53 protein-coding genes and 1 pseudogene (2 of these 54 running past the window's edge) are annotated in these 57,671 nt (G+C 45.8%); 29 read left to right on the plus strand and 25 right to left on the minus strand.

The annotated features are described in order from the left end of the window. From OCV50_RS15115 to OCV50_RS15135, 5 genes are all read left to right on the plus strand, one after another. Positions 1 to 1,239 carry the 3' portion of a nucleoside permease gene (locus OCV50_RS15115; protein WP_261904751.1) on the plus strand. The gene continues 60 nt to the left of window position 1, outside the view, so 1,239 of the gene's 1,299 nt are visible here — the last part of the coding sequence; its start codon lies beyond the left edge, outside the window; it ends in the stop codon at positions 1,237 to 1,239. Between the two features lie 75 nt (positions 1,240 to 1,314). Next, positions 1,315 to 2,337, plus strand: a complete 1,023-nt coding sequence (locus OCV50_RS15120; RefSeq protein ID WP_261904752.1) for an ADP-ribosylglycohydrolase family protein — start codon at positions 1,315 to 1,317, stop codon at positions 2,335 to 2,337. Then, entirely contained in the window at positions 2,327 to 3,280 is a 954-nt protein-coding gene (locus tag OCV50_RS15125) for a PfkB family carbohydrate kinase (protein ID WP_261904753.1), read from the plus strand. Before OCV50_RS15120 ends, OCV50_RS15125 begins: the two co-directional genes overlap by 11 nt. A 63-nt stretch (positions 3,281 to 3,343) precedes the next feature. Then, the gene (locus OCV50_RS15130; protein ID WP_261904754.1) at positions 3,344 to 4,576 is read left to right on the plus strand and encodes an L-lactate MFS transporter; all 1,233 of its coding nucleotides are present in this window, start codon (positions 3,344 to 3,346) and stop codon (positions 4,574 to 4,576) included. 127 nt (positions 4,577 to 4,703) lie between these two features. Further along, positions 4,704 to 5,447 carry a GntR family transcriptional regulator gene (locus OCV50_RS15135; RefSeq protein WP_261904755.1) on the plus strand — a complete coding sequence of 248 codons (744 nt, stop codon included), beginning with the start codon at positions 4,704 to 4,706 and terminating at the stop codon, positions 5,445 to 5,447. Positions 5,448 to 5,533: 86 nt separating this feature from the next. On the opposite strand, the gene OCV50_RS15140 is transcribed toward OCV50_RS15135, so the two are convergent. Next, a complete protein-coding gene (locus OCV50_RS15140; RefSeq protein ID WP_261904756.1) occupies positions 5,534 to 7,513 on the minus strand; it encodes a methyl-accepting chemotaxis protein in 1,980 nt (659 codons plus the stop codon). 343 nt (positions 7,514 to 7,856) lie between these two features. Here OCV50_RS15140 and OCV50_RS15145 point away from each other — a divergent pair, with 343 nt between their 5' ends. Together OCV50_RS15145 and OCV50_RS15150 are read left to right on the plus strand one after the other, a co-directional pair. After that, positions 7,857 to 8,030: a hypothetical protein gene (locus tag OCV50_RS15145; protein WP_261904757.1), complete on the plus strand. Its 174-nt coding sequence runs from the start codon at positions 7,857 to 7,859 to the stop codon at positions 8,028 to 8,030. 91 nt (positions 8,031 to 8,121) lie between these two features. Then, positions 8,122 to 8,709, plus strand: coding sequence for a TetR/AcrR family transcriptional regulator (locus tag OCV50_RS15150; protein ID WP_261904758.1), 588 nt, complete (start codon positions 8,122 to 8,124; stop codon positions 8,707 to 8,709). Between the two features lie 142 nt (positions 8,710 to 8,851). On the opposite strand, the gene OCV50_RS15155 is transcribed toward OCV50_RS15150, so the two are convergent. Genes OCV50_RS15155 through OCV50_RS15170 form a run of 4 tightly spaced genes read right to left on the minus strand, consistent with a single transcriptional unit; the run spans position 8,852 to position 13,320 of the window. Next, positions 8,852 to 9,826: an aldo/keto reductase gene (locus OCV50_RS15155; protein ID WP_261904759.1), complete on the minus strand. Its 975-nt coding sequence runs from the start codon at positions 9,824 to 9,826 to the stop codon at positions 8,852 to 8,854. An 18-nt stretch (positions 9,827 to 9,844) separates the two neighbouring features. Further along, positions 9,845 to 11,023 (minus strand): maltose/maltodextrin ABC transporter substrate-binding protein MalE, encoded by a 1,179-nt coding sequence (gene malE / locus OCV50_RS15160; RefSeq protein ID WP_261904760.1) that lies wholly within the window; start codon positions 11,021 to 11,023, stop codon positions 9,845 to 9,847. A gap of 29 nt (positions 11,024 to 11,052) precedes the next feature. Beyond that, positions 11,053 to 12,285, minus strand: coding sequence for an alpha-amylase family glycosyl hydrolase (locus OCV50_RS15165; RefSeq protein WP_261904761.1), 1,233 nt, complete (start codon positions 12,283 to 12,285; stop codon positions 11,053 to 11,055). Positions 12,286 to 12,297: 12 nt separating this feature from the next. Then, the gene (locus OCV50_RS15170) at positions 12,298 to 13,320 is read right to left on the minus strand and encodes a LacI family DNA-binding transcriptional regulator (protein ID WP_261904762.1); all 1,023 of its coding nucleotides are present in this window, start codon (positions 13,318 to 13,320) and stop codon (positions 12,298 to 12,300) included. 166 nt (positions 13,321 to 13,486) lie between these two features. Between OCV50_RS15170 and OCV50_RS15175 the strand changes: the two are divergent. Further along, a pseudogene (locus OCV50_RS15175) lies at positions 13,487 to 13,612 on the plus strand (TetR/AcrR family transcriptional regulator); the annotation flags it as partial. A 74-nt stretch (positions 13,613 to 13,686) separates the two neighbouring features. Here the strand turns inward: OCV50_RS15175 and OCV50_RS15180 are convergent. Next, the gene (locus OCV50_RS15180; protein ID WP_261904763.1) at positions 13,687 to 15,558 is read right to left on the minus strand and encodes a fructose-specific PTS transporter subunit EIIC; all 1,872 of its coding nucleotides are present in this window, start codon (positions 15,556 to 15,558) and stop codon (positions 13,687 to 13,689) included. Between the two features lie 185 nt (positions 15,559 to 15,743). Between OCV50_RS15180 and OCV50_RS15185 the strand changes: the two genes are divergently transcribed. Both OCV50_RS15185 and OCV50_RS15190 read left to right on the plus strand, forming a co-directional pair. After that, on the plus strand, positions 15,744 to 16,052 hold the full coding sequence (locus OCV50_RS15185) for a PTS fructose transporter subunit IIB (protein WP_261904764.1): 309 nt from the start codon (positions 15,744 to 15,746) through the stop codon (positions 16,050 to 16,052). Beyond that, the gene (locus OCV50_RS15190) at positions 16,052 to 16,825 is read left to right on the plus strand and encodes a PTS sugar transporter subunit IIA (RefSeq protein ID WP_261905212.1); all 774 of its coding nucleotides are present in this window, start codon (positions 16,052 to 16,054) and stop codon (positions 16,823 to 16,825) included. Before OCV50_RS15185 ends, OCV50_RS15190 begins: the two co-directional genes overlap by 1 nt. Before the next feature lie 16 nt (positions 16,826 to 16,841). On the opposite strand, the gene OCV50_RS15195 is transcribed toward OCV50_RS15190, so the two are convergent. Continuing rightward, complete coding sequence (locus tag OCV50_RS15195) at positions 16,842 to 17,681, minus strand: helix-turn-helix transcriptional regulator (protein WP_261904765.1); 840 nt, start codon at positions 17,679 to 17,681, stop codon at positions 16,842 to 16,844. A 378-nt stretch (positions 17,682 to 18,059) separates the two neighbouring features. Here OCV50_RS15195 and OCV50_RS15200 point away from each other — a divergent pair, with 378 nt between their 5' ends. The 4 genes from OCV50_RS15200 (at position 18,060) to OCV50_RS15215 (ending at position 23,446) form a co-directional block, all read left to right on the plus strand. Next, positions 18,060 to 19,964: a PTS fructose transporter subunit IIABC gene (locus tag OCV50_RS15200; RefSeq protein WP_261904766.1), complete on the plus strand. Its 1,905-nt coding sequence runs from the start codon at positions 18,060 to 18,062 to the stop codon at positions 19,962 to 19,964. A gap of 94 nt (positions 19,965 to 20,058) precedes the next feature. Further along, positions 20,059 to 21,276: a mannose-6-phosphate isomerase, class I gene (gene manA, locus OCV50_RS15205; RefSeq protein ID WP_261904767.1), complete on the plus strand. Its 1,218-nt coding sequence runs from the start codon at positions 20,059 to 20,061 to the stop codon at positions 21,274 to 21,276. 300 nt (positions 21,277 to 21,576) lie between these two features. After that, positions 21,577 to 22,017 (plus strand): PTS sugar transporter subunit IIA, encoded by a 441-nt coding sequence (locus OCV50_RS15210; RefSeq protein ID WP_261904768.1) that lies wholly within the window; start codon positions 21,577 to 21,579, stop codon positions 22,015 to 22,017. Between the two features lie 13 nt (positions 22,018 to 22,030). Further along, complete coding sequence (locus OCV50_RS15215; protein WP_261904769.1) at positions 22,031 to 23,446, plus strand: fructose-specific PTS transporter subunit EIIC; 1,416 nt, start codon at positions 22,031 to 22,033, stop codon at positions 23,444 to 23,446. A 73-nt stretch (positions 23,447 to 23,519) separates the two neighbouring features. On the opposite strand, the gene OCV50_RS15220 is transcribed toward OCV50_RS15215, so the two are convergent. Next, positions 23,520 to 24,296: a transporter substrate-binding domain-containing protein gene (locus OCV50_RS15220; RefSeq protein WP_123305867.1), complete on the minus strand. Its 777-nt coding sequence runs from the start codon at positions 24,294 to 24,296 to the stop codon at positions 23,520 to 23,522. 119 nt (positions 24,297 to 24,415) lie between these two features. On the opposite strand from OCV50_RS15220, the gene OCV50_RS15225 reads away from it, so the two are divergent. Then, positions 24,416 to 25,156 (plus strand): amino acid ABC transporter permease, encoded by a 741-nt coding sequence (locus OCV50_RS15225; protein WP_152470178.1) that lies wholly within the window; start codon positions 24,416 to 24,418, stop codon positions 25,154 to 25,156. Between the two features lie 144 nt (positions 25,157 to 25,300). Here OCV50_RS15225 and OCV50_RS15230 read toward each other — a convergent pair whose 3' ends face one another. From OCV50_RS15230 to OCV50_RS15265, 8 genes are all read right to left on the minus strand, one after another. Beyond that, positions 25,301 to 26,431, minus strand: a complete 1,131-nt coding sequence (locus OCV50_RS15230; RefSeq protein WP_261904770.1) for an ABC transporter ATP-binding protein — start codon at positions 26,429 to 26,431, stop codon at positions 25,301 to 25,303. Positions 26,432 to 26,440: 9 nt separating this feature from the next. Then, a complete protein-coding gene (locus OCV50_RS15235; protein ID WP_261905213.1) occupies positions 26,441 to 27,175 on the minus strand; it encodes an HAD family hydrolase in 735 nt (244 codons plus the stop codon). Beyond that, entirely contained in the window at positions 27,165 to 28,640 is a 1,476-nt protein-coding gene (locus tag OCV50_RS15240) for a CehA/McbA family metallohydrolase (protein WP_261904771.1), read from the minus strand. Before OCV50_RS15240 ends, OCV50_RS15235 begins: the two co-directional genes overlap by 11 nt. A gap of 103 nt (positions 28,641 to 28,743) precedes the next feature. After that, positions 28,744 to 30,024: an extracellular solute-binding protein gene (locus OCV50_RS15245; protein ID WP_032553472.1), complete on the minus strand. Its 1,281-nt coding sequence runs from the start codon at positions 30,022 to 30,024 to the stop codon at positions 28,744 to 28,746. Between the two features lie 6 nt (positions 30,025 to 30,030). Next, the gene (locus OCV50_RS15250; protein ID WP_261904772.1) at positions 30,031 to 31,002 is read right to left on the minus strand and encodes a carbohydrate ABC transporter permease; all 972 of its coding nucleotides are present in this window, start codon (positions 31,000 to 31,002) and stop codon (positions 30,031 to 30,033) included. A 24-nt stretch (positions 31,003 to 31,026) separates the two neighbouring features. Beyond that, a complete protein-coding gene (locus tag OCV50_RS15255) occupies positions 31,027 to 31,911 on the minus strand; it encodes a carbohydrate ABC transporter permease (protein WP_261904773.1) in 885 nt (294 codons plus the stop codon). Positions 31,912 to 32,014: 103 nt separating this feature from the next. Further along, positions 32,015 to 32,899: a LysR substrate-binding domain-containing protein gene (locus OCV50_RS15260; protein ID WP_239839217.1), complete on the minus strand. Its 885-nt coding sequence runs from the start codon at positions 32,897 to 32,899 to the stop codon at positions 32,015 to 32,017. Between the two features lie 164 nt (positions 32,900 to 33,063). After that, positions 33,064 to 34,689 (minus strand): ABC transporter substrate-binding protein, encoded by a 1,626-nt coding sequence (locus tag OCV50_RS15265; RefSeq protein WP_261904774.1) that lies wholly within the window; start codon positions 34,687 to 34,689, stop codon positions 33,064 to 33,066. A 131-nt stretch (positions 34,690 to 34,820) separates the two neighbouring features. Here OCV50_RS15265 and mpaA point away from each other — a divergent pair, with 131 nt between their 5' ends. Continuing rightward, positions 34,821 to 35,528: a murein tripeptide amidase MpaA gene (gene mpaA, locus OCV50_RS15270; RefSeq protein WP_261904775.1), complete on the plus strand. Its 708-nt coding sequence runs from the start codon at positions 34,821 to 34,823 to the stop codon at positions 35,526 to 35,528. A 103-nt stretch (positions 35,529 to 35,631) separates the two neighbouring features. Here mpaA and OCV50_RS15275 read toward each other — a convergent pair whose 3' ends face one another. The 4 genes from OCV50_RS15275 to OCV50_RS15290 all read right to left on the minus strand — a co-directional run bounded on the left by OCV50_RS15275 (position 35,632) and on the right by OCV50_RS15290 (position 38,451). Continuing rightward, positions 35,632 to 36,222 (minus strand): hypothetical protein, encoded by a 591-nt coding sequence (locus tag OCV50_RS15275; protein WP_261904776.1) that lies wholly within the window; start codon positions 36,220 to 36,222, stop codon positions 35,632 to 35,634. Positions 36,223 to 36,339: 117 nt separating this feature from the next. Continuing rightward, on the minus strand, positions 36,340 to 36,798 hold the full coding sequence (locus OCV50_RS15280) for a hypothetical protein (protein ID WP_261904777.1): 459 nt from the start codon (positions 36,796 to 36,798) through the stop codon (positions 36,340 to 36,342). A gap of 136 nt (positions 36,799 to 36,934) precedes the next feature. After that, positions 36,935 to 37,636 (minus strand): hypothetical protein, encoded by a 702-nt coding sequence (locus OCV50_RS15285; protein ID WP_261904778.1) that lies wholly within the window; start codon positions 37,634 to 37,636, stop codon positions 36,935 to 36,937. 470 nt (positions 37,637 to 38,106) lie between these two features. Continuing rightward, positions 38,107 to 38,451 (minus strand): DMT family transporter, encoded by a 345-nt coding sequence (locus OCV50_RS15290; RefSeq protein WP_261904779.1) that lies wholly within the window; start codon positions 38,449 to 38,451, stop codon positions 38,107 to 38,109. Between the two features lie 324 nt (positions 38,452 to 38,775). Here OCV50_RS15290 and OCV50_RS15295 point away from each other — a divergent pair, with 324 nt between their 5' ends. The 3 genes from OCV50_RS15295 to OCV50_RS15305 all read left to right on the plus strand — a co-directional run bounded on the left by OCV50_RS15295 (position 38,776) and on the right by OCV50_RS15305 (position 41,887). After that, on the plus strand, positions 38,776 to 39,924 hold the full coding sequence (locus OCV50_RS15295; RefSeq protein WP_239839232.1) for an S-(hydroxymethyl)glutathione dehydrogenase/class III alcohol dehydrogenase: 1,149 nt from the start codon (positions 38,776 to 38,778) through the stop codon (positions 39,922 to 39,924). Positions 39,925 to 40,116: 192 nt separating this feature from the next. Beyond that, positions 40,117 to 40,956, plus strand: a complete 840-nt coding sequence (gene fghA, locus OCV50_RS15300; RefSeq protein WP_261904780.1) for an S-formylglutathione hydrolase — start codon at positions 40,117 to 40,119, stop codon at positions 40,954 to 40,956. A 334-nt stretch (positions 40,957 to 41,290) separates the two neighbouring features. Then, positions 41,291 to 41,887: a porin family protein gene (locus tag OCV50_RS15305; RefSeq protein WP_261904781.1), complete on the plus strand. Its 597-nt coding sequence runs from the start codon at positions 41,291 to 41,293 to the stop codon at positions 41,885 to 41,887. A gap of 238 nt (positions 41,888 to 42,125) precedes the next feature. On the opposite strand, the gene OCV50_RS15310 is transcribed toward OCV50_RS15305, so the two are convergent. Next, positions 42,126 to 42,512 (minus strand): nuclear transport factor 2 family protein, encoded by a 387-nt coding sequence (locus tag OCV50_RS15310; RefSeq protein ID WP_261904782.1) that lies wholly within the window; start codon positions 42,510 to 42,512, stop codon positions 42,126 to 42,128. 142 nt (positions 42,513 to 42,654) lie between these two features. Here OCV50_RS15310 and OCV50_RS15315 point away from each other — a divergent pair, with 142 nt between their 5' ends. From OCV50_RS15315 to OCV50_RS15325, 3 genes are all read left to right on the plus strand, one after another. Beyond that, the gene (locus tag OCV50_RS15315; protein ID WP_239839236.1) at positions 42,655 to 42,978 is read left to right on the plus strand and encodes a DUF4144 domain-containing protein; all 324 of its coding nucleotides are present in this window, start codon (positions 42,655 to 42,657) and stop codon (positions 42,976 to 42,978) included. A gap of 93 nt (positions 42,979 to 43,071) precedes the next feature. Then, on the plus strand, positions 43,072 to 43,473 hold the full coding sequence (locus tag OCV50_RS15320) for a hypothetical protein (protein ID WP_261904783.1): 402 nt from the start codon (positions 43,072 to 43,074) through the stop codon (positions 43,471 to 43,473). A gap of 187 nt (positions 43,474 to 43,660) precedes the next feature. After that, positions 43,661 to 44,398 carry an NUDIX hydrolase gene (locus OCV50_RS15325; RefSeq protein ID WP_261904784.1) on the plus strand — a complete coding sequence of 246 codons (738 nt, stop codon included), beginning with the start codon at positions 43,661 to 43,663 and terminating at the stop codon, positions 44,396 to 44,398. 128 nt (positions 44,399 to 44,526) lie between these two features. Here OCV50_RS15325 and exaC read toward each other — a convergent pair whose 3' ends face one another. Beyond that, positions 44,527 to 46,047: an acetaldehyde dehydrogenase ExaC gene (gene exaC / locus OCV50_RS15330; protein WP_239839239.1), complete on the minus strand. Its 1,521-nt coding sequence runs from the start codon at positions 46,045 to 46,047 to the stop codon at positions 44,527 to 44,529. A 277-nt stretch (positions 46,048 to 46,324) separates the two neighbouring features. Between exaC and OCV50_RS15335 the strand changes: the two genes are divergently transcribed. Further along, positions 46,325 to 48,082 carry a sigma-54-dependent Fis family transcriptional regulator gene (locus OCV50_RS15335; RefSeq protein ID WP_261904785.1) on the plus strand — a complete coding sequence of 586 codons (1,758 nt, stop codon included), beginning with the start codon at positions 46,325 to 46,327 and terminating at the stop codon, positions 48,080 to 48,082. A 15-nt stretch (positions 48,083 to 48,097) separates the two neighbouring features. On the opposite strand, the gene OCV50_RS15340 is transcribed toward OCV50_RS15335, so the two are convergent. Next, positions 48,098 to 48,934 carry a LysR family transcriptional regulator gene (locus tag OCV50_RS15340; protein WP_261904786.1) on the minus strand — a complete coding sequence of 279 codons (837 nt, stop codon included), beginning with the start codon at positions 48,932 to 48,934 and terminating at the stop codon, positions 48,098 to 48,100. A 116-nt stretch (positions 48,935 to 49,050) separates the two neighbouring features. Between OCV50_RS15340 and OCV50_RS15345 the strand changes: the two genes are divergently transcribed. Next, entirely contained in the window at positions 49,051 to 49,698 is a 648-nt protein-coding gene (locus OCV50_RS15345; protein WP_261904787.1) for a glutathione S-transferase family protein, read from the plus strand. 110 nt (positions 49,699 to 49,808) lie between these two features. Here OCV50_RS15345 and trpS read toward each other — a convergent pair whose 3' ends face one another. Both trpS and OCV50_RS15355 read right to left on the minus strand, forming a co-directional pair. After that, the gene (gene trpS / locus OCV50_RS15350) at positions 49,809 to 50,831 is read right to left on the minus strand and encodes a tryptophan--tRNA ligase (RefSeq protein WP_261904788.1); all 1,023 of its coding nucleotides are present in this window, start codon (positions 50,829 to 50,831) and stop codon (positions 49,809 to 49,811) included. 261 nt (positions 50,832 to 51,092) lie between these two features. Continuing rightward, a complete protein-coding gene (locus tag OCV50_RS15355) occupies positions 51,093 to 52,421 on the minus strand; it encodes an anaerobic C4-dicarboxylate transporter (protein ID WP_261904789.1) in 1,329 nt (442 codons plus the stop codon). A gap of 421 nt (positions 52,422 to 52,842) precedes the next feature. Here OCV50_RS15355 and OCV50_RS15360 point away from each other — a divergent pair, with 421 nt between their 5' ends. The 5 genes from OCV50_RS15360 to xdhA all read left to right on the plus strand — a co-directional run. Next, positions 52,843 to 53,502, plus strand: a complete 660-nt coding sequence (locus OCV50_RS15360) for an HAD family hydrolase (RefSeq protein WP_261904790.1) — start codon at positions 52,843 to 52,845, stop codon at positions 53,500 to 53,502. Positions 53,503 to 53,704: 202 nt separating this feature from the next. Then, positions 53,705 to 54,331, plus strand: a complete 627-nt coding sequence (locus OCV50_RS15365) for an HD domain-containing protein (RefSeq protein WP_261904791.1) — start codon at positions 53,705 to 53,707, stop codon at positions 54,329 to 54,331. Between the two features lie 62 nt (positions 54,332 to 54,393). Then, a complete protein-coding gene (locus OCV50_RS15370; RefSeq protein WP_261904792.1) occupies positions 54,394 to 55,080 on the plus strand; it encodes a DNA-3-methyladenine glycosylase I in 687 nt (228 codons plus the stop codon). Between the two features lie 232 nt (positions 55,081 to 55,312). Then, positions 55,313 to 56,047, plus strand: a complete 735-nt coding sequence (locus tag OCV50_RS15375; RefSeq protein WP_261904793.1) for a GntR family transcriptional regulator — start codon at positions 55,313 to 55,315, stop codon at positions 56,045 to 56,047. A gap of 422 nt (positions 56,048 to 56,469) precedes the next feature. After that, positions 56,470 to 57,671 carry the 5' portion of a xanthine dehydrogenase small subunit gene (gene xdhA / locus OCV50_RS15380; protein ID WP_261904794.1) on the plus strand. 244 nt of this gene lie beyond the right edge of the window, so 1,202 of the gene's 1,446 nt are visible here — the first part of the coding sequence; the start codon lies at positions 56,470 to 56,472; its stop codon lies beyond the right edge, outside the window.

A 57,671-nucleotide genomic window follows, 5' to 3' on the forward strand; every position in this document is an offset into this window, starting at 1 on the left:
GCTTGGTTTGTTCCCTTGTGGCAAATACTCAATACCAATGGATTTACCCCAACTGAGATCGCTTGGTCATACGCTTGTACCGCTATCGCCGCGATCCTGTCACCGATCCTAGTAGGATCAATCACTGACCGCTTTTTTGCGGCTCAAAAAGTACTTTCTGTCATGCTAATTGCTGGTGCTGCGCTCATGTACTTGGCGGCACAACAAACTGAGTTCGCAACCTTCTTCCCACTTCTATTGCTTTACTCATTGACCTATATGCCGACGATTGCACTGACCAACAGTATCGCTTTCTCGAACGTAGAAGATGTTGAGCGTGACTTCCCGCGCATACGTGTTATGGGCACCATTGGTTGGATTGCCTCTGGTATTGCGATCGGCTTCTTACCAGGTTGGTTGGGTTACGGCGATATCTCATCAAGCAATATCCCACTGATTCTGACAGCTCTTGCTTCTGCTGCACTGGGTATCTTTGCTCTGACTCTGCCAGACACACCGCCAAAAAGTACCGGCAAACTGAGCCTTAAAGTGATGCTTGGCCTAGACGCTATCGTGCTTTTGAAAGACAAAAACTTCTTAGCATTCTTCGTTTGTTCTTTCATGTTCAGCATGCCACTGGCGTTCTACTACATCTTTGCAAATGGCTACCTCACCGAAGTAGGTATGAGCAATGCAACGGGCTGGATGACACTGGGTCAGTTCTCTGAAATCTTCTTTATGTTAGCACTGCCGTTCTTTACCAAACGATTTGGTATTAAAAAGGTATTACTACTTGGTCTCTTTACTGCAGCAGTTCGCTACGGATTCTTCGTCTACGGTAGCGCAGAAACTTGGTACCTGTACTCACTATTGTTCGCGGGCATCTTATTACACGGTGTGAGCTACGACTTCTATTTCGTAACGGCATACATCTACGTGGACAAGAAAGCACCGGCGCACATGCGTACCGCAGCGCAAGGCCTTATCACTTTGGGTTGCCAAGGTATTGGTAGCTTGTTGGGTTACCGCTTAGGTGGCGTGTTAATGGAGAAGATGTTTGCTTACGACGAGCCACAAAATGGACTCACGTTTGACTGGGCTGGTATGTGGGGCTTCGGTGCCATCATGATTACCGTCATCTTGGTTATCTTTATGTATTTCTTCCGTGAACCAAACGGTGAGATTAAAGAAATCAATATCGACAACAAACCCGATGGAACCCCTTCAGAGCAAACCCAAGTAGAAAAAGCTCAAGCGTAATTTTATACCTGCTCAGTCTCTCCCCCTAGTTTCTGACTGAGCAGTTTTTAGATAACCTATTTTTGGTGAAGTAAGATGAACATTTCAAAACAAGACAGAATTTTAGGCACTTTTTATGGTCAAGCTCTAGGTGACTCTATGGGTATGCCATCGGAGCTATGGCCACGCAGCCGAGTGAAAGCGCACTTTGGTTGGATTGACCGTTTCTTACCGGGACCTGCTGAAAACAACGCTGCTTGCTATTTTGATGCTTGCCAATTCACGGATGACACTTCAATGGCGCTGGCTCTTGCTGACGCTATCATCGAATGCGACGGTGAGATCTCACCAGAGATCATTGCTCGCAACGTATTAAACTGGGCTGAAGGCTTCGATGCATTCAACAAAAACATCTTCGGCCCAAGCTCAAAGGCTGCCATGCGAGCGATTAAAGAAGGCACTTCAATCGACGAGCTTGAAAATAACGGCGTAACCAATGGTGCTGCGATGCGTGTCTCCCCAATGGGATGCTTGGTTCCAACAACAAGCTTGGATGACTTCATCGACTTAGTCGCTAAGGCCTCTAGCCCAACTCACAAATCAGATGTAGCGATTGCTGGTGCGGTTGCTATCGCTTGGGCTGTATCCAAAGCAATTGAGGGGAACAGTTGGGCGTCAATCAAGGATCAATTACCAGCAATTGCCAATGCCGCGCAGAACAAAAATATCACTACCTTCAGTGCATCTATGGGAGCAAGAATCGAGCTTGGTCTAATGGTCGCTTCGGAAAACAGCGGTATTGAAGAGCGCATGGAAAAGATCTACAACTTGGTAGGGGCTGGCGTAAGCACCATTGAGTCAGTACCGGCTGCAATTGCTATGGTAGAGCTTGCGGAAACGGATCCTAACCGCTGCGCCATCTTATGTGCCAACCTAGGTGGCGATACTGATACTATTGGCGCAATGGCAACAGCCATCTGTGGCGCTCTGAACGGTATTCAATCTATCGATGTTGACCTTAAAAAACAGCTTGATGATGAAAACCAGCTCAACTTCGCGGGCTACGCTGCAACCTTCTTGAGACTAAGAGAAATTAAGGAGAAAGAGTATGCCTCATAACGCGCTTATTTCGCTTATTCCGACTCTAAAAAACAGACGTCAGCTTTGTTTAATTGGCGCTGCGGTCGTCGACATCGTCACCGAAACACCTGCACTCCCAGAGCGTGGTACCGACGTGGAGCTGACCGAAAAAGGCATTCACGTTGGCGGTTGTGCATTGAACATCGCGATTGCTCTAAAACAACTCGGGGTTGAATCAACCAATGCGCTACCGATTGGTCAAGGTCAATGGGCTGATATCATCACGACATCCATGGCTGAAAAAGGCATCCACAGTAGCCTGAAAGACAACACAGGAGACAACGGTTGGTGCTTGGCTCTTGTTGAGCCTGACGGTGAGAGAACCTTCTTGTCAGTGAGTGGCGTCGAGAACAACTGGAGTGCTGAGACGCTCAATCAGCTGTCACTTGAAGACAATGCCATCATCTATCTTTCTGGCTACCAGCTCTCTTCAGCGTGCGGCGAACAGATCGTCTCATGGCTTGAAAAACTGCCATCTACTGTTGATCTGTTTATCGATTTTGGGCCGCGCCTTGGCGACGTAACACCAGCACTGTTTAAAAGATTGCTCGCTCTGAAACCTATCATCTCCTTGAATCGCCAAGAGGCAGAGATTCTGGGCATGAGCGAAGTGAACACCTTTATTGAACATTGGCACCAAGAATATGCCTGCCCGCTGATTTTACGCATTGATAGTGATGGCGCACTGTTCGCAACAGAGGATGGCCACGGTAATGTCGCGCCATTTAGAGCAACGGTGGTAGACACGATTGGTGCTGGGGATACCCATGCAGGCGGTGTACTCGCAGGCCTTGCATCTGATTGGGAACTTGCCGACGCAATCTTACTTGGTAATGCGGTAGCATCCTATGTGGTGAGCCATGTGGGTGGCGATTGTGCCCCGAACGTCAATCAAATCACCCATTACCTCGAACAATATTAGCCCCTACCTCCACTTACAGGCTCAGTTTTGCTGGGCCTTTTTTATACCCTCTCGGCCATTATCATGAACAATAAAGCAAAAAAGATCTTACTCGCCAGTTGCGGGATCAACCTCTGTATTGGGGTACTCTACACATGGAGTGTGTTTAAAAATGCACTCGTTGAGCAAGGTTGGAACAACACACAAGCCTCAATGCCCTACACCATCACCATCATCACTCTATCGATTGCTTTACTTGTCGCCGGGCGCATTCAAGACAAGATTGGCCCAAAGCGAGTTCTGATGACTGGTACTCTATTTGCGGGCCTTGGTATGGTGTTAGCCAGCCTTTCGTTAACACCCATTAACTTAAACTTGAGCTTCGGTGTTATCACCGGTGGTGGTATCGGCTTCGCTTACGCCTGCCTAAATCCAACCGCAATGAAATGGTTCCACTCGTCACAAAAGGGCATGGTCAACGGCCTACTCGCGACAGCTTTCGGACTGGCAGCGATCTATTTGGCACCTCTCACCAGCTACCTAATAGATACTCTTGGGTTAGAGCTTAGTCTCAGGTATCTCGGCTTAGGGCTTATCGCCATCGCCTTTCCTCTTGCTTGCTCCATTACTAATCCACCCGCAAACTATCAACCGCAAGGGACAGGAGAACAACCGAACAAACCTGCCAGCCAGCGTAATTACGCATGGCGCGAAATGATCGGCACCAAACAGTTCTATCTACTTTGGTTAACCTACGCATTTGGAGCTGCAGCAGGGTTGATGATCATCGCTCACATCACCTCTATCGCTGCAGAGCAAGCTAATATCCTGCATGGTGCGTATTTGGTGGTCACTCTCTCAATCTTTAACTCAGCAGGCCGATTAGTTTCAGGACTGCTAAGTGACAAAATTGGCGGGCTCAAAACACTCGCGATTGCGTTAGCATTGCAAAGCATCAATATGATCGCCTTTAGCCAGTTTATCTCTAGCCCAACTCTAATGTTCGGAGCTGCACTGGCTGGCATTGGATATGGAACTTTATTAGCGGTATTTCCGTCGATCATGGCCGATCTCTATGGCTTGAAAAACTTCGGAGCCAACTACGGAGTGCTCTATACAGCTTGGGGGATTGGCGGATTTATTGGCCCTATGCTTGCTGCGATCTCTATCGATTGGTACGGCAGCTACACCTTAGCTTATGGGGTTTGTGCGGTACTGGTTTCCATTGCCGTTTTGCTGACTTTTCAAGTTAAGCCAATCACCACAGAGAGTCTTACCGCTACACAGAAACGCATGCCGAGCAATACCGTCGCTTAACGCCAACGGGTTTACCAACCCAACGAGGGTGGAATCTATGTTTCACCCTTGAATGCACATTTCTTTTTCTGCGTCGTTCGCAATTCAGGTATACTTCGATTAAATATAAAAGCGAAAACAGACCTTTATGAGCACTTACCAACCTTTGCTAACTCTCATTAAAAACCGAATCGAGCAAAAAGATAAATCACCGCTTTATCTAAAGATTGCCGACTCAGTCAAACTGGCAACAGAGCAGAAGCTTCTAAAAGGCGGAGACTTCATTCCAACCGAACGAGAGTTCAGTGATAAGTTGGGCGTATCTCGTATTACGGTAAGAAAGGCGCTAGATGTATTGGACAAAGAGGGCGTGATAGTTCGTTCTCGCGGTTTGGGCACAATGATCAGTGAAACCGTTGAATACTCAGGTAAAGAAGCAACGGGCTTCTCTCAACAGGCTGTTTTGAAAGGCAAAAAACCAGACACATTGTGGATCAAAAAAGATGTCATTGAGTGTTCGTCAGAGATCGCGACCAAACTTTCCATTAAAGAGAATGAACAGGTCTTTTTGCTGAAGCGCGTTCGTTACATTGATGAACAAGCGGTCTCGATTGAAGAGTCATACGTCCCTGCTCACCTAATCAAGAACCCGGATGAGATCCAGCTTTCGCTGTACGATTATTTCCGTAGCCAAGACATCTCTCCAACCAAGACTCAGAGTCGTGTTTCAGCGCAAATGCCGACCCAAGAATCCCTTGAAAAGCTCGCTATCGACAATAACGTTCCGGTACTGCTTATCGAGCAAACCGCTTACGACAAACAGGGCGTGCCCATCGAATACAGCATCAACCATTGTCGTGGTGACATGTATGTCTTTGTTAGCGAAGACTAACCGCCATTAGAATAAAAAAAGGCCCGTGAGACTGAATGAATCACGGGCCTTTTCTTTATCTTGGTGCTCTATATTTGAAGCATTCTCTAACGCTTGAACACGTTTGACAGAGTTTTCAGTGACGAGGCAAGTTCTGCTTGGTCACGTGCCGTTACAGCAATCTGTGTTGCACCTGTGGTTGATTCTGTCGATTTCTGCTCAACGGAGACGACATTTTTCGCGATGTCTTGAGTCACGACCGCCTGCTCCTCCGTCGCTGTTGCAATCTGCTCAGCCATACTGAATATTTCGCCGACTGAATCAGAAATACTCTGCAAACTTTGCTCAACATCACGTGAATCTTCCACGGCTTTCTGTGACATCTTTTGGCTGTTATCAATCACGTCAAACGCACTTTGAACATCCGTTTGCAGTGCGGTCACGAAGCCCTCAATTTCTGCTGTCGACTCTTGAGTGCGCTGCGCCAATGTTCTCACTTCATCTGCCACCACCGCAAAGCCACGACCTTGCTCACCCGCACGAGCCGCCTCAATCGCCGCGTTCAATGCTAAGAGGTTAGTTTGCTCAGCGACTGATTTAATCACATCAATAACGCTATTGATATTGCTGCTGCTCTCGTTCAGATGTGCGATCTTCTCTGCCAAGCCATTGATCTCATTCGCTAGATGCTCGATTGAGTGGTAAGAGTGTTGAACCGTTTCTAGCCCGACCTTAGATTGCTGATCAGCGGTTTGTGCTGAAGCCGCGGTTTGCTGAGTCTTATCAGCCACTTCGTTCACCGTAGCAGAAAGCTCTTCAGTGGCTGTAGCGATTAAACCAATTTGATCTTGTTGCTCAACCAATGCATGGGAATTGTAGTCACAGGTTTGCGATGTCTCTTCTGCTGCAGAAGCCAAAGACATACTTGAGTGAGATAACTGATCCATCACATCTTTAAACTTCTCTAACGTCGAATTTAAAGACGCCGCAATTTGACCAAGTTCGCTACTGCCTTCATATTTCGCGCGTACCGTCAGATCATTGCTATCACGAACGCTCGCCATTACCGAGGTTAAGTTGCTCACTCGTGTTGTTAAGTCTCTAATAACTTTAATACCTACATACAGCGCTACCAAGGACACAACTGCGAACAACGCAATACTAAACAGCATCTGAGTTTGAGCTTGTTGGGCTTTATACTTGGTAAGATTAATCAATGAATCCGCAAGATGGTTTTCAGTTTGCTTCAGTTTTACGATACGGCCCGTTGATTGAGCAAACCAATACACAGGATCAGTGTCGAAACCACTCATGGTTGACTTAGCGACCTCTCGCAAGCGTTTTACTTCATCGACCGCTTTATCATTGAGCTGTTGTTCGAAAAAGGCGACATTGTCTGGGTTACTCAACACCTCAAAGTTTGAGAAGTAGGTATCTTGTTGAGTCACCAATGAAATGAATTTCACCAGCATCCCTTCACCGAACTCATTCTTGGAGAAGGTATTGCTCAATACAGCACGTTCGATACCCGCTCTCTCTTTACCTTGCAGGAAGTTATAGTAAGCAATGGTTTCACGAGTAATGACCGAATCACTGCTTAGATCTGCGATCAAAGAAGAGACACTCAATAGCTTGGCATTAAGCTGTGTGTAGTAAGCAAGTGCTTGGCCTAAAGGGATGGTTTGCGCATCCACCTGACGACGAATGTCCGTAATTTGGTTAAGCCCTTGAGAGATAGTTTGATTCAATTGAGTAATCTCTGGCAAGCCAATGGCTTGTGATTGCCAAAACTCATTACGAACAGAACGCTTTTGATTGGTCAGATTGCGTTGGTCGCTAAGCTCTTTTCCAAATTTTGTGCCTTTCGCGCCCAAGAATCCCGCCGTCATACCGCGCTCTTTTTGCAGCTCATGAACAAGCTCACTGTAGACAACAGAAAGGCGAGTCAATTGATTGAGCGTCTGCATCTCTTGCGATGTATTCACGCTTTGCGATATAGCGGAGGCACTGAGCCAAAGAAACCCAAGTATGGGCAAAATAAGCAGAGCAAATATTTTTTGCTTGAACGACATGTCCGTTAGTTTCATAAACCTTTCCTAGCAGCTGACAAATCTCTATATCCCGACTGTGGCACACTTCTTACTTGGTACACCTTTAGCGAGATCATGTAATTATCAAATTAATCAATAAATGTGCCATCTCAAGGTGTTACCCGGTCAAAATAACAGCTAAGTTTATAAAACATAATGATTTATCTGGTTTCTAGAAGCTCGACACTACCTAATAAGTCGATAAGTGACATACAACACAATACGCACATGCCCCAGTAAACAACAAGTTGCATTATAGTGGTGCATGTTGAAGTCATGATCGTGATGAGTATAATGCGCCGCTGACAAAAAACTGATTAGATAAAATTGAGGCAAGTGTATGAATTGTCCTTCTTGTGAAGAGCATATTGGTTGGGATTGGGTTGAAGATGAAGCAATTGAACCAAATGAAGAGTTTGATTGCCCAGAATGCGATGCAACCTTAATGTACGCCATTGATGAAGGGACTTACTACGGCGCAGAACACAAAACTGTTGAAGTCGTGGATTGCTAATCTCAGCACATCCAAATCGCGAGATCCTTTACTCTCACGCATACCCTGCTTAAAATGTTGAACACGTGTTCAAAGTCTTTGAGGTTACCCAATGGCAAATACAGCAAAATTCGATAGACAAGATGTGATCGACAAAGCCACCAATCTCTATTGGGAAAAAGGCTTTCACGCCACGTCAATGCGCAATCTGCAAGATGTGATCGACATGCGTCCAGGCAGTATTTACGCCACTTTCGGTAGTAAAGAGGGCTTGTTCAAAGAGACATTGACTCGTTACACCGAGCTAGGCAAAACCAACCTAAAGCGTGCGCGTGAAGAGAGCAGCTCCCCACTTAAAGCACTAGAAAGCTTTGTTCGACGCGCTGTTGTAGAGTCTAAGCAGAGCGCTCCCAATGGGATGTGTATGCTGGCCAAGACAGTCGCGGAGCTAACCAACGAACACCAAGAGCTACTTGATGAAGCTAAAAAGTGCCTAGTGGTTATGGAAGGTGAATTTGCCAAGCTGGTTATCGAAGCGCAACAGGCTGGCGAAATTAGCCAAGATCGTGATGCAAAGCATCTTGCTCGACATGTTCAGGTGCAAATTGCGGGCTTGCGTACATACGGTAAGACTTGCGATGACTTAGAGCTTCTCAATACCATGGTTGAAGATATCTTTAAGCACCATCCATTCAAATAAAGTGATTTGATAACGAGATTGAGATTAGTTCTATTAACAGAGCCAATCTACCCTCTATTTCCTGCTACATTCGAACACTCTAACGGCAAAAAAAACCTCGAGCAAAAGCTCGAGGCAAAAAGGATAAAACACACTAGTGCCTTTAACCAAGTTGCCACTTGGCGACAATAGACGCAGCCTCATGTAATAATGCCTGAGTGACTTCAGAGTTAACGAACTTCGCATTTTCTTGCACTTGCTGCACCGTATGAGCACCTGCAATCACAGGGCCTACCTCTTTTTGAGCAATCAGCCAATGGATTGCCAAGTGAGCAAGTGGAATATTCGCCGCATTTGCTAACGTTTTCAGCTGTTCAGTACAGCCAAAGTACTTTTCAAACAACTCGCCATTCAGTTTTGGGTTGTTGCTGCGATCATCTCTGTTATCAAAGTTACCGCTTGCTTTGAAGTTACCTGTTAACAAGCCTTGCATTAGCGGGCTGTACGGCAGGTACTTCATGTCGTGCTCTTGGCAAAACGGCAGTACTTCTTCGCGTGCACGGTATTGCAATGGAATGTTGTGATAGTGCGTAGGGTTCTGCTCTAGTAGGTTATATAGACCTTGGAAGGTCGCAACTTCCACTCTCGCCATCATCTCTTTGACCATATCAATTGAGTAGTTAGAGACGCCAACATGACGAATTTTGCCTAGGCGTTTCAGCTCAGCCAGCGCATCGGCTGTTTCAGAAATAGCAACGTTAGGATCAGGCCAGTGAACCTGATATAAATCGATGTAATCGGTGTTCATGCGTGCCAAAGATTCATCCACTTCACGGAATAGGCTCTCTGGTGAAAGGTCGTTACGCACTTGTTTTTGCTCATTCCATACCAAACCACACTTGGTTGCGATGGTGACTGTTGAGCGGTCAATGCCTTGCAGCCCTTTGCCAAGAATCGTCTCGGCATGGCCTAAGCCATAGACAGGTGCAACATCAAAAAAGGTAATCTCTTTATCGACTGCTGCTTTAATTGCATCAATTGATTCAGAGTCTGAAATGTTGTTCCATGTTCCACCGATCGCCCAGCAGCCAAAGCCCAGAGCTGAGGTGTGAATGTCTTTGATTGATTTTTCTATCATGATAAATCCATGTACTTCTTACTTTTTAAGCAGACGCTTCTCTAGCATGACTAGTGATTCATCTACGGTTTGTTTGTTTTCAACAACGTTGGTGATCGCTGACTCCAAGCCGCCCCAGTAGCCCATGATTTGGGGGATGTTTGGCATGATGTCGCCGTTTTGTGCGTTAACCAATGACGCCTTGATTCTTGGGTCATCTTGTAGCTCATCAGAAAACGCTTTAAGCGCTGGAACGCCAATTGGCACCTGGCTGTTCATGAAGCGTAAAGACTCCATAGAAAGCAGGTATTGTTCGATAAACTCTTGAGCGATTTCTGGGTTTGGAGAGGCGGTATTAATACCCGCCATCAGAATGCCTACAAATGGTCGAGAAGCCTTGCCTTCAAACTTAGGCAATTCAGCTACACCATAGTTAAGGCCAACTTTTTCGATGTTTGCCCAGCCCCACGGACCATTAATGGTCATTGCCACGTTACCCTGCGCGAATGCCGCTTCTGCGTAGGCGTAATCGATGTCTTGAGTCATCACGCCTTTATCAATGAGCTGTTTTAAGAATCTCATTGTACGTTTAGCTTCTGGACCGTTTACATTGGTGTCTTGTGGGTTGAAACCATCTTCATTCTGACCAAATACGTAAGCACCGGCACTTGAGTAAAGAGGATGGGTGAAGTAAGGGTTCTTCAAATCCCAAGCAATGGCTTTTTTGCCTTGTTTGGATAGGCGCTCATCCAATGCAAATACGTCTTCCCAGTTTTTGATTGGCTCTTTGACTAGATCTTTGTTGTAAATGAGAGAAAGTGACTCTGCGGCAATTGGGTAACCGTAAGCTTTTCCTTTATAGCTTACCGCGTCCCATGTGAAGTCTTGGAATTTATCTTTGAAGGCTTGCCCTGGGTTCACTTCTCGAACAAGACCAGATTCCGCATAACCACCGAAGCGGTCGTGCGCGAAAATCATAATATCAGGCCCCTTGCCAAGCGATGCCATCTGTACATAACGCTCTTGAAGGTTCTCTGGATACTCAACCTTAACTTTAATTCCAGTATCTTCCTCAAACTTGTTGACGACGTATGTCATCCCTTTTTGGCCTTTGTCTAAAGGCATCCAAATATTGATGGTTCCGTCTTCAAAAGCATAGAGATTTGCCGAATTTAGGGCGCAAGCAACCCCCAAACTCAATAGAGTCAGTTTCTTCATGTTTAGACCTTTTGTTTCAGTTAGTTGGATTAGTTATTTAATGAAATAAAAAATTCGTAGGGCTGAAGCTCCTTATTAGCATTATGTGTAGAGTAAGGCTGTACTTCGGCCGATAAGTTAATAGTGACTGTCACGCTATTATTATTTTTTTCTCGCGTGTAACAGATAACGTTTTCATTGTTAGATTTATGGAACACTGGCATTGCGCCGTATGGTCCATTCCATAATGCTTCGTTGTCTCGCTTCAATGTAAGCAGTTGAGTGTAAAGCTCTTCCAGTTCGTAGTTCTTCCAGTCGATTGGATCTTTTTCGAAGAAAGACAAACGCTTATCAAGCCATGATTCTTGTCCACTATAGATAAGAGGCATGCCGTATAGGGTTGCTGCCAACACTGAAAAAGCCTTAAAGGACGCGCCAAAAAACTCTTCGTCACTGGCTTCCCATGTGTTCTTATCATGGTTAGATGTAAATACCATTCGATAAGCATCTCGAGGGTACTTTTGGAATAACTCTTCAAGGTAAAGCGGGATATCTGAAACGCGTTTTTCGTCTCTTGCTACTTTCCCCATTAATTCATAGAAGCCCCAATCGTAGGTCATATCGAAGGCTTTATTATGAAGGTCAGGAGATGACCATTCTGCTAGCATAAACAGGTGCTTAATCTGATGCAGTTGGTCTGTTGCAAACTCCCAGAACTCAGTTGGAACAAGGCCTGCGACGTCGCAGCGGAAACCATCGATATCAAATTCTTTTACCCAATATGCCATAGCATCAGTCATGCCTTGCCACAGCGCATGGCTTGAATAATCTAGCCCAAGAACGTCAGTCCAGTACTCGATTTTCTTACCATCATCATAGGTGTAAGGGTAAAGTTCACCTTGCTCGTTACGTTTGTACCAATCTGGATGTTCATCCACCCAAACGTTATCCCAAGCCGTATGGTTAGCAACCCAGTCAATCAACAAGTACATGCCCATTTCATGGACGGTTTCTACCAAGTGTTTCAAATCAGACTTATCGCCTAGACTAGGGTCTAACTCAGTGTAGTTTTGAGAAGCGTATTGACTGCCTAACGTGCCTTTACGATTCAGTTCACCGACGGGGTTAATTGGCATCAACCAAAGGATATCGACCCCCATCGCTTTAAGACGTGGCAGGTGTTCCATAAAAGCTTTGATGCTGCCCTCTGGCGTGTACTGCCTTACGTTTACTTCATAGATGTTCTTGTTCTTTGTCCATTCAGGATGATTAAAACCTTTCATTTACAACTCCAATCAAATTTTAGGTTTTCCCGTTGAAGATCGAACAATCAAATCAACGGGTGCCACCGTTTGCTGAGAACCGGAGTCACCACACGAAATGAGGTTGATGATGGCATCAGCAATCGGCTTACTTGAATCTGTTAGGGGAGAGCATGTCACTGTTAGTGGTGGCTCAAACTCACGGGTTTCAAAGTGAGTAATACCATCATCGTGGGAGATGACGGATAAGTCAGAACCAATCTCAAGACCGAGCTCTTTTGCAGCAACGTAAATTCCATAAGCGACTTTGCTGTTTGAGCAAATTATCGCGGTTGGACGTTCGTTACCTTGTAATAATTCTATTGCAAGCTCACGACCTGCTTTGACTTCTGGTAGGCAATGGAATACCTCACACAACTCAGAATCGAGACCTAACTCGTTAACTTTTTTGGTAAAGGCATTTGCTCGACAGTGGGCAAAAGCAAGACTTTCATCTGAGTTGATGAATGAAATTTTTGTATGGCCAAGTTGGTAGAGGAATGCCACGGCTTGCTCTGCTACAGATGCGTTATCGATGTCGTAGTACGCGTATTCTAGGTCACTCATGTCGTGGCCATGGACAACAAAAGGTATGCCTTTTTTATGTAGGAATTGGATACGTTCGTCGTTGACTTTTGGCGCTTTGATGATCATGCCATCAACAGAACTTTTGGATACGAAGTTACTTAAGTTCTGGACACTGTCACCATTAATCGATGAGTTGATTAGCAGGTCGTAGCCTGACTCGCCAAGGTGTTGGCTAATCGTGGACAGCTCTTGTAAGAATGTTGGCGCACAGAACAATTCATCCGGCGATTGCAGCATGATACCAACCATTTTGGACTTACCATTCGCCAGACGCTGCGCCGCTGAGTTCGGTCGGTAACCGAGCTCCTCCGCAGCTGCTAGTACGCGGGCTTTGGTTTTTGCGTTAACTTCTGGGTAACCATTAAGCGCTCGACTTACCGTCGCCATGGATAACCCGAGGTGTTTTGATACTTGTGCTAGAGTTGTCATCGTTCTTTTTCAAAGTTATTTAAAGCGCTTTAAATTTAATTTGATCAAGAAATAGGCGCAACTGAAAGATCAATCAACTGTGACCAAGAAAACGTTATGTGCAATAATTTAAAGCGCTTTAAATTTAGATTAATGAAGTAGATGCTATGGCCAAGATCGGGATGCAAAGCATCTTGCTCGACATGTTCAGGTGCAAATTGCGGGCTTACGTACATACGCTAAGACTTGCGATGACTTAGAGCTTCTCAATACCATGGTTGAAGATATCTTTAAGCACCATCCGTTCAAATAAAGTGATTTGATAACGAGATTGAGATTGGTTCTATTAACAGAGCCAATCTACTGTTCAACTGTTCAACTGTTCAATCACATTTTACGAAGAATCAAACCCTGTCCATTAAGCATCGCATCTTTGGTGCCCACATCGACAATCTTCTTTCCTCTGAACCTTTCTACCTCTTTGATTGCCACATCATGAGCAAAGATCACTAATCGAGCATGGTCGATATCCTTTTGTGTGATTCGATTGCCAATCCCGTTTGCTCCTTGTGTCTCGACTTTAATTCGCACGCCGAGTTGCTGAGCCGCTTTCTCTAAAGACTTAGCAGCTAGGAAAGTATGAGCAACACCCGAAGGGCAAGAAGTGACAGCCAACACATCGGCAACGCCCTCTTCCGTGACAGAGCCACCAAGCTCCTGATGGCTATAGCCTTGATCGTCCTCATCAACGGTTTTCTTTAGTAATATGACCACAAGAGCTGTTGTAAGAGAGCCTGCTAAAGTGCCAGCAATATACGCAATTTTCCCATCAACCACGGGCAGAACTATCCAACCGCCCCAAGGTGCATGGTTAACCACATGGAACATAAAACCAATCACATTGCCTACGATTCCTCCGGCGACTACCGCGGGCAGCACACGAGCAGGATCCGCCGCTGCGAATGGAATCGCCCCTTCACTAATACCAATCATGCCCATAATGCCAGCAGCCTTACCAGCCTCTCGCTCATCACGTTTGAATTTTTTCGGTGAAAGGAAGGTCGCCAATGCCATACCAAGCGGTGGAGTGCAGATAGCAATACCGACTCCTCCCATCAACCAAGGCTGAGTATTGACTTGGGTTTGAGCAAACAGGGTAGCCACTTTGTTGATAGGGCCTCCCATATCAAACGCGGTCATGGCACCTAATACTGTACCGAGAAGAAACTTACCGGAACCGGCCATCCCAGTCAGCATCTCGTTCATTGCCGTCATAAACTGAGCGATGTGAGCGCCAATTCCCCACATCACCACACCACAGGTAACAAAGGTGCCGACGAGCGGATAGATGAAGATCGCACTCAATGCAGTCATGCTTTCCGGCAGTTTTATCCTTTTCAGCAACTGAACGGTATAACCCGCGACAAAGCCCACCACAATCGCGCCCAAGAATCCGGTTTGGTACTGCTCTACGGCGACCCAAGATCCAATCATTCCGGGTGCTAAACCGGGTTTATCCGCCATTGAGTAAGCGATGTACCCGCCGAGTACTACCGTAAATAGGGTCAGCCCCGCAACGCCCATCTGAGCAACACCCGCCAAAAAACCCGAGTTTGGCACTGCGGCTTGACCAGTAAGCATTACTGATAAGGAGAGTAATACCCCACCCGCGACCACAAAGGGAATCATATGAGAGGTGCCATAAAGCAAATGCTCTTTAATTCGATGCAAGGCCTGAGTGTAGGGGCTAGCAATAGACAGTTGCTCATCAATAGATTGATAAACTTCGCTTGAGGATGAGGAACAGGCGTCGATATCAGAAAACAGCATAATCACATCTTCAACAGACTCCGCCGCCTTCAATTTTGTAACAAAGCCATCCTCGATAAATTTAGTCGAGACTTGGGCCAAAACTTCGATATGGTGCTCATCATTATTATCAGGAGAAGCGAGCATAAAGAACACGTCCGAACACTCCCCAGTTTCAGCCCCGTAATCGATCCCTTGGCGGCTGATACCAATAGCGATAGCAGGCTTAGCCACGGAACGGCTCTTGGCATGAGGTATGGCGATACCATCATCAAACCCTGTATTGCCTATTGATTCTCGCGCCCACAGTTCTTCGAGAAAAAGTTGTTTGTTCGAGAGTTTGCCAGCGCTATCGAGCATCTCCACCAGCTCTTCGAACACTTGCTGTTTGGTCGTGGCCTTGAGATCCAAGCAGATCGTATCAGATTCAATGAAATGTGTGATGTCCATAGCGGCTCGATATTACTGAATGTTAAGGGTTAGGTTAGCGGTCAAAACTATCCAATCATATAGCACTAAACATGCATTAACTGGATTTTTGTAACCAAGAAATGAGAGTGTGAAGTGAGGCTTTTGAAATCCAAACAACTCCCTCTAATATTTAAGGGCTTTCTTCATCTACACAGAGAACCATCATGAGAATTGTAGCGGTAACTGCGTGCCCTACAGGCATTGCCCATACCTATATGGCGGCAGATGCACTAATCAAAACAGCGCCTAAGTTTAATGTTTCGATCAAGGTTGAGACTCAAGGAGCAATGGGCGTTGAGAACCAACTCAGCGCACATGATATTGCCCAAGCCGATCGTGTGCTGATCGTTTCAGACATCGAAATAGAACAACCGAATCGTTTCGATGCCAGTAACACCGTACGTATTGCCATGGAAGACGTACTGCTCAATGTAGATAAAGTATTCATCAAACACTGTCGCAACTGTTCATGATCCCAGAGTATCAACTGACCTTTTTTGTCGACAATGTTTCTGCCAGTGCTCATGCCGCACAGCCATTGTGTCGGCTTGCTCGCAAGTTCAAAAGCGCTATTCGCATCATCAACATCACTCAAGGGCGCACGGCAGATCTCTCTAAATCCGTGGCCCTATTGCAGGTGGGTCTACTAAAAGGCGATCTGGTTCAGATTACTGCTGTAGGCATTGATGCGGAGTTGGCGTGCTTTGTCCTCAAAGATGTCATAGCCGAGCACTATGTATTGGTTGGCTCTCAAGTTAATCACGAATTCTCGACTGACTTGATGCAGCGTTTCCCACAGATAAGCCCTCCCTGTGAAGTTGATTGGCACCATGCCAAAGCTCAAACTCAGCTCACCAAATTCGAGTGTTTGAAAGGGCTGGCGCACCTTATCTACCCTGAGAATCCTGATGAACTGATCTTGTCATTCATCAGACGAGAAGAGCGTTCTTCAACTTGTGTGTCCCCCGGGATCGCACTACCGCATGTGATGTTTGAGCATTGCCAAAGAATGTCGATTGCGGTCATTGTTAGCGAAGACCAGATTGATTGGGCATCGAAAATTGGGCAGGTAAATGTAGCGATTGCACTCGTAATGCCAACCAAACCACATAGAGAGCAGATCATTGCCGCAACGAACCTGACGCGAAATCTACTGAATGATCAAGTTACCGAACGTCTGCAAAAAACCAAAAGCAGTATCGACCTGCAAGCCTTGCTGATGTACCTCACCTCCCGCTTACTGTAAACGCAGAACCCTTTTCTTAAATAGAGCTACGATATTCGCTCGGGGTTCTGCCTGTACGGTTTTTAAATACTCGGCAGAAGTAGTTCACGTCTTTAAAGCCGCAGCGAACCGACACTTCATTGAGCTTAAAGTTATACTTCTTAAGCATGAACTTGGCGCGGTCAACTCGCACACGAGTGATGTACTCAGCCAACGTCATATGACCTTGTTGGCGGAACATTCGAGACAAGTGATTGGATGAAATGCTAAAACGAGAGGCGATGCCGTCTCGGGTAATTTGGCGATGGAAGTTCTCTTGGATGTAGATACAAATACCCTGATACACATCTTGCACTCGACTGTGAGACTTCTCGACCGGAGCATCTAACATCGTCTTACTGTATTGCAGCAGCGCTTGCAGCAACAGCTCGTCCATCGGCTGCTTGTTATTCTCGCGCGCTAACGAGCTCAGCGCCTCTAGAATGTTATCAATCGCAAATCCAGATCGAGTCTGAAGGCTGTGCTTTTGAATATCGTAAAAGCTCTCTTCACCTTTACGTTTTCTCACCAAGCTCAAGCCGAGTTGACGACGCCCAAACAGCATACTTAACACTGAGCAATCAGTATCCCAGTTCGGCTTGTTCCAACAGTTAGGCGGAATAAAAATCGCATCCCCCGCTTTAGCGACAACGTTGGTGATCTTACGATCATGACTCTCCATTTCATTTATATACTCACCGTCGAGCACCAGCTCTAAGCGCGGAAAGTTCACCTGATAACTGAATGCTGAAGGCGTGTGAAAATCTCCCGCAAACCAGATGTTATGAAATGGCTCTCGCTCATTTAATACCGACGAAATTAGGTCATGAAATATCATTGTTTCGAACTCTTATAGGCAGCAATACGGCTACAACAATAGGTATACTCCTTAGTGAAACAGAGTGCTATTGAGCAAAATCACAATTTGAGATCTAGGTTACAAAAATCCAGTCGTGGAAATAAATTTCCAGTCTCACACCCAATTTCGAACATCAATTTCTCGTTAGCCAAATTCCCCTAAACCCTTACCAATAAAAGCCTCAACACCCAGCGAAAGGTGTCAACACGCCTCTAAAACCACCCCACTAACCGATCAAAATCACACTCCATTTAGAAGGCAACAATCATCCAGTAAATGCGTTTTTTCTTCACTACAGAAGGCGATTAATCAATTTCAGAATACCCCTAACAAAATAAAAAAGAGTAGGGGTCCATTATGATCACGACATTGATCAATCAAGATTTGATAAAGCTTTCACTAAGCGCTAATTCCAAAGAAGACGTATTTAAAGAGCTAATAGAGGTGCTTTACGCACAAGGTAGAATCTCAGACAAAGCACAGTTCCTTGCCGACATAAAGGCTCGTGAAGAGCAAGGCAATACTGGGTTTGAAGAAGGCATCGCCCTACCACACGCGAAGAGCAGCGCGGTAATCAAACCCGCTGTGGTGATCGGCGTACACAAACAAGGCATCGACTACGGCGCCGATGACGGTCAACCTTCAAAACTGTTCTTTATGATTGCCTCTCCCGATGGCGGCGACAATCACCACATCGAAGTATTGGCCGAGCTCTCTTCAAAACTGATTGAAGAAGACTTCATTGAGAACTTCATGAATGCCGATTCTGAGCAAACCGCATTGGAGCTGTTACTGACTAAACCAGCGCCAGTTCCAACTGAAGAAACGACAGAAAAACAAGGCTTCATAATTGGTGTGACGGGTTGCCCAGCTGGCGTGGCACACACCTATTTGGCAGCAGAGGCATTAGAGAAAGGCGCAGCAGCACTTGGCTACGACGTTAAGGTTGAAACTAATGGCTCTATCGGCGTTAAAAACAGCCCTACTCAAGAAGAAATAGAACGTGCCGACGCGATTGTAGTGGCTTGTGACAAGCAAGTCGACATGGCGCGCTTTGCTGGTAAACGCGTTATCTGCACCAACGTAAAAGCGCCAATCAAAGACGCGCAAGGTTTGATTAAACAAGCACTCAACGCAACCAGTTACCAAGCAGAGCAAGCTCCAACTAACCAATCCGTTGCGGAGAAAGCCTCACAAGCACGCTCCGACCTTTACCGTTACTTGATGAATGGCGTATCACACATGATCCCATTCGTAGTGACGGGCGGCCTTTTGATTGCCTTAGCTCTGGCGATTGGTGGTGAGCCAAGTGAATCTGGCATGGCGATCCCTGCTGGCAGCATGTGGAACCAAATTTTAGAAGTTGGCGTGGTTGCCTTCACCCTGATGATCCCAATCTTGGCTGGCTACATTGCTTACGCGATTGCTGACCGCCCTGCTCTAACCCCTGGCTTAATCGGTGGTTGGATTGCCAACAATGGTTCTTTCTATGGTGCTGACGCAGGTACAGGCTTCATTGGCGCAATCATCGCAGGTCTATTAGTGGGTTACTTCGTTAAGTGGATTACCTCGTTCAACTACCACAAATTCGTTCAACCACTTGTGCCTATCATGATCGCTCCGATCACTGGCTCTCTATTCATCGCAGGTCTGTTCATCTTCGTCATTGGCGCGCCTATCGCGGGACTTATGGATGCGCTTACAGCCCTACTGACGAGCATGAGCACAGGCAACGTGGTTCTGCTTGGCATCGTACTGGGTGGCATGGCTGGCTTCGATATGGGTGGCCCATTCAACAAGGTGGCGTTCCTATTTTCGGTTGGCATGATTGCCAGCGGTCAAACTCAGTTCATGGGCGCAATGGCGTGTGCAATCCCTGTCGCTCCACTAGGTATGGCTATCGCAACCAGACTTGGCCGTAAGTTTGACCTGTTCGAATCTTCTGAAATCGAAGCAGGCAAAGCAGCAGGCGCGATGGGCTTAGTGGGTATCTCTGAAGGTGCGATTCCTTTCGCCGCTCAAGACCCAATGTCAGTTATCCCTGCCAACGTACTTGGTTCAATGACTGCGGCGGTTATGGCGTTCTCATTCGGCATCACCAACAGCGTTGCTCACGGTGGTCCAGTAGTCGCTCTACTTGGCGCAATGAACTACCCACTGCTAGCACTCGTGTGCATGGCGACTGGTGCGGGCGTAACTGCGGTTACTTGTATCGCGCTTAAAAATCTACGCAAAGCCAAGCTAACAACAGCCACGGCTTAAGCCATTTCAACTCCAATGGCTTGAGCCCCCTCTACTCTTACGTTTCATTAAGTCGAGTACAGCTCAAGCCATGTCTCCCTTCATGGTGATTTCGATGTCTGATTTTTCTCTAGCGAACGATTCGTTCGTACAACGTTTTTTCTACCCTATGACCAACGTGATTCAAAACTATGCATGGGGTAGCCCTTCTTCGTTCAGCCAGCTGTTTGGTATTGATAACCAATCTGGTGAGCCACAAGCAGAGATCTGGATGGGCGCTCACCCGAATGGTTGCTCAATGGTCAACGACAACGGGCAGCAGACCACATTGTCGAGCTTAATCTCTAAGAACCTAAACCTGTTTTTAAGCGAGAAAGTCGCGAGTCGCTTTGGTGAATTACCATACCTTTTCAAAGTATTAGCTGCTGAAAAAGCACTCTCTGTTCAAGTGCACCCAAACAAACAACAAGCCGAATCTGGATACGCTCTTGAAGAGCAACAAGGCATTCCGATGACAGCGGGCAACCGCAACTACAAAGATCCCAACCACAAGCCAGAATTGGTGTATGCCCTAACCGACTACACGGCGATGAATGGCTTTAGATCGATCAGCGAGATCCTTGAGCACTTTCATTACCTCGATATTCCTGAGCTACATTCGATGGTTAACGATCTCGCAGGCGACCAAACTCCCAATGGCTTAGCCTGCTTCTTTGCAAGCTTGTTGTCTTTGGAAGGCGAGCAAAAAGGCATGGCGTTGACCATGCTGTTGATGAAGGCCAAGCTTTCAGATAAACGTGTATTCCAACTGATTTCAGAGCTTGAAGCTCAATACCCGGGTGACGTTGGCTTGTTCGCTCCGCTGCTATTAAATGTGATTACCCTAAAGCCGGGGCAAGCCATGTATCTAGATGCCGAAACGCCTCACGCTTACATCAAGGGCACAGGCCTAGAAATCATGGCGAACTCCGATAATGTACTGCGTGCTGGGTTAACGCCTAAACATATGGACGTGAATGAACTGGTTTCTTGTACTCGATTCAATGAAAAACCCGCAGACCGATTACTGCTCAACCCGATTGAACAAGGTGATGTGATGGAATACGAAATTCCAGTCGAGGATTTTAAGTTCTCTATTGTGCAAAACTCACATCAACGCAAGATCACTACCGAAGGCGCAGAGATCCTATTACCACTCGACGAATCTATGGTGCTCACTCACCAATGCGGCGAAACCTGTGTGATAGAGAAAGGCCAGTCAGTGTTTATCCCGGCTTATGCTGAGAGTTACAAGCTGGACTGCGTTGGCCGAGTAGCACGCGCTTACAGCTAGCTTTCCAAAACTCACAACACACTCTCTTCATGCCCTGCTTTTGTAGGGCATTTTTGTTTCTATAGCTTTTGTGTTCCCAGAGCTTTTTTGTCCCTACAGCTCTTTTATTCCTACAGAAAGTTATTTCAACACCGAAATACACCATCAAATATGACCCTTCTCACACTGGATGAATGATGCAAATCACACTTAATTTTGCTTGGTACAAATGTGCAGTGAAGGGCTTTTATTTGCTATTTCGCGAATCAGGTTAATCCATTAATTTTAATTCAAGAACTTCAATAGTGAATGAGTTAATAAATGATCACACAACTAACTAACGTCAACTTAATTAATAACAACCTTCAAGCGAATAATAAAAAAGAACTGTTTGAAGAATTGGCAGGCATGTTATTTGAGAATAACCGAATCAACAGTAAGGAAGCCTTCTTGGCTGACATTGAAATTCGTGAATCTCAAAGCATCACCTCAATGGACGGTATCGCTTACCCACACTCGAAAAGCAAGGCAGTAACAGAGCCTGCGATTGCTGTGGGTGTAAAGCGCGAAGGCATTGAGTATGAAGATGAAGACGGCATTAATCCAACCGTTTTTTTTATGATTGCCTCACCAGACAACGGTGCTGACCATCATATTTATGTACTACAAGAACTATTTGGAAAATTCAGTGATGAGTTTATCCAAAATATCCATAACGCAAAAGATGAACATCAAATCCTTAATATTTTAATTAATTCATAAGGCGTAGAAAATTATGAGTACCCTAGCAAACCAAGCTACGAATACTAGCAATAAAAATAGTAGTAGCGACTATAAAAAACTCCTTAGTACCATGAAAGGTCACCTGCTTTTCGGCACATCTCACATGCTACCTTTCATCGTAGCCGGTGGTGTTCTGTTGGCGTTGGCGGTAATGGCATCGGGTAAAGGTGCAGTTCCAGCAGATGGCTTGCTGGCAGACATCTCCAACATCGGTATCAAGGGCCTTGTTCTTTTCCCAATCATTCTTGGCGGCTTTATTGGTTACTCAATTGCAGATAAACCAGCACTAGCACCAGCGATGATCTCTTCTGGCATCATGGCAGATATGGGCGGCGGCTTCCTTGGTTGTATCGTGGCTGGCTTCATCGCAGGTGGCGTGGTGCTTCAACTTAAGAAGATCCCGCTTTCTACCAACATGACCGCGCTAGGTGCATACTTCATCTACCCGCTTGTTGGTACGCTAATCTCTGCAGGTATCGTACTGTGGGGCATCGGTGAGCCAATCAAAGTGTTCATGGCTTCCATGAATGAGTTCCTAGCGTCAATGGCGGGGGCATCTAAGATGGTTCTTGGCACAATCCTTGGTGGTATGACGGCATTCGATATGGGCGGTCCAATCAACAAAGTGGCAACCCTATTCGCTCAAACTCAAGTAGACACACAACCATGGTTAATGGGCGGCGTAGGCATCGCGATTTGTACACCACCTCTAGGTATGGCACTGGCGACGTTCCTGTTCAAAAACAAGTTCTCTAAACAAGAGCAAGAGGCAGGTAAAGCAGCGGCAATCATGGGCTCTATCGGTATCTCTGAAGGTGCTATCCCATTCGCAGCGAACGACCCAATGCGTGTGCTTCCTTCAATCGTTGCCGGTGGTATTGTTGGCTGTGTGTTCGGCTTCATGACAGACATCCTACTTCACGCACCGTGGGGCGGTCTAATCACAGCACCTGTATCAAGTAACATTCCAATGTACGTAGTCGGTATCGCACTAGGCTCACTAACCACAGCGGTTATCGTTGGCTTCTGGAAACCAGTAGTCGTTGAAACAGAAGAGGACACAGTTGAAGCTGCGCCAGTTCAGGCTCAAACAGCACCTGTAGCAGGCGAAGGCGAGTACGACATCGTAGCAGTAACATGTTGCCCTTCTGGTGTTGCACACACCTTTATGGCAGCCAAAGCACTAGAGAAAGCCGGTGCAGCAGCAGGCCTGAAAATCAAGGTAGAAACACAAGGTCAAAACGGCATTCAAAACCGCATCACCGACCTAGATGTAGCAAACGCGAAACTGGTTATCTTAGCTCACGATATTCAAGTGAAAGACGCTCACCGCTTTGCCAATGCAAACGTGATTGAGTGTTCAACTAAAGAAGCGATGAAGAAAGCCGCAACACTGGTCGTCGCATAACCCAACGTCAAGTTAGCTCCTAACTCTAGAGCCCTACCCCTAAGGGCTCTATTTTTTCTTCTCTATGAGCTCGTTACATGCTCTTCAGTCCCCACTTCTCAGCGGTTTGCTTGAAGAAACCTTGCGTCTTTTTCAATTCAACCCAGTGGTTAATGTAATTAATCCAAACCTGATCATCTTGTGGTAGTAGCATCGCAATTGGAGTTGGTTTACGTGGCTCTTTCACCGGAACTATCGCGAGTTGTTTAAACTTCTCTACTAAGGTTGCAGCCTCTACGTTTGAAGTCACGGAGACATCAGCGCGGCGAGCTAAAAGCTCTTGGAAATCCCGTGCCGGCGCTTCAATCACGATGTGTTGTGCCGATGGGAAGAAGTCCTTCACCATTTTTTCTTGTACTGTGCCAAGCGTGGCGGCAACTTTGATTTCTGCTTTGTCAAAGTCACTCCAGTCGGAGAACTTCCCTAGGTCTTTCTTTTGCACGACAGGGACGAAAGCCAGATAGAAATAGGGTTGGCTGTACCCAGCGACTTTTGCTCGAGACATGTTGAGCGATGCGCTGCCAGTCACGTCGTATTTGTTAGCTGTGATGCCATTCACCAAGGTTTTCCAGTCTGTTGCGACGTATTCCACTTTAACGCCTAGGTCCTTAGCCAGCTCAGTCGTGACATCGATATCAAAGCCTCGGTAGCTATTGGTCGCTGGATCCTTCATTGTCATTGGGTTCCAGTCCCCCGTTGTACCAACGCGAAGAACTCCGGCATCCAGTATCTCCTGTAAACGACTTTGTGCATGTGCAATTTGTGTAAAAGCAAGTAAGCACATTCCTAATGCAATTAAGCTTTTCTTCATTTTTTATTCCTTCAAAGAATGCTGATTTCTAAGTGATGAGATATTCTTCTTAATTATTAACCATTAAACAGATTTGGTTGTTAACATAGCAATAACAAATGGAGTTTTTGGGAGTAAATGTGAACTATCGTCACTTATCGCTAGTTTCTCTGCTGTTTCTGACAGGATGTTCAGACTACCAATGGGGATGGTATGTACTCGACCCGTCAACGGAGCAGGGGCGAACTAACATTCAGTTTTTGGTAGCTGGTTTTAGCGAGACTATTCAGGTTTCGTTGCTAAGCATGTTTTTTGCTATGGCTCTGGGTCTATTGGTCGCCTTTCCAGCGCTTTCCAGTTCTCCAATACTCAGGGGGATTAATCGACTTTACGTAGAGGTGATGCGTTCTATCCCTGTATTGGTATTGCTATTGTGGGTGTATTACGGAATGCCGACATTACTCGATGTCTCTTTGAACCACTTCTGGGCAGGGGTAATCGCATTGACCATTGCCGAGAGCGCCTTTATGGCAGAAGTGTTCCGTGGGGGGATTCAAGCGATTAATCGTGGCCAACATGAAGCGGCCGAGTCCTTGGGATTGACCTATTGGCAAAAAATGCGATTGGTTATCCTACCGCAAGCATTCCGTCAGATACTGCCGCCATTGGGTAACCAGTTTGTTTATATCCTCAAAATGAGCTCGCTGGTAAGTGTGATTGGTTTGAGTGATCTAACAAGGCGAGCAAATGAGCTAGTGGTGAACGAGTATTTGCCTTTAGAGATCTATACCTTTCTGGTTTTGGAGTACCTTGTTCTTATTTTGGTGGTATCGCAGGCGGTTCGTTGGCTAGAAAAAAGGATTGCGATTCCGAGCCATTAAATGGTTCTGACCCTCAAGAGCGTTTAGCTATCTCCAACAAAAAAGCCTCGAGCACAAACCCAAACTCCTGTTGATACTCCCCCTAAAGAAATCCCCACTCATCTGAGCGGGGATTTCTTTATTTCGACTCTTCGACACTTCAAGTTATTCAATCAGTGCTTCTTCTGTCTCTAGGTCAAACAGGTGACACCGTGAGGTATTGAAATGAAGCAATGTCTCTTGTCCGCTTTCCGCTGTGCGGTTGGCATCAAAAGGCACTCTTGCGACCATTTTGTCATGGCCAAGTTGGAAGTAGAGATACAGCTCATTACCCATAGACTCAACCACGCCTAGGCGGTGGTTCTGAGTGTTTACTTCTGACAGGGGCGCATCATGATTCGCAAGACTGATGTGCTCAGGACGCACTCCAAACCATACCCATTCACCTTGCTTGGTTCGTGCAACGGCTTGTTTATCTTGAGGTAGTTCCCAACGAACACCGCTCTCTGACAAGACATTCATCACGCCATCAATCTCATCAATACGAGCTTTGATGATGTTCATCGCTGGTGAGCCGATAAAACCTGCAACAAATTTGTTTGCAGGGTGATGATAGAGATTCATTGGTGTATCCACCTGCATGATCTCACCTTGATTCAACACGCAGATGCGATCACCCAGCGTCATCGCCTCAACCTGATCGTGGGTCACGTAGATCATGGTCGCGTTCTGCCCTTCCTGCTTTAGGTTGTCATGCAGCTGAGCAATACTCACACGAGTTGAAACACGCAGCTTAGCGTCCAGATTAGAGAGAGGCTCATCAAACAAGAACACATCCGGCTTGCGCACCATAGCACGGCCAAGCGCCACACGTTGGCGTTGACCACCTGACATTTCACCCGGCTTGTTATTTAACAAATGTTCTATATCGAGCGTCTTTACCGCTTCAGAAATACGCTCATCAATCTCGTGCTTGGGCAGTTTTTGCTGCTTTAATCCAAAGGCCATGTTGTCGTAAACCGACATGTGCGGATAGAGCGCGTAGTTTTGAAATACCATTGAGATACCGCGATCTTTAGGAGGAAGATCGTTAACTCGCTTATCGCCAATGTAAACATCGCCCTCAGATATGTCTTCAAGACCAGCAATCATTCGTAAAGTGGTCGACTTAGCGCAGCCAGATGGCCCAACAAACACCATAAACTCGCCCTCGCGGATATTAAGATCCACGCCATGCACAGCTTTAAAGCCATTTGGGTAAGTTTTCTCGACGCCGCGTAGTGTGACTTCAGCCATAACCTGTCCTTAAATCAATTCGTTAAATTCTTGAGGGTCGAAGTGGGCAACCGAGCCAATCACCAGATCAGCCATAGGTTCTAATTCACTGTGTGCCGCCGTCCCCGTCAGCACGCCAACATTTTTTGCGCCCGCATTGCGACCAAATTCCATGTCTGAAACCGTGTCACCAAACATGATCACTTCATGTGGCTCTACCCCGCACTGATCACAGAAGGCATTCAGTAATGCAGGAGCAGGCTTAGGCTCAATATCGCCATCAGAATAACCCACGTAATCGAACAACTGACTCAAACCAGACTGCTCTAGCGTATAAAGGGTAGAATCTTTGGTGTCTGCGGTGGCTACACCCAAGTACATGCCTTGTTGCTTTAAAGAGATCAGCTTCTCAGGCACACCGGGCAGAGCTTCGACCCAATGTGGATTCTCTTCCACTTGGTTGTTGAAAGCGGTCTTTGTCACTTTGGTGAATTCGACTAGCGAGGTATTCGGCTTTAACATGTTGAACCATGCAATCGCCGTATCTTCCACTGGATTCGAGGCCAGTAGTCCATAGTTATCAACCACATCGCCCTCAACTCCGATAGCCAAGAGTAACTCAGCAGTCGTGACAGTTTGATTACCTTGATGGTTATCACTGAAGGCTTTAACTTGCTCACTTGCACCACGCGAAACGTTGAGCCACATTTTGTGGAATTCCAATAGGGTGCCGTCTTTATCAAACAATAGTGCTTTATACTTCATCACTATTTACTCGCTCCATAAGTTCACCCCAAGTGTCGACAAGAGGTTGGTTAAATTGTGGTTGTGTGCCATCAAAGACGGCGTTAATACAGCCTTCAAACTCACCGTTTTGTTGCGATTCTGAGCCGTATTGAGACCTTGTTCCGTATTGAGAAGATGAACCGCGTCGAATATCGATACGACACCAGTGATAGCCAGCTTCAACAGAAAGGCTTTGCTTTTCATCGGTGAGATCGATTCTTTCGATGACTTGTCCATCCACCACGCACTCGGCGTAATAGTCATGTTCCGTGTCGCGAACAGATAATCGATAGGTCAGCGCTTGGCCTTTGCTGTCTTCGCCTGGCAGAAGATCTCCGAGGTTGATGTCAAATTTCAGACCACAGCGACGCTCTATGTATACCTGTCCATTGCGTAGACCTGCCAGAATCCCTTCACCACTCAAGCCGTGGCTATACACGAAGGTTGAAGGGTCACCATAGATGGAAGGTTCGGTGGCTTTTGGATTGCGCTCGTGAGGTTCTAAGTGTGAATCGCTGCCACCAATCGCGGTAATGCGCTGGCCGCAATTCCACATTTCATTGAGTACCATTAAGGCATCTTCGGTCGCTTTTGGTGAAGTAGACCACGTCGGGTCACAGCACACTTCAAAGGTTGAAACTTGGCTCAATAACACTTCATCATAGTGCCAATGCCACGGTTTCATCATTGGGTGGTTAATGCCAAGGGAACTGTGTCTACTTTTGGCAAGCTTTAACCCGGCCTCCATAGTGGCTCGACTTGTATGCTCAATCTCTCTTAGATCCAAAGAGTGACTTGGGCCATGAACATTAAAATGTCCGAGGTCGGTCGTTACCTCTAGAGCAGGTAAGAACAGACACTGACTTGAAACAGGCAGTTTAGGTTGGCAAATATTGTGCTCAGTAATGAAGAAGAAATCTAAGCCTTGAGATTCGACAATCTCTTTCGCCGCAGCCAATGTGTTGTGGCCATCAGAGAGCTGAGTATGGGCATGCAGATCGCCACGATACCAACGCGACTCTGCGTTCAGCATCTGGCTGTAATCAAACTCGATATCGTGATCACTTGTCACCGTTGGGTTCAGTTCTAACTCAACATCGCTATTAACTAACTCTTCAGAACAAAGCACATCGACTTGATACTGCATCGCACGCTCGGTGCGAAACTCACCTTCCAGGTTATAAAATTCTAAGAACCACTCGCCCGATGGAATCGCGCCATCAATCACGCCTAGCCCTGAGTTTTGCGGTTGGATAGTGAGTGACTTGTGCACCTTTTCAAACAGCACTTTGCCACGAAATGCTTGGTTGGCATCATACGCCGCGGCGTACAAGAATCCTTTTTTCACCGTTGTGCCGGTAATCGTTACGCTGTGAGAACCTGCTGGCACATCAAAGGGAATACGTACTCTGCCAAACGGCAGCTCACCTTGAAATTGGGTCATTGTCTTCACCAAGTTCGTCCTAATTGAAGGACTGGGTCAAAAGAGGCCCACCCGAATAGATGGGCCTTTATGCATGCAAAGATAGTTTTAACCACTTTACAGATTAAGAACGATTCGCTCGGTCTAGTGCACGTTGTGCTTTCTTAGCCGCTTGTTTTAGCGCTTTTTCTGCTGGCACGTTTTGAATTTGGATTTGATCCGCAGCTACCTTCAGCGCATCCATGATCTTACCGTTGGTAGGGTCTAGGAAGTCTTTAGTCGCAGTGTTCGCTTGCTTCAAAGGAATCAGAGCTTGTGGGTTATCCTGAGTAAATGCTTGGTACTCTGGCACCTCAGATACGCTGTTACGTACTGGGATGTAACCGGTGAACATTGACCAAGCTGCGGTGTTTTTCGCGTTGGTGTAGAACTCAACAAACTCAAATGCACCTTTTGCCGCTTTGTCGTCTGTGCCTTTTGGCATCACGTACACCAGCGCACCCGCTTGTGGTGCTGATGGGTGGTTGCCCCAACCCGGTTGAGTAGTCGCTGCAAGCTTAGTGAAGTCCAAGTCACCTTGGTCACCAGAAGAACCTGTGTAGCCAAGCGCGTTGTCTTTCATCACGTCATCAATAGTCTTGTACCAGTATTCCCAGCCTTGACCGCCGTAGTGAATGCGCATGATTTGATCATCGTGAATCCATTGACGGAAGCTGTCCCATACCTCAACCCACTCTGGAGAGTCGATCAGCACTTTCTTACCGTCATCACTGATGATCTTGGCACCGTTTGAGAATGCCGCATCGATCATGTTGTCTTGACCCCACATCGGCTCCCAACCATAGAAAGTGGTGTTGCCTTTGTCGTCACGCTGCGTCACTTTCTCAGCAACCTTTGCCACACCTTGCCATGTCGCCAGATCTTGCTCAGTAAAGCCGTGTTCAGCCAGCACTTGCTTGTTGTAGTAGAACACTTGAGTTGTACCGTAAGCGGGCAAACCAATCACAGTGCCATCGTCTGCTGTCACTTGATCTTTGAACGCACCGATGAAGTCAGAGAAGTTAAACTCTTCATCCATGAATGGCGTTAGGTCACGGCTCAATCCACGTCCGTGCATCGCTTCTGCACGACCTGAGTCAAGAAGAACCAGTTCAGGAGCCGTTCGAGACGCCAATCCTGCTTGCAGCTTTTGGTAGGTTTCCGTGTAGTTACCTTGTAGAGCTGGCTTAACAACGTACTCATCTTGGCTCGCATTGAACTCTTCAATAAGCTTGGTCATCATTTGTTGAGGCTTAGTACCACCGGAATACCAGAAGTTAACCTCTGTTGCTGCAAGAACACTGCTAGAGAACATAGAAGCGCTTGCTGCGCCAGCACACACTAGTGCGAGAGTTTTTAGTTTCATTTCCGTTTACTCTTTTACGCCGTTATCGGCGATACCTGAAAGAACCGTCTTTTGACAGATGACGAATAGAATCAACAAAGGCATTACAGCAATGGTGCTCGCCGCCATGATCTGCGACCAGTTCAAACCGTAGTTGCCTTCAGCGATAAAGTAGTGACGAATACCAGTCGCAATCAGGTTCAATTCCTGAGTGGTAATAACCAGACTCGGCCACATGTAACTGTTGTAGTTGGTGATAAAGGTGATAAGAAATAGTGTTGCTACTGCCGCTCGACACTGCGGTAGCACTATCGCCCAAAGAATTTTTAGCTCGCCTGCGCCATCGATACGCGCCGCTTCAACCAAGGATGGATGTACCTTGATAAACACTTGGCGCAGATAGAACACGCCAAATACCGAGGCTGCGTTAGAAGCAATCAAACCCATGTGAGAATCCAAAAGTCCTAGCTTTGCCAACGTGATGTAAGAAGGAATGTAAGTCACAGCACCCGGCAGCATGTAACACCCCATCACCACAAAGTAGAGCAAAGTTTTAGAGCGAAACTTCAACTGAGTCAGTGCGTAAGCAAACATCGCCGAATTGATGATCACCAATAACGTGGTGAACAGAGCCACACTGAAGCTATTGAAGATGTACAAACCAAAAGGCGCGCTCTGGAAAGTATCGATGAATGTCTCCCAACGAAACTGCGAAGGGATTAGATCCAATGGGTTGGCAAAGATCTCATCATTGCTTTTCAACGAGCCCGATAGCATCCACAAGAATGGGAATACCATGATGGTGCCGCATACCATCAAGAACAGATGCTTACTCAACGTAGCAAGAGACTGTGCATTAACTCGATTTGCAGACGCAGTGCTCGATTGTTGTTTCTCAGTGTTTATTGCCTGAGAAGAACGCTGCGCTCTAGCAGTGCTACTTTTTAGTGGCCTTGTTGCGCGAATCACCGGATTCGCATCTAATGTTTGCGTGGTCATGATGTTGTCCTTTTCAAATCCGGTTTAGTAGTACACCCAGCGTTTGCCCATATAGGTATTGAGCAGCGCGAGCAGGCCTGTGATGAGGAAGATCACCAAAGAAGTCGCTGCAGCTGGCCCCATTTCATAGCGCTCAAACGCTTGTTGATAGAAGAGGTAAAGCAAGGTGCGTGTCTCGCCGCCCGGCCCACCTTGGGTTAAGATCTGGAACTGATCGAACGCCTGCATCGCCGTAATAATGTTGACCACCACCAAGAAGAACGTGGTTGGCGAGATAAGCGGTAAGGTGATTTTTAAAAAGCGCGTTAGGCTGCTACAACCATCAATCAAAGACGCCTCATATAGCGACTCAGGGATCTTGTTGAGCGCGCTAATGTAAAACAGCATTGTCCAACCAATCGCCTGCCATACCGTTACAATAATCACCGCCACTAGCGCAGTATTTCCGCTCTCTAACCATGGAATCGCGTTAAAGCCCATCGACTGTAAAAGATGGTTCGCTAGGCCTGATTTGGTCTCAAAGACCCAAGACCAAACTATCGACACCGCGACCGTTGGCGTGATCCAAGGGGAGAAAATCACCGCGCGGTAAAACTGGCTGCCCTTGAAGTTTTTGTGCAGCAGCATGGCGAACACAAGGCCTAATAAAATGGTTGGCACCACTACACCAAGCGAGAACCAGAAGGTGTTCATCGCCGCTTGCAGAAACTCAAAGTCTTCCACCATGTATTGGTAATTTTCGAGCCCGACAAAGTCGTAATCTGGCGAAATGTAATCCCAATCGGTGAAGCTGATGTAAATGGAATAGCCAAAAGGCACTAACCAAAAAGTAAACAGTGGAACTAACAGTGGCGCGGTAAACAGCAGCACTTTCAGTCGATTTGTTATGTGTTGTGAGAAAGCACTCATGGTGACCTCGTCCTTGTTTGTATGTGCTTAAACTAAGCGTTTTATGTGACAGGTTAGTAAGAGCGCCCCTCATATTTTTTATGGCCACTCATAAGAAAACCTTTTACTCAGGCTCTGCACTTTCTATTTGGTGATAGAGCCAGTCACAGAAGAAATTCACCTTGGCACTGCGGCTATGTTTGGTGATTAGGTAGTGGGCAGATTCAGCAGGCATAAGGGCGTCACTGGCGAGCACCACCTCCCCTTTCTTGAGCAATTCAGTAACCGCCAATGACCTAACCAGCAGTACACCAACACCCTGCTTGACCGCCTCTAATGCGTGTAATGAGTTACTGATTTCAAGCTGAACTTGTGGCAGTGACATCTCAAACTGGTTATGGCTAAGCCACTGCAGCCAGTTCTCTCGGTAGCCTTTTACTTGCACTGTCGGCAATGAAGCAAAGTCTCGTGCATCGAGCTGTTCTTGGTATTGAGCTTTAAAATCAGGGCTACAAACCAGTTGCCAATGTTCTTGGAAAAGACGTTCGAAATGGGTGTCTTCGCTCTCGACTTTGCCGTTGGTCAGTTCGATATCAACGTTCTGGCAAGGCGTAGTCGACGGCCAGTCCACCAGCTGAATGTCTAAGCGAATAAAGGGGTATTTTTGATAAAAAGAAGCGAGGCGAGGCAGTAGCCAGTTGTGGCAGAACGTGTGATTGACGCGCAGGCTCAATACATCGGTCTCTTTCTCACCAAATAAGATTTGCGTTTGCAGTTTTAGGTGAGCCAGTGAACCGGAAACAATCGGTTGATACTGCTGCGCAGCCGAGGTTAACTTAACGCCCTTTGAACTGCGCTCAAACAGTGTGGTATCGAAAAAAGTCTCTAGGCTTTTGAGTTGTTGGCTTACCGCTGCTTGAGTAACACACAACTCGCGCGCCGCCGCACCAATTGAGCCAAGGCGGGCAACTGCTTCGAATGCTACAAGGGCGCGTAGAGGGGGTAACATGGCTTCACCTAATTGAAATAAAAGTGAAAATTACTTCAATCAGGTTTCAGTTTTTTGCAGTTAGCGTTACAGATTAATGACGAAGGGACGATGATCATAGAATTATGATCACCGTCCCTTTTCTAGTAACAGTGTGTTTGTGTGTTATTCAAACGAGCACGAACTTACTGCTTAATGTAGAGATCTTTCGAGTAAATGCGCCCTTCTACATTATTCTTGGCAAAACCACCTACCGTAGGACGTACTAAACGGGCTTGCATGTAGTAGTAGATTGGAGCAATTGGCATATCGACCGCTAGTGACTGCTCGGCTTGATCATAGAAGGTTTGACGTTCTTGCTCGGTGGTAGCCGATAACGCACTCTCCATCGCTTTATCGTAGGCTTCACTGCTGTAGCGTGCAAAGTTACCCGATGAGCCAGAACGCAGCAGGCTTAGGAACGTAGAGGCTTCGTTGTAGTCACCACACCAAGAGGCGCGCATCACATCAAAGTCACCCTGCCTACGAGACACCAAGTAAGATTTCCACTCTTGGTTTTCTAACTCCACTTTGGCACCCAAATTATTTTTCAGCATCGAAGCAATCGCCACCGCAATCGACTTGTTTGACTCACTGGTGTTGTAGAGTAACTTGAAATCCAATGGGTTAGACGCATCATATCCTGCCTCTTTCAGCAGTTGTTGTGCTTTCTCATCACGCTGTTTTTGCGTCCACTGGCTGTATTCCGGCTGAGTGGCATCAAAACCTGCTGTGTACTCATGAGCAAAGGTGTAGGCAGGCAGATTCCCTACCTGTGTGACACCATTTGTGACAACATCACGCATGATCGAATAGGAGACAGCCTGACGAACTCGCACGTCATCAAACGGGGCACGCGTGGTATTAAACGCATAGTAATAAGTACACAGCAGAGGAACTGCGGTATAAGCTTGCTGGTACTCTTTCTGTAGTTTTTGTGCCATATGTGTTGGCACATCGGAAGTGATGTCGACCTCACCTACCGCATAGCGATTAATCGATGCATTCTGGTTTTCAAACGGAATGTATGTAACCTGATTTAGGTGCGTATCATCGCTATCCCAGTAATTAGGGTTCTTCTTCAATTCCACACGCTCATTGACCACCCATTCGTCCAAAACGAAAGCACCGTTACCCACAAACTGCTTTGGATCGCTCCAAGGTTTATCACTGCTTTCTAGATTGGCCTTGTCAACAGGCATCATAGAAGTGTGGCCCGTCATCGCCACAAAATAAGGGACTTTACTATCAAGTTCGAAGCGAAGCGTGTGTTTATCAACAGCGGTCACACCTAATGCATCAAGCGGCTTTTTACCTTCTGCAACATCGGCAATATTATTAATTTTGGTGAGCTTTAAGTACCACACGTTTGGTGATGCGGTTTTAGGATCCACAGCACGTCTTAACGCATACACAAAATCGTCTGCCGTAACTGGGTCGCCATTCGACCACTTGGCATCTTTGCGCAGATGGAACACAAAGGTTTTGTTGTCCTCAGTTTCCCAAGACTCAGCAACGCCCGGAGTAATATTGCCATCACGATCTTGAATCACTAAACCTTCGAACAAGTCTCGTAAGATGTGCATTTCTGGCAAGCCTTCCGCTTTGGCAGGGTCAAGCGTTGCTGCCTCGGCATCATTAGCACGAACTAAGTGCTGTTCTTTCGCTAGAGTGGTTCCTGCAGGCAGAGTATCTGCGGCGGCTGTTACTGATATGAAAGGGGTCAATAAAGATGATACGAGTAAAGCCGTTGAATGTTTCTTAAAATCCATATGTATTTGCTCTCCTAGCCTATCTTTGAAGCAGAGTAATAAAATTAACAATGCGACGGTTGACGAGTTTTGATAGTTGTATTTATCTAATAATTAATACTTGATAGTACTTGATCAATCAGGAGATTAAGGTGAGTTTAATTCCAAGAACGGAAAGAGCTGCGTTTTCAATGAAGCCGCTGACATATGGACGTTCGGTATTGGGAGCGCCCTTGCTCTATTTCCCTACACAAATAGAAAGCGACACTCGCGGGCTAATTTTAGCAGGCACTCACGGCGATGAAACCGCTTCTATCGCAGGCTTATCTTGCGCGTTAAGAAGTTTGCCAGCTGCCAACCTAAGGCACGACGTGATCTTGTCGATGAACCCAGACGGTAATCAACTAGGCACTCGCACCAATGCCAATCAAGTAGACCTAAACCGCGCCTTCCCGACTCAAAATTGGAAAGAAGATGGCACTGTGTATCGTTGGAGTTCAAACACTCCGGTTAGAGATGTAAAGGTAAGCACTGGGCAGCCAGATCAACTTGAGCCAGAAGTCCAATCGCTGATAAGCCTCATCGAAAAGCGTAATCCCAAGTTCGTGATCTCTTTCCATGAACCACTCGCCCTCATTGACGACCCAGCCCAATCACAACTCGCCTCTTGGTTAGGCAAGCAATTCAACCTGCCAGTTGTCGAAGATGTCGATTACGAAACACCAGGCTCATTCGGCAAATGGTGTGAAGAAAGAAACCTGCCATGTATTACGGTGGAACTACCACCCGTGTCGGCGGATTTCGCTATTGAAGAGTATTTGGATGCGTTTTTGGCGGTGTTGGGGTTTGAGGGAAGTTAGTGCACTCATTATTAGACAGAAGCGCGTTAGAGTTTGAGGTCTGACGCGCACGCTATAGATAAGGATAAGTATCTTGAAACCTTAAATGCTCGTAAGTGAATTACTACTTAATTGCGCCTAACTGGGATGCTATTTCACTTGCTGTTGGAGCCGTTACAGCAAAATATAAACTTACAGCACCGACAATAAAGCTAACAATAGTGAGCAAATAAGCTGTATTTGTTTGTTTGCGAGTTTTCTTTTGCTCTTCTTGGAGCTCTTGATACTTAGTAAGGATATTCGTGATTGGGGTCAGGATATGTTTATCCGACTCTTCACCCGACTTGAAAGCAAGCTCAGTTACCCTAAGTAAAGAAGGTTTAACCTCATCGGGCATAGTATCAAAAGGTTCTTCTTTTTCAATTTCGGACACTAAACCCCTTAATTTCTCAAATTCCTCAGGGGTTTTAATATCTTTGTAGACTCGATATAGAGCCGCACGCGAATTTTGCGCTGACAAATTGTGAGCTCTTCCAATAACAACGATGTCTTTACTACTAAGGTCAAAACCAGCTTCTACTTTCGACTTAAGATCTGCCTGCAACTCAGTAATACGGTGATCTCTTGAGCGTTTCATCCAAAATGCAAATATCAACATCCCACCAACTAACACGGCGTATAAAGCGTATACACCAAACTTTAAACTATCTGACATTGTATGTTTATCCTCCTATTCACATAATGCCAAGCTAAGCTATGAGTGCGCGTGTGCCATGATGGAGCGAAATCGGCACGCGTTCACGAATCAGACTTAAGCGCCTTGTTATATTTATTACCCAAAACTAAACGCTTCGCTAAGTTGCGTAACGATGTGGTCATAACTCAGGGCATTACTTATTAGCTTTGCAGCAGAATCTTTGGCACCTGTACCTATTACTGAGATAAGTTGTTCACCAAGAGTATTTTTACTGTCAACAGACTTCGGAACTGATTTCATTAAATGCAACCCCTTGAGAGAAAGTGTCAGGGACGCTCTATGGTCTATGTGATTCTGCAGTGTTCCGATCACGTATCCACTATCAATTAGCCAGCGAATTGAATCACAGAAGAATTTTAGGTCTTCCGAAGTTAACTCCGTAGAATCTCGCCAAATACCATCAACGTACTCACCTTGGTCTTTACAATCGAAGAAATCATAAACACTTACAGGCTTTCTAACTGGGAATGATTTATATAGCTCAGCAAATACATGCGCTACTACACGATCAAACTTTTCTATATTATCTGGCATTCATGCTCCCTTACAATATAACGCCTGCAATAAGGTGTGCCTCACTGAACCAACAAAGCGCACCGAGCCTCCTACCAAAACCGCCGAGTGTAACGCATCATCTTGATTGCTTTGTTAGCACTCTTGACCACATAGACTAAAAATCATGGAAGCACATGGTAATCACAGCAGAGAGAATTAGGATCCAGCCAGAGGCTAATCTAAGCTTATCCTTTTGTTCATAGATAAATGAGTTTAAATATCTAACTGGCCCAAACCCACTTACACTTCGACTCTCAACGCCCTTAACAAACTCAAGCATGAAAGCCTGAGAAGCTGACTTACTCACTCGTTGGTAGCAGACCGCCATAAGTATCAACTTAAAAACTATCCCAATATACGTATATATTTCAGCCTTAACCTCTAGTTCTAAAAGTGTTGGGATTATCAGGCCTAAGCCGATACCCGCTGTAACACTTGCGATTAAATGCCCAAGATATGATGTTGCATTTAAAATCAATCTTAGAAAGCTGCATAACCGCACAAGTGATTTACAAGACAACATAATGAGACCGTAGAGAATAGCTGTCGAGAACAACGCTATTGCACCGCCGGTATTTTGTAAATTTTCATCGATGCCATCAAATAAAATCAGGTCTATTGTTTCCGGTGATATAATAATCAACAAACCAAAAACTAAAGAAAACAAGGCCGGAGCCTTCATTGTATTGATAATCGATCCGAGAGCATAAGCTAGGCTTTGTTCGCCAAATTTAGGCGAATCACTCTTAAATGGAGCTGAGAAATCACTCGCAAAGTTGCAGCTAGCTTTCCAAAGCATTTCATTTTTTTCACACACTCAAGTTACCTTTTGTTTGTTTTTCAATGAATTATATAAGACCATTTGTTTGATTCATATATTCGATTACTGACATTCTTTATAATAGACAGTCTCGTTTTTCTGCACGCCTAGCTTTCGATTAATTTATCATAAGCTACTAAAAATCAAAAAAAACACATCAAAATACATACTCGATCTTCACATAAAAACGTGTCCGCGCGTTGTCCAACATTTGAAAATCACAACCCTATTAATGAACAGTGCCTTATGGAGCTTTCTATCGACAAAGCAGGAATAAACACTCACCACTTTCCATGCTGAAACAACATTCAAACTTCATAAACTGTGTAGGTATACAAAAAAGGAAGTGGAGGTGGTAAGCAAATCAATTATAAACTTGATATTAAGCTTTGTTGGGAAAACTCACACACCTAGATTCTGTAGAATATTCAATTCAACTAACAGTGGGACAAAACCAGTTAACCGTTCTAATGACTCACCGAGCTAGAAAACAAGTTGATGATCGCCACGCCAGCCAAAATCAAGGTGATACCGATGACTGCGTAGATATCAAGTTTTTGCCCGTAGACAAGCCAAGATAAGGCTGCAACGAGTACGATGCCCGCACCACACCAAATTGCGTATGCGACACCAAGTGACATGGTCTGTACCGTGAGTGATAGTAGATAGAAAGCACAGCCGTAACCAACCAGCACTGCAATTGAAGTCGGTATTGACGTGAATTGATTGGTCTTTGGAAGTAGCGAAGTCGCGATGACTTCAAGGACAATGGCGAGTGAAAGCATCACTGGTGGTGGGAGAGATAAGAGCATATTTAAGCCTGCGATAAAAAAATAGACGACAAACTTACACTCGATTTATTTCTAATGAATGTCTTTTCTACAAAGCCATTATTTGGGGAGCAGTAAGATTTTCTTATTAGGTATTCCACCTCAACCTCCCTCTTTTCAAGATACAACTATTACACATATGTAATAATCATTTTCAATTTCGTGGGATTATCAAAACAAAGAGTCGCACCTATACTAGCCTCAACAAAACGAGAGAGCGGAAATAAACATGCTCAACTACGCTTAATACGTTGAGCATATTGAGAATCAAAAATCCGCTGTAACGACATATATAGGAAGCATCCAATGACTATCGAAATCAAACCTGGTCAAACTCATATTCAATCTAAAGCTATGGTCGCTTGGAAAGCGGGCGAGCCTCTAAAACGTGAAACCGTTGACGTTGAACTGCCAAAAGCAGGTGAAGTTCTTGTTCGTATCGTAGCAACTGGTGTTTGTCACACTGACGCATTCACACTATCAGGTGACGATCCAGAAGGTATCTTCCCTTCAATCCTTGGTCACGAAGGTGGCGGTATCGTTGAAATGGTTGGCGAAGGCGTAACAAGTGTTGAAGTTGGCGACCACGTTATCCCACTTTACACAGCTGAATGTGGTGAGTGTAAGTTCTGTAAGTCTGGTAAAACTAACCTATGTCAGGCAGTACGTGAAACTCAAGGTAAAGGCCTAATGCCAGACGGCACAAGCCGCTTCTCTATCAATGGTGAGACAATCTACCACTACATGGGTTGTTCTACTTTCTCTGAGTACACAGTACTTCCAGAGATTTCACTAGCGAAAGTAAACAAAGAAGCGCCTCTTGAAGAAGTTTGTCTTCTAGGTTGTGGCGTTACAACTGGTATGGGCGCGGTACTAAACACAGCGAAAGTTGAAAAAGGCGACAACGTTGCTGTATTCGGCCTAGGTGGTATCGGTCTTTCTGCAATCATTGGTGCTCGCATGGCTGGTGCTAACCGCATCATCGGTGTTGATATCAACGAGAGCAAATTCGAGCTAGCAAAACAGCTTGGTGCAACTGACTGTATCAACCCAATGAACTTCGACAAACCAATCCAAGACGTTATCGTTGAGATGACAGATGGCGGTGTTGAGTACTCTTTCGAGTGTATCGGTAACGTAAACGTAATGCGTCAAGCACTTGAGTGTTGTCACAAAGGTTGGGGCGAATCAGTAATCATCGGTGTTGCAGGCGCTGGCCAAGAGATCTCTACTCGTCCATTCCAACTAGTAACTGGTCGTGTATGGCGTGGTTCTGCTTTCGGTGGTGTTAAAGGTCGCTCTGAGCTTCCAGAAATCGTCAACCGTTACATGGCAGGTGAGTTTGGTCTTCAAGAGTTCATTACTCACACAATGAGCCTTGAAGAAGTAAACGACGCATTCGACCTAATGCATAAAGGTGAATCTATCCGTACTGTTCTACACATGGATAGATAATCCCTAGTTTGGCTCTCACTTGAGGGCCAACACATTGCCTTCACCACTTTTCGCCCGGGAAGTGGTGAATCTGCTTTGTTAAGAGCCGATTTATAGCTTAATCGAAGACATTAAGACGCCTTTTAACAAAGTGCAGTATTTCCATTTTATTTAATGATTTTCCAGACCAACAGCCAAACGGAGCACAATTTAATGACTATCGAGAATATTAGCCAAGCCAAGGTTGCTGGTGGTTGGCACAAACAATACACACACTTCTCTGCAACGTTAAACTGCAATATGCGTTTCGCTATTTTCCTACCGCCAAACGCCAGCAAAGAGAAGCCTGTACCTGTTTTATACTGGTTGTCAGGCCTGACTTGCACTGATGAAAACTTCATGCAGAAAGCGGGCGCATTCAAGGCAGCAGCAGAGCAAGGTATTGCGATAGTCGCTCCAGACACAAGCCCTCGCGGCGAAGGCGTTGCCGATGATGAAGCGTATGACATGGGACAAGGAGCAGGTTTCTATTTGAATGCGACTCAAGCTCCGTGGGACGCACACTACCACATGTACGATTACGTGGTAACGGAGCTTCCAGCACTTATTGAGTCTTTCTTCCCTGTGACTCCGATTAAGTCTATCTCTGGCCATAGCATGGGCGGACATGGAGCCTTAACCATCGGCATTAAAAACCAAGAGAACTACCGCTCAATTTCAGCGTTCAGTCCAATCAGTAACCCAATGCAATGCCCTTGGGGACAAAAAGCATTCAGCCAATATTTAGGGCTAGATATTGAAGAGTGGAGACAGTACGACGCTTCTGAGCTTCTAAAAACCAAAGGCACTGTTTTACCAATGCTGGTTGATCAAGGCGAAGCAGATAACTTTTTAGTTGAGCAACTCAAGCCAGAGCAGTTAACTGAAGCAGCGAAAGCAACGGAGTCGGATTTGGAGTTGCGTATGCAGCCAGGTTACGACCACAGCTATTACTTTATCTCGAGCTTTATTGATGAACACATTGAGTTTCACGCTGCTTACCTAAAACAGTAATCAAGTGTCAAATAAGCCCACACCTTCTAAACGCGAGGTGTGGGCTTTTTGCTACCATTTTCTTTCTGCTAGAGCCATCAGCTTTCTTTTGTGACGCTCAATCGCAAATTCCTTATTTATTAATAACTTATTTATCAGTACGAATGATTTTGAAACAAATCACTGGCTAAATAATGTTTGTTTTGTGCGCCATGTTGCATTATTAAATCTATCTGTATACGCAAGTTTTATAAATTCAAAGCGAAGTGATACCTTCCGCCACCTATTCGAATTAAGAATAGTTTCATATCAAATGAAATCATAATTATATACTTATAAATCAAGTGGTAACGAAATGACGAATCTATATAAACACACACGTCAAATTTCTTCTGGCTTAATCTTAATGGCTTTGGCATCTCAGGCTCACGCAGCACCTTTCGACTTCGTACTTGGCGCAGGCTACGACTTTGGCGGCGAGACAATGAGTACCGTACAGTACACAAATGGCGATTCAGACAAAGTTGAGTCTAACGAAGGCCTACTTTTTTACGGTGGCATCGACGTACCTGTGACTGATGCTTGGCGTGCTCGTGCAACGGTTGGCTACAAAGGTATATCCGTCGACGGTTCAAACGGTGAAGTAACATTCGAGCGCGTCCCGTTCGAGCTACTAGGTTTATACAACTTCGACAATCACAATTTCGGATTAGGTCTGGCTTACCACACAGGTGTGGAATACAAGTGTGATATTACCAATTCGTGTAATTACACTATTGAATTTGAAGACAGCCTTGGCTTTATCGCTCAATATGAATATCAGTTTCACGTGGGTAAAGACAACCGTCTAGCATTAGGCGCCCGTTACACGCACATTGATTACGAAGTGAAAGGCGTTGACTACACAGTAGACAGTGGCGGCTTTGGCTTAAACATCAGCTTCCTTTTCTAGGAACCGTGGGCGATAAGTTTTCAAACTAGTGCTCAAGCAATATCAAGCAATGCCAGTCAGATTCATGACTGGCATTTTTTATTCTGACTGTTTGATATTTATAGAAAAAGTGGCTTTACACCCGATGGATTGAGGCATTCAAACCATGTACGCCTTGTGCTTTACTAAGCAAAGTAAATAGTTAACAGATACGCCCCCTCGTTCAGGCCATGAGTCAGAACGAGGGGTTTCTAATCTATTACTCTTTTTCAGCAACAATCTTCACCCATTGAGAGCGCCAAGTTTGTGCTTCCATTGGATCTGGCCAGAACTCTTTTTGATGAGTGATAAGCCCATCAACTACAGTATGAAAAGTAATGGCGCGTGCCTTTTGCACTCCATCCGTGATTGAAACGTCGGTGACCACTGTATTTTGCTCGGTCACAATTGAATGAATCTCAAACTGCCACTCTCCATGAGCAGGGTAATAGCTGTTGATAGCAACAAAGTTGTTTCGACCTAAGGTCAACTCGCCTGACTGTGGCCAATAGCCCTCAAAATCTTCACTCAGTAACTCACTGGCTTTAGCAAAATCATTTGATTTCATTGCTGTCCAGAATGCGACTACTACCTCTTTGGAACCCATATCTTTACTCCCTTTAACCTTAAATCAACGATACAGCCAAACAAGCGCACAGCCGTAAAAATAACATTGCATTAGAATGGTTTGCCGAATCTATCTACTTGGCTTACGATGCGAATATCCCGTGACTATACAAGAGTGACTTATGATAACTTGGCCTGCATTTATCAAATTAGAAGGCGATCACGAACTGTTCTACATCGCGTCGCTCGAACAGTTGCAATCAGAGAGTCATGACCTAATCGTCGGTGAACAAGACTGTATTATCGACGCGAAAGGGCACGCTTATTCACTACTTACCTACACCACCACTGAACTGCTTGAACGACAACAAGACGACTATTCGTTGGAAAATGTCACGCAACTGATCCGCGAACATGAGTTTCATAAAGTACAGATGTGCCTTACCAAAATACATTTTGTTACTATCGAGGAAGCCATTGAGTCGCTCGCTTTTGAGCTAGGTTAAGCCAAGGTATAATATCCCGACCTCGGGCTTGCATCTTTAGCATCGCTAGTTACCATAGCCCCAATTATATCCCCTAGATTATTGAAGGTTGCGATGAAAGCAATTAAGACTCTTTTCTTTTTGATGGTACTGCTGACTGGTTTGTTTACCGCTTGGCTATTTATGCCGATTCCAGCAACCATTGATAAGCAGACACTCGATGTCCCGCTCACCGAACCGTTCAAGCTTGTGGCGTACCGCAGCAACCCAAACGATGCAACCAAGCCTTTCACTTATCACTACTATGTGGTTTCAGACATCAGTGACATCGACGATATGGACCCGTTCCTAGTCACAACCGATCAGTTTGTGAAGCTTGGTGACTTCGACGAGAACACATTTAAGTTAACGGTAAACGGCAAGATAGAGAGTTACACCAACGATCTGTGGATTGAAAAATCTGACGGTAAGTTTCAACACTGGTATGTCAGCGTTGATGCGAACTACGTTCGTTAGATCCAAGCTCAAATAGCTCCGATTTTAAAACTGCGCTCTGGTTTCCAAGCGCAGTTTTTGTTTCTTACCTACCGCTTTCCCAAGCAATCTCCATGTCACCGGCTTTTCGGGTGTCATCACCTCGACATCTGTTATAAGCTCGCTCTATAAAAGTCTCTCAATAAATCAAAAAAATAGAGGTTCACCCGTGGAATTTACGCTCGACAAATTTAACGGCATCATCATCGACCCGCTGACTGCACCACACGATGCTGCTTCATTCCATGCTGAGCTCAGCGAAATCACCAAGTTTTCAAAGCAAAACAACAAAGGCATTATTTGGATTAGTTTGCCAATTTCACTGTCGCATCTTATCCCAGTAGCGACAGAGCTTGGCTTCGTGTTCCACAACTGTTTAGAAGACGAGATAACGCTGATCCACAAATCCGAAACTGTCGAGTTTGTCCCTTTCATCCCTACCCACACCTTGGGTGCAGGTGCATTGATCACCAACGAGCATAACCAAGTGTTGATGATCAAAGAGCATGGTATGACAGGCTACAAATTACCTGGAGGCCACATTGAACTTGGAGAGGGTATTGAAGAGTCTGTGGTTCGAGAAACCTTTGAAGAGACAGGCATCGAAGCCACGTTCGTTTCAGTGGTTGGCATGGCAACGCGCCACCCATATCAGTTTGGCAAATCAAACCTCTACTTTGTTTGTCACCTAACTGCTCAAACTCAAGAGATTGCGATTCAAGACACGGATGAAATCGCAGAAGCCAAATGGGTAGATATCCAAGAGTTTATCAGCGATATGAGCAACTTCCCGTTCAACCGTCATATGGTTGAATCTTTGGTGGGCAAGCGAGGTTTGGAACTGACTCAGCTAGAGGGCAACCAAGGGCCTACGTACAAACCTGAGATCTTCTTTTCGAAGCACTAACGCTTAGTCATCTTAAAGCGTAAAAAACAGGAACGCCCAAATCAAATGACTTGGGCGTTTTTGCTTCCACGTTACAGCAAGAATCAGCTAACTGCGCTGCTCGCTATAAAGTGCTTGTGAAAAGCGATTTAGAAAAAGCCTAGCGGATTAGTATCGTAGCTAATCAGCAGGTTCTTGGTGTTTTGGTAATGGTCGAGCATCATCTTGTGTGTCTCACGGCCAATACCAGATTTCTTGTATCCACCAAATGCCGCATGCGCTGGATAAGCATGGTAACAGTTAACCCAAATACGGCCTGCTTCGATATTACGCCCCATGCGATACGCTAGGTTAGCATCACGAGTCCATACACCCGCACCTAAGCCATACTCTGTGTCATTGGCGATCGCCAGAGCTTCTGCTTCGTCTTTAAAGGTGGTTACCGCAATGACAGGGCCAAAGATCTCTTCTTGGAAGACACGCATCTTATTGTTGCCTTCAAGCATGGTTGGCTGAATGTAATAACCACTACCCAGATCATCCGGTTGCTGCGCAATCTCACCACCAGTGAGAACTTTGGCACCCTCTTGGCGGCCAATCTCTAGGTAACTCAGAATCTTATCAAACTGCTCTTGAGAAGCTTGTGCACCAACCTGGGTGTCCGTATCTAGTGGGTTACCTTGTTTGATGGTTTGAGCGCGCTCGACCACTTTCGCAATGAACTTGTCGTAGACCGATTCGTGGATCAACACGCGGGAAGGACAAGTACACACCTCACCTTGGTTAAAGAACGCCAGCAACATACCTTCAACACACTTATCTAAGTATTCATCCTCATGATCAAAGATGTCTGGGAAGTAGATGTTTGGAGACTTACCGCCCAGCTCTACCGTGGACGGAATTAGGCTTTCAGCGGCACATTTTAGAATATGATGACCAACCTCAGTTGAGCCAGTAAACGCCAGCTTAGCAATGCGATCGCTAGTCGCAAGAGCTTGCCCTGCTTCACTACCGAAGCCATTAACGATGTTGACTACGCCCGCAGGTAGAAGATCAGCAATCTTCTCCATCAAGACTAGGATCGAAGTCGGCGTTTGCTCGGCAGGTTTCATTACGACACAACAACCAGCCGCGAGCGCCGGTGCTAGTTTCCAAGCCGCCATTAAGATTGGGAAGTTCCAAGGAATGATCTGACCGACTACGCCAATTGGCTCTGGGAAGTGGTAGCTAGCGGTGTTTGAATCAAGCTCTGCTGCACTGCCTTCTTGTGCTCGAATACAGCCCGCAAAGTAACGGAAGTGATCGACAACTAACGGGATGTCTGCCGCCAGAGTTTCACGAACTGGCTTACCGTTTTCCCACGTTTCTGCCACTGCGATCTCTTCTAGGTTTGCTTCAATGCGATCGGCAATTTTAAGTAGGATGTTCGAACGTTCAGCAACACTGGTCGCCGCCCAACTTGCACGCGCTGCATGTGCTGCGTCTAACGCTAGTGAGATATCGGCTTCTGTCGAGCGCGCTACTTGGCAGTAAACTTGTCCATTGACTGGAGAGCTATTATCAAAGTATTCGCCAGAAGTCGGCTTCACCCACTCTCCCCCAATAAAGTTGTCGTATTGAGCTTTGAAATTGACTACTGCGTTGTCACTGCCAGGCTGTGCGTAAATCATAGTAAGGTCCTTCTGTGATTGTCTAAGTATTTGAATATTCGCCATGTCATGTTCATGGTTTCTGTTTAAAACACTGTCATTTCGTGTTTTGTTCACATACCTAACAACGCAAGTCACACGCCAACATTGAAAATCTTGTTGTTAATAAATTGTAAAACTATGATTACCAAACGTTTACAACCAGTGGTGAGTTGGAATTGAATCGTAGTACGGAGATTGCTCCAGTGTTCAACTGTTCCAAATTGGTACACCGTTACTGTTACAACATGGAACAGTTATGCAGATTCAACACACAGATACTTCAGAGTGGCTTAGTTCATCTTGGCACCGTAGTAGTGAGGCGGGATTAAAGCCGAGGAAGCTACCCGATGACATTCGACTACCAAATGCGATGCTTAAGGAGCGTCGCTTTCACTCATCGCAACTCATCGAAACCGTGCAACGCATGGCGCTACCCCTGTTTAATCAGACCTTTGCACGCAGTGACAGTCGACTCATATTGACGGACACGGATGGTGTGATTCTGGCGAGTTGGGGACAGAAGCGCTTTGAAGAGAAATTAACGAGTATTGCATTGAGCTCGGGCGCTTGCTGGAAAGAGCAACTCAAAGGCACCAATGCGATCGGCACAGCACTGGTTGAGGCCAAGCCCGTTACCATAATTGGCGAGCAACATTTCATTCATCAGCACCGCTTTATCAGTTGCTCCGCGAATCCCATTTTCGATCACCAAGGGCAGATGGTCGGTATATTAGATATCACCAGTGAGCAGCAACAGCACGACAGCTCGGTGCAATTCTTAATACAGAATATGGTGCAGTTGATAGAGAACCAACTGCTCAATCATATCCCCCAAGGATCCACTCGTATCGACCTCGCGTGTGAAAAGTCGCTACTGCATAGTGGTTGGCAAGGTATTGTCATTGCCAATGAGGCGGGAGAAGTATTGGCTCATAACCAGGTCGCTTCTCAGCTGCTTGAGCAAGGTTCGATACTCGGTGAAAGTATTGATCAGCTCTTCGATCGCTCTGAATCGTCATTTGTATTTGAGAAAAAGAGCCTACAGGCACCATCAGTAAAACGCAGCCGTGCAATCACTGCTTCGTGTGAATTACACCACGGTGATCAACAGATAGAGCAAGCATGGCAACAAGCCAGTAAAGTTATTGATAAAGGCATCAGCCTTCTGATATTAGGTGAAACAGGTGTCGGTAAGGGCGAGTTTGTCAAAGCGCTGCATAAACAGAGTCAGCGCAACAACAACCCTTTGGTGGCAGTGAATTGTGGTGCGCTACCAAAAGATCTGATTGAGTCTGAACTGTTTGGTTATGCGCCCGGAGCGTTTACTGGCGCGAACAAACAAGGTTTTCAGGGTAAGATCCGTCAAGCAGACAAAGGGATCTTATTCTTAGATGAGATAGCAGACATGCCGTTAGAAGCTCAGTGCCGCCTACTTCATGTGCTGCAAGATAAGTCGGTGGTGCCTGTTGGCTCTAACCAAAGCCACCAAGTTGATTGCCAGATCATTGCTGCCACACATAAAGATCTAGCTAAACTCGTCGAGACTGGGCAATTTAGACAAGATCTCTATTACCGACTTAATGGTTTGATATTCACTCTACCAAGTCTCGAGCAAAGGCAAGATAAGCGCGAGTTAATTGAAGCCATCTACCAAAAGTACGCTGATTCAGAGCAAACTATCTGCTCGCACTTAATGACATTGTTTTGCTCATACTCGTGGCCGGGTAACATTCGAGAGCTCGATAATCTGCTCAAGGTATCGGCTTTAATGTCTAGTGGTGAGCGTCAACTAAAACTCGATCACATTCCGTCTCAATTGGCAGAACAACTGACGAATCAAAGCCAAGTCACTTGCACTCAAGCATCGTCTAGCAGTGATCTGCAAAGTACCGTTGAAGAGACCTTAGTTCAAACCTATCAGGCGAACCAAGGTAACATCAGTAAAACGTCTCGGGTTCTTGGCATTAGCCGCAACACTATCTATCGCAAGCTCAAGCGAATGGGCGTTTTGTAGGGGTTTAATTGGGCGTCAATGAGACAGATTGAGATCACCCAGTCGATTTAAAAGATCTTTATCTAACAGCGGGTGATGTTGCGAGCCCAAGATAAGTGCGATTTCCACCGCAGGTAACGGAGGCATATTCTCCAGAACAACGAGCTCAGGTGAAACACTGAGCTTACCCATTGCTCCCACAGCCAATCCGGCTTTAACGATAGCATTCTGAGCTGACGCGGTATTGCTGCAAGCGAGCAATCGATAGGCAGTGCCTTGCTTGGTCAGCCCATTGACTGCGGCTGCATGGTACTTACAATCCGTTTGAAACAGTGCCAGCGGTAGCGATTCATGAGCATCGACATCAAAGTCTTGGCTCGCAATCCACACTCCAACATCATTGGCGAGCCAGTAGCCCTCTTCACTGTCAGGTGCGCGCGTAACAATCGCCGCGTCGAGTCGGCCATCATCGAGCCATTCACGTAGCGTAATACTCGGTTGACTGAATACCTGTATCGAACAGGTGGGTTCTGCCTCCATCAACACTTCAATAAACTTAGGTAACAGTATGTCGTTGTAATCTTCAGGACAACCCAGTCGCAGCGGTTGCTTGTTCTCGTAACACTTGACCTGTTTCAGCGCCGTATTGTGCAACGCCACCAATTGTTCGGCATGAGAACGCAGTGCCAGCCCGGCTTCGGTCAGCACCAAGTTACGCCCCTCTTTTTGGAACAAGGTGACGTTGAGTTCTTCCTCTAGCTTACGCATCTGAGCACTAAATGCCGACTGGGTGCGATTTATCTGTTTGGCCGCTCGGGTGAAACTGCTGGTTTCGACAAAGGCGAGAAAGCCTCTTAACGCATCAATATCCATATCGATTTGGTACCCATCGCTTTTTTTAATGTATTACATCAAAATTATCCGTTAGTGGCGCGCAATACAATCTCTTAAGCTTATTAAGACGACAAACTTAACGCAAGGAAGCCTCTATGAAACTCTTCATCGCTAATCAAAATTACTCTAGCTGGTCACTTCGTGCATGGTTGATTTTGGCTCAGCACAATCTGGATGCCGAGATCACCAAACTGACACTATTTACGCCAGAATTCTACGAAACGCTTTCCGAGGTCACACCGACAGCAAAGGTACCTACGCTGGTTGATGACAAAGTCACAGTATGGGACTCGTTTGCAATTCTCGAATACATCAATGAGGCGTATCTTAATGGCTCAGCATGGCCACAATCCGCAGCTGAGCGCGCACATGCCCGCGCAATCTCTGCTGAAATGCACTCAGGTTTTTTCGCTCTAAGAGAAGAGCTCCCGATGAACTGCCGAGCGCGCAGAAAAGTAACATTAAGCGAGGGCGCTAGGAAAGATATTGAGCGAGTGGATGCTCTGTGGTCTGAACAAGGAGAGAAATACCCTGACGGCTGGCTATTCGGTGAATGGTCAATTGCCGATGCGATGTATGCGCCTCTTGCTCTAAGGTTCAGAACTTATGGAATCGAACTATCAGAAACCGCGACTCGTTACCAAGAGCGTGTACTCAATAGCCCAGCCATTGTGAGATGGTTAGAAGAAGCAAGCGTAGAGACAGACATTGTCGAAGAGGACGAGGCTGGAGATCCTGTATAAAGCTTGAACAGATCGAATTAAATGAGGCTCGGTGTGAGCCTCATTGGTTTTGGTCGCAACTCACCGACACGGCAAGTTTTCATTGTAGTATCAAGATGCTCAGCGGGCTTTCAGAAGATATTGAGTCCAAACACATCCTTCACATCAAACAGAACCTTGGCTGTTTTTTCTCTCGAACGCTGACTTCCGATAGATAAGATTTCCAACAGCTGAGCCTTGTCATCTAGGTATTCAGCTCTGAGCGCTCTAATCGGTCGAAGCATCTCTTGTAAGCACTCTTCCAAGGCTTTCTTAGTGGTGCCATCACCCAACCCGCCATGTCGATAGTGCTCTTTAAGCTGTTCAACTTCGTTTTTATCTGGGTGAAACGCATCGAGATAGGTAAACACGACATTACCTTCAACTTTCCCCGGATCTTCAACTCGCAGGTGATTAGGGTCTGTGTACATCGATTTCACTGCCGCTGAAATCTCTTTCTCACTCGCGCCTAAATTGATGGCATTGCCCATCGACTTCGACATCTTGTTTTTGCCATCAGTGCTGGGTAAACGCGGAGCATTACTAAGCAGAGGTCGGCACTCATTCAGAACTTTACGTCCCGCTAATCCATTCACCTTTCTCACTATCTCATTGGTTTGCTCTAACATCGGTAACTGATCGTCTCCAACGGGCACTAAAGTAGCGTTGAAGCTTGTAATATCGGCTGCTTGCGAGATGGGATAAGTTAAGAAGCCTGCTGGAATAGAGCGTTCAAAGCCTTTGTTCTGAATCTCACTTTTCACCGTCGGATTACGCTCCAATCGACTGATAGAAACGAGGTTGCTGTAGTACATGGTCAGCTCTGCAAGCGCAGGAACTTGTGACTGTAAGCAGATAGTGGTTTGCGAAGGATCTATGCCGACAGCTAAGTAGTCAGCCACCACGTTTAAGATGTTGGAAGAGACTTTACTTGGGTTATGCGCGTTATCCGTTAAACCTTGCATGTCCGCGACCAAAATCGTCTGTTCATGCTGTGATTGCAAAGCGACGCGCTGCTTCAGTGAACCCACATAATGACCTAAGTGCAGCGGGCCTGTGGCTCTGTCACCAGTGAGGATAATTTCTTTTGTATCAGTGCGTTGATTGGTGTTCATAATGGTATCTCCTAGTAAAAATAAACGGCTACTGGAGATATAAAAAGAGATGACATTCTTAGCTACCTACCAGCAGCTTAAGAATGTAAGAATCCCGCGCCGCTCTAATTAGAGCGCCACCAGATAATGAATGATGAAGGTGTAGGATTCGTTTGCATTCATTCAATCTAACAACAACGTTTTATAAATTCAACCGCAAACGAATACAAAAACAGCGCCTCAATCAGCGCTGTTTTTCTTATTAACTCATTGATATTTATATCAGCCGATGAATACCTTAGCTAACACGTAACCGAGGCAACATGCACCGACGACACCGATTAAACCGACTGACATGAATGAGTGGTTGAAGTACCACTTACCAATCTTGGTGGTACCTGACACATCGAAGTTCACCGTTGCGATGTCTGATGGGTAGTTAGGAATGAAGAAGTAACCATACACCGCTGGCATCAAACCGATAAGCAATGCTGGATCTAGTCCTAGCCCCAATCCAACAGGTAGCATCATACGTGCCGTTGCAGCTTGAGAGTTCACCACCACCGATACGATGAATAACGCCAGAGCGAATGTCCACGGGTAGTTAGTTACCATCTCAACGATGCCTGATTTGAACTGAGGCATTGCGTATTGGAAGTAAGTATCGGACATCCAAGCGATACCAAAGATAGCAATTGCCGCCACCATACCTGATTTGAATACCACACCGTTTGGTACGTCACGTGGGTCCGTTTTAGTCGCCAGCAAAATAATACCGCCGAAGCAGAGCATCATCATTTGGATGATCACCGACATTTTGATTGGCTTTTCACCTTCTACAATGGTTCTGATCTCTGGCACCATTGCCACAATAACGATCACCACAATCGAAAGTAGGAAAATCAATACTGCGTTGCGAGCCGAAGTTGGTAGCACTTCATCTAAAGAGGTCGCCGTGGTGCTTTCAATGCGCTTTTTCCACTCAGGATCTTTTAGTCGCGCTTGATAATCCGGATCGTCATTGAGCTCTTTACCGCGCTTCAAGCTATACAGAGAAAGTAACAGCGTACCAAACAGCGTTGCAGGCACGGTTACAAGCAAGATAGACAATAAAGTAATAGAGTGTTGAATATCAGAAAGCTGTGCTAAGTAGTAAACCACTGCCGCTGAGATTGGGGACGCAGTAATCGCCAATTGTGACGCCACAGAAGCGGCTGCCATTGGACGTTCTGGACGGATGCCATTCTTAAGCGCCACATCGCCGATGATAGGCATAATTGAGTAAACCGCATGGCCTGTACCCAAAAGGAAGGTCATCGAATAAGTCACAAACGGTGCTATCAAGGTCACGCGTTTCGGGTTCTTTCTTAATACCCTCTCCGCTACTTGCAGCATGTATTTCAAGCCACCTGCGGCTTCTAAGATGGAAGCACAGGTCACTACTGCAAGAATAATCAGCATTACCGTCACTGGCGGTGACGTTGGTGGCATCTTGAAGATGAAGACCTCAATCACCAAACCAATACCAGAAACAACACCTAAACCAATACCGCCATATCGAGAACCGATATAGAGGACGATTAGCAAAAATACAAACTCAAAATACAACATAAGCAACCCTACCTAAACATGGAATAGGGTTATTTTCTCTGTATGTTCAATGATTTACTTATTACTAGGTCACACTCTGATTGACCATTCTAACGGATTGTTTTTTATAAGATTATGGTCACGATAACAGACCAATAAGTATCTAAATTGTGATCATTTGTCTTCATCAACACTCTGATTTGTTATGCACACTGATGTTCATTGTTTCTTTTAGAACGTGGGAATCTATAAAATCCACCCATCAGATCCAACCGTTATTAAAGCAATAATATGCATATAGATTTTCTATCCTAAAAAGGGAGAATTGACGCTAGCTGGTCATAGTTTGGAACGCTTTTTCACAGAGCTTTAACTCGCCTAAGCCATTGGGGTATGTCAAAATAGCGGCCTTCACTAAAGACGATGTACAAGAACCACAACTATGAATTTCCAAGCAGCAATTTTTGATATGGATGGTCTACTTCTCGACACCGAACGTCTGTGTATGCAGATATTCGAAGAGGCGTGCCATGCACAAGGCGTCCCATTTCTAAAAGATGTCTACCTCGGCATCATCGGCTGTAACGCGAAAACCATCGAGCAGATTTTCAGAAACGGTTATGGTGAAGATCTCGACTACCCAGCTCTCAATAATGAGTGGCGAACTCGCTACAGTGCCATCGTGAAAAACCAAGCGATTCCGGTAAAAGAGGGCGTGATTGAACTCTTAGAGTGGTTGAAGTCCAACAACATTCCAGCAGCAGTGGCGACTTCGACTCAACTGGATATTGCTAAAAAGAAACTTGAGTTAGCAGGGTTAGATTCCTATTTCACGTCACTAAGCACTGGCTGTGAGGTAACGAACGGTAAACCCCACCCAGAGATCTACCTATTAGCGGCAGAACGTCTTGGTGTTGCACCTGAATCATGTCTTGCCTTTGAGGATTCTAACAACGGCATCCGCGCTTCTATGGCGGCGAATATGATCAGCTTCCAGATCCCGGATTTGGTTGAGCCGTGCGAAGAGGTAAAAGCGCTGGGTCACACCATTAGCCCATCTCTACATGACGTGTTAACTCAACTGCAAAAAGAAGCAGCCTAAACGCCTCCAACATATTGGCACACCACATTTTTAAAGCCGACGTTCGAGTCGGCTTTGTTGTTTTGGCGTTTCAGAAGAAGAGTTTGACGAGCTGAACCAACCGAAACTAGAACTTCAATACAAAGCTCACAAGATTACCTGTAAAACAGAACCAAAAATAATTAGCATGGCAACACAATGCGAATTAGAAAAAGAACCGAACGTGCTCGAAAATTTTGAAGATCAAATGCTTACCTTTGCAAAGCAAGAGATGACCCAAGATGCTGCCCATGATATCAGCCACATCAAACGTGTCGTCAAAACAGCAAAATCCTTGTGTGCTCAAGAGCAAGCAGAGCTTGAAGTCGTGTTACCTGCAGCCTATCTGCATGACTGTTTCACCTTCCCGAAAAATCATCCAGATCGAGCGACAAGTTCAAAAGTCGCCGCCGATAAAGCGATCGCATTTCTCAAATCAATCGACTACCCAGCTCATCATTTAGATGCGATTCACCATGCGATTGTTACCCATAGTTATAGCGCGAATATCACCCCAGAAACCGTTGAAGCACAGATCGTTCAAGACGCCGATCGTCTAGATTCTCTTGGCGCGATTGGGATTACTCGTTGCCTTTTTGTCGGTCATAGCTTTGATGCCGAACTCTATAACCACGAAGATCCGTTCGCCAAAGACCGAGACTTGGATGATAAAAACTTTAGCGTTGACCACTTCTACGTAAAGCTGTTCAAGCTCGCCAAGACTATGAACACCGAATCCGCTAAACAAGAGGCTCAGCGTCGCACAGACTATATGCGAGCCTTCCTCGATCAATTGGCGAGTGAGGTATAACCCTTTTCATCTGTCGATTCGTCCCCATATCATTAAAAACTCGACGTAATTTGGAACCCGTCATGACCCAAGAAAAGTTTGAAACCATTTACCAAAGAGCGGCTCATCGTAAAGGTGGCGAAGTTGAACTTGAGAAAATCGTTCGAAAGCCACTAAGCCGCGATGAACTGATGCAGATCGGAGATGACCGCTGGCTAGCAGCCATCACTGAAAAGGTATTTCAGTGCGGCATTTCTTGGAGCGTGGTGAGAAAGAAATGGCCTCAGTTTGAAGAAGTATTCTTTGAGTTCGATGTAGAAAAGATGCTGATGTTACCTAATGAAATGTGGGAGCAAAAAGCACAAGACCCACGCATTATTCGCCACCTAACCAAAGTCATGACAATTCCCGCCAACGCGATGATGATCCGTAACGCACAGCGTGAATACGGCAGCTTCGCTCAAATGGTTGCAGATTGGCCATCAGAGCGCATTACCGAGTTATGGGATCATCTTAAGAAACACGGTAAACGACTCGGTGGAAACACAGGTGCCTACACTCTACGCCAAATGGGTAAAGATACCTTCATTCTATCGACAGATGTTGAAGCGCATCTTCGAACTACCGGTGTTATCGACAGCGGACGCAACACTAAGCGAGCTCAACAAGCTGCAACGAATGCGTTTAACGAATGGCAGCAGCAATCAGGACGAAGCTTGAGTGAAATAAGTCAAATTGTTGCTTACAGTGGTGGCGATAACCGCGTTTAACGCAGCAAGATTATTTACTTCAACCAAGCCATATTGGCAAGCTTTCATACTCTATGACACAGTTTTTCAAACAAGATGAAAACTGTGTCTCAATTGTTATCAGATATGCGCAAACTCTCTAACCTATTGAGTTCTGGCGGTAGCATTGTATAGATAAGTGTATACAATATAGAGTAATACCAGTGCAATATGCTCACACTCCCTACTCGACTAAACAAGGGTTCTTATCTCTATGACAGCTCTCAAAAACTCTGTCTCAAAAGGTGTAAAAACCAAAGTAACGGGTCAAACCCAAGATGACGTTGTTTACTGCCATATCTTCGATGCAATACTAGAACAAAGGCTGCCACCAGCCACCAAATTAAGCGAAGAAGCCTTAGCAGAAATCTTTAGCGTAAGCCGCACCATCATCCGCCGTGCCTTACTGCGCTTATCTTTGGAACAAGTTGTGGTTATTCGTCCAAACCGAGGCGCAGTGATTGCAGCCCCAACGGTGGACGAAGCAAAACAGATTTTCAAAGCTCGTGAGGTTATGGAATTGGCCATCACTGAACTTGCGGTTAAGAACGCTACCAAAGCTCAAATCGACGAATGTAGAAAACTGGTCGCAAAAGAGAATTGCGCCTTCGAACAAGGTGATTACGGTTCGGGTCTGCGCCTCTCTGGTGAATTCCACATAAAACTTGCTGAAATGGCAGAGAATGCGCCACTACTGGCTTTTCAACGTAGCTTAGTCTCGCAAACCTCGCTACTGATCGCTCAATACGAAACAGGCAACCACTCAAACTGCTCTCAAGATGAGCATGAGCGATTACTTGATGCCATTGAATCAGGTGATGAAGAGCAAGCAGTTGACTTAATGCGTGAGCACCTGAACCATATCCGCTCTAAGCTCAACCTAGACAGCAGTACCGCCTCTAGCGATCTGCATGTGGTTTTCTCAGACCTACTCAAGAGTAAGTCCTAGTTCAGGCACTTTCTGAACAACTTATGTCCTCTCTAAAAGCGAGTTTCACACTCGCTTTTTTTATATCCAACGCTCAAAAAACACACCTATATCGTGCTCATTTTCTGAAGTTTTTGACTTCCTTTCTGGTATTTTTCCACAACGACTCGCCCGCTCAATGCTCACCAAAACCACCCTATTATCCAAACATTATTTGTATACATAGAGATAGCTTCATTCACCAACATAAACATTAGCTACCAATAACTACTTTATTAAAAACAACGAATTAAAACCAAATTATCATTGTATACAATTTCAAGAAAAATCCTTTTGTTGCATTTTTGTAAATAAATAGTTGACCACAGGGTCAGGATGGATAATTATTGACCAAGAAGTCAAAAAAATTACACATGGAATATGTCGATATACAAGGAGGTCTCTTGATTACTTTTTTGCTCAATCAGGAAATAAGACACGAAGACAATCTGTCGCCGAATATGACCGTACTTGATTACCTACGTACTCACGTCAACAAGACAGGGACTAAAGAGGGTTGCGGCTCTGGTGATTGCGGTGCGTGTACTGTGGTATTAGGTGAAGTGGTAAACGGGCAATTGCAGTATCGCTCGGTCAACTCATGCTTAACATTTGTTTCTGCTCTGCATGGGAAGCAGCTGATTACCGTAGAAGATCTGCAGAACCGAGATCGCTCTTTACACCCTGTACAACAAGCGGTTGTGGATTTTCATGGTTCACAGTGTGGCTACTGTACGCCTGGTTTCATCATGTCGATGTTCGCGCTCGGCAAAAATAAGCCTAACGCTAGCAAAGAAGATGTGATGGAGTCGCTAGCAGGTAACCTATGTCGCTGTACGGGCTACCGACCAATTGTCGATGCTGCAATGTCGTTGTCTACAGACCAACCTCTTATCGACCAATTCGCAGAACTTGAACGCAAAACCATTGAAAAACTTGAGAGCATTCAAGGCACTGAAGCAAACCTTCGTTTAGGTCATCTCACTGCATTCTCTCCTAAAAGCATTGATGAGCTGGCGAAACTGTATATCGCTCACCCGAAAGCTAAACTGGTTGCAGGCGGTACCGATTTAGCGCTCGAAGTCACGCAATTTCACCGTGAGATCGAAACCCTTATCAGCGTCAATCTTGTCGAAGACATGAAACTGTGTGAAGAAACCGACACTGACCTTATCATCGGTGCCAACCTTCCAATCAGCGACGCCTACTCACTTCTGAAAAAGCACTACCCCGACTTTGGCGAGCTACTTCACCGTTTTGCGTCACTGCAAGTACGTAACCAAGGCACTATTGGCGGCAACGTAGCTAATGCCTCCCCTATCGGTGATACGCCTCCTCTACTGATTGCGTTAGATGCGAAGATCAAACTACGTTGTGGCGATGAATCACGCACTATGCCAATCGAAGACTACTTCATCAGCTATAAAGTCACAGCTCAAAAAGAGAGTGAGTTTATCGAGCAGATCATCATACCTAAGCCGAGCAGCGATAGTTTCCGCGCTTACAAGCTCTCAAAACGTCTAGATGATGACATCTCAGCCGTGTGTGGCGCCTTCGACATTCAGGTCGAAGAAGGCAAGGTAACACACGCTCGCATCGCCTTTGG

Source organism: Vibrio fortis (assembly GCF_024347475.1).
Taxonomy (GTDB): Bacteria; Pseudomonadota; Gammaproteobacteria; order Enterobacterales; family Vibrionaceae; genus Vibrio; species Vibrio fortis.

What these genes read in the sequence shown, in the direction of transcription:
- OCV50_RS15120 (WP_261904752.1), top strand. Translation starts at nt 1,315, where the DNA reads ATGAACATTTCAAAACAAGACAGAATTTTAGGCACTTTTTATGGTCAA.
- OCV50_RS15125 (WP_261904753.1), top strand. Translation starts at nt 2,327, where the DNA reads ATGCCTCATAACGCGCTTATTTCGCTTATTCCGACTCTAAAAAACAGA.
- OCV50_RS15130 (WP_261904754.1), top strand. Translation starts at nt 3,344, where the DNA reads ATGAACAATAAAGCAAAAAAGATCTTACTCGCCAGTTGCGGGATCAAC.
- OCV50_RS15135 (WP_261904755.1), top strand. Translation starts at nt 4,704, where the DNA reads ATGAGCACTTACCAACCTTTGCTAACTCTCATTAAAAACCGAATCGAG.
- OCV50_RS15140 (WP_261904756.1), bottom strand. Translation starts at nt 7,513, where the DNA reads ATGAAACTAACGGACATGTCGTTCAAGCAAAAAATATTTGCTCTGCTT.
- OCV50_RS15145 (WP_261904757.1), top strand. Translation starts at nt 7,857, where the DNA reads ATGAATTGTCCTTCTTGTGAAGAGCATATTGGTTGGGATTGGGTTGAA.
- OCV50_RS15150 (WP_261904758.1), top strand. Translation starts at nt 8,122, where the DNA reads ATGGCAAATACAGCAAAATTCGATAGACAAGATGTGATCGACAAAGCC.
- OCV50_RS15155 (WP_261904759.1), bottom strand. Translation starts at nt 9,826, where the DNA reads ATGATAGAAAAATCAATCAAAGACATTCACACCTCAGCTCTGGGCTTT.
- malE (WP_261904760.1), bottom strand. Translation starts at nt 11,023, where the DNA reads ATGAAGAAACTGACTCTATTGAGTTTGGGGGTTGCTTGCGCCCTAAAT.
- OCV50_RS15165 (WP_261904761.1), bottom strand. Translation starts at nt 12,285, where the DNA reads ATGAAAGGTTTTAATCATCCTGAATGGACAAAGAACAAGAACATCTAT.
- OCV50_RS15170 (WP_261904762.1), bottom strand. Translation starts at nt 13,320, where the DNA reads ATGACAACTCTAGCACAAGTATCAAAACACCTCGGGTTATCCATGGCG.
- OCV50_RS15180 (WP_261904763.1), bottom strand. Translation starts at nt 15,558, where the DNA reads ATGGACATCACACATTTCATTGAATCTGATACGATCTGCTTGGATCTC.
- OCV50_RS15185 (WP_261904764.1), top strand. Translation starts at nt 15,744, where the DNA reads ATGAGAATTGTAGCGGTAACTGCGTGCCCTACAGGCATTGCCCATACC.
- OCV50_RS15195 (WP_261904765.1), bottom strand. Translation starts at nt 17,681, where the DNA reads ATGATATTTCATGACCTAATTTCGTCGGTATTAAATGAGCGAGAGCCA.
- OCV50_RS15200 (WP_261904766.1), top strand. Translation starts at nt 18,060, where the DNA reads ATGATCACGACATTGATCAATCAAGATTTGATAAAGCTTTCACTAAGC.
- manA (WP_261904767.1), top strand. Translation starts at nt 20,059, where the DNA reads ATGTCTGATTTTTCTCTAGCGAACGATTCGTTCGTACAACGTTTTTTC.
- OCV50_RS15210 (WP_261904768.1), top strand. Translation starts at nt 21,577, where the DNA reads ATGATCACACAACTAACTAACGTCAACTTAATTAATAACAACCTTCAA.
- OCV50_RS15215 (WP_261904769.1), top strand. Translation starts at nt 22,031, where the DNA reads ATGAGTACCCTAGCAAACCAAGCTACGAATACTAGCAATAAAAATAGT.
- OCV50_RS15220 (WP_123305867.1), bottom strand. Translation starts at nt 24,296, where the DNA reads ATGAAGAAAAGCTTAATTGCATTAGGAATGTGCTTACTTGCTTTTACA.
- OCV50_RS15230 (WP_261904770.1), bottom strand. Translation starts at nt 26,431, where the DNA reads ATGGCTGAAGTCACACTACGCGGCGTCGAGAAAACTTACCCAAATGGC.
- OCV50_RS15235 (WP_261905213.1), bottom strand. Translation starts at nt 27,175, where the DNA reads ATGAAGTATAAAGCACTATTGTTTGATAAAGACGGCACCCTATTGGAA.
- OCV50_RS15240 (WP_261904771.1), bottom strand. Translation starts at nt 28,640, where the DNA reads ATGACCCAATTTCAAGGTGAGCTGCCGTTTGGCAGAGTACGTATTCCC.
- OCV50_RS15245 (WP_032553472.1), bottom strand. Translation starts at nt 30,024, where the DNA reads ATGAAACTAAAAACTCTCGCACTAGTGTGTGCTGGCGCAGCAAGCGCT.
- OCV50_RS15250 (WP_261904772.1), bottom strand. Translation starts at nt 31,002, where the DNA reads ATGACCACGCAAACATTAGATGCGAATCCGGTGATTCGCGCAACAAGG.
- OCV50_RS15255 (WP_261904773.1), bottom strand. Translation starts at nt 31,911, where the DNA reads ATGAGTGCTTTCTCACAACACATAACAAATCGACTGAAAGTGCTGCTG.
- OCV50_RS15260 (WP_239839217.1), bottom strand. Translation starts at nt 32,899, where the DNA reads ATGTTACCCCCTCTACGCGCCCTTGTAGCATTCGAAGCAGTTGCCCGC.
- OCV50_RS15265 (WP_261904774.1), bottom strand. Translation starts at nt 34,689, where the DNA reads ATGGATTTTAAGAAACATTCAACGGCTTTACTCGTATCATCTTTATTG.
- OCV50_RS15275 (WP_261904776.1), bottom strand. Translation starts at nt 36,222, where the DNA reads ATGTCAGATAGTTTAAAGTTTGGTGTATACGCTTTATACGCCGTGTTA.
- OCV50_RS15280 (WP_261904777.1), bottom strand. Translation starts at nt 36,798, where the DNA reads ATGCCAGATAATATAGAAAAGTTTGATCGTGTAGTAGCGCATGTATTT.
- OCV50_RS15290 (WP_261904779.1), bottom strand. Translation starts at nt 38,451, where the DNA reads ATGCTCTTATCTCTCCCACCACCAGTGATGCTTTCACTCGCCATTGTC.
- OCV50_RS15295 (WP_239839232.1), top strand. Translation starts at nt 38,776, where the DNA reads ATGACTATCGAAATCAAACCTGGTCAAACTCATATTCAATCTAAAGCT.
- fghA (WP_261904780.1), top strand. Translation starts at nt 40,117, where the DNA reads ATGACTATCGAGAATATTAGCCAAGCCAAGGTTGCTGGTGGTTGGCAC.
- OCV50_RS15305 (WP_261904781.1), top strand. Translation starts at nt 41,291, where the DNA reads ATGACGAATCTATATAAACACACACGTCAAATTTCTTCTGGCTTAATC.
- OCV50_RS15310 (WP_261904782.1), bottom strand. Translation starts at nt 42,512, where the DNA reads ATGGGTTCCAAAGAGGTAGTAGTCGCATTCTGGACAGCAATGAAATCA.
- OCV50_RS15315 (WP_239839236.1), top strand. Translation starts at nt 42,655, where the DNA reads ATGATAACTTGGCCTGCATTTATCAAATTAGAAGGCGATCACGAACTG.
- OCV50_RS15320 (WP_261904783.1), top strand. Translation starts at nt 43,072, where the DNA reads ATGAAAGCAATTAAGACTCTTTTCTTTTTGATGGTACTGCTGACTGGT.
- exaC (WP_239839239.1), bottom strand. Translation starts at nt 46,047, where the DNA reads ATGATTTACGCACAGCCTGGCAGTGACAACGCAGTAGTCAATTTCAAA.
- OCV50_RS15335 (WP_261904785.1), top strand. Translation starts at nt 46,325, where the DNA reads ATGCAGATTCAACACACAGATACTTCAGAGTGGCTTAGTTCATCTTGG.
- OCV50_RS15340 (WP_261904786.1), bottom strand. Translation starts at nt 48,934, where the DNA reads ATGGATATTGATGCGTTAAGAGGCTTTCTCGCCTTTGTCGAAACCAGC.
- OCV50_RS15345 (WP_261904787.1), top strand. Translation starts at nt 49,051, where the DNA reads ATGAAACTCTTCATCGCTAATCAAAATTACTCTAGCTGGTCACTTCGT.
- trpS (WP_261904788.1), bottom strand. Translation starts at nt 50,831, where the DNA reads ATGAACACCAATCAACGCACTGATACAAAAGAAATTATCCTCACTGGT.
- OCV50_RS15355 (WP_261904789.1), bottom strand. Translation starts at nt 52,421, where the DNA reads ATGTTGTATTTTGAGTTTGTATTTTTGCTAATCGTCCTCTATATCGGT.
- OCV50_RS15360 (WP_261904790.1), top strand. Translation starts at nt 52,843, where the DNA reads ATGAATTTCCAAGCAGCAATTTTTGATATGGATGGTCTACTTCTCGAC.
- OCV50_RS15370 (WP_261904792.1), top strand. Translation starts at nt 54,394, where the DNA reads ATGACCCAAGAAAAGTTTGAAACCATTTACCAAAGAGCGGCTCATCGT.
- OCV50_RS15375 (WP_261904793.1), top strand. Translation starts at nt 55,313, where the DNA reads ATGACAGCTCTCAAAAACTCTGTCTCAAAAGGTGTAAAAACCAAAGTA.